Raw genomic sequence first — 57377 nt, forward strand, 5'->3', positions numbered from 1 at the left:
GCGGGACCGAGCACTGGACTCGCTGCTCGTCGACGGGTTGGTCGAACAGACCGAATCGGGCCTGTTCGCTCTCGCCGGCGAGGGGTAGCGCGCGTCAGCGCAGAAAGTCCACGAGCAGCGAGTTGACGACGTCCGGACGTTCCAGGTAGCCGAAATGCCCTGCGTCCGAGACCTCTTCGTATCGCGCGCCCGGAATGGACTGCGCCACTTCACGGCTCAGATGCACGGGGATGAGACGGTCGTCGGCGAACCCGACGACCATCGTCTTCGCGGAGATTCTGCGGTACGCCGTCAGCCGCTCCGACCCGGCGCGCATCTCCAACCCGATCTGCGCCCGCTTGCCCGCGCTCGGCGCACCTCCCGAGTACTCGAGCACGGCGAGCCAGTCACCGATCGCGGTGTCGTCCCGCAACGTCGCGGGCGAGAAGTTGTTCATCGCGGTGATCGCAGCACGATAGCTGTCGGGCAACGTGATTCCGGCGTCGTACAGATCTCGCTCACCGCGCGACAGCGCCTTCTGCATCGCCGACGCCCGGCCGTACGTTGCCATCATGACAGCGTGCGACACGAGGTCCGGGCGCGCGAGAGCGAGTTCCTGCGTGACGCGTGCGCCCATCGACGTCCCGACGACGCGTGCGCGCATTCCGCCGAGGTGCTCGATCAACGCGGCGGTGTCGGCCACGAGGTCGTCGAGTACGAACCCTTCACCGCATTCCGAGGACGGTGCGATTCCGCGGTTGTCGAACGTGACGACGGTGTACCCGGCTGCCGTCAGAGCGGGCACCTGATGCGTCTTCCACACCCGGCCAGGGCTTCCGGATCCCATGACCAGCACGACGAGGGGCCCACTGCCCGCGACGTCGTAGTTGATTTCGATACCGTTCAGTCTCGCCGTCGACATTCGCGTCACTGTAGTCGGCGCAGGAACTCCTCCACCGCCTGCCGGTAGACCGTCGGTTGCTCGTCGTGGACGAGGTGCGCCGCTCCCGCGACGCACACGTAGGTCGACATGGGGTTCCGGCGATGCATTTCCGTCATCTGACCCGCAGGTGTGATCCCGAACTCACCCTCGATCAGCAGACTGGGCGCACGGACGGCATCCCACTCGTCCCAGAAGTGCCGCGTGCCCCACTCCTGCGAGATCTTCTCGAACGTCGACACGTCACCGTGCAGATGGTAACCGTCGTCGCGACGCAGAAAGGAGTCCCGAAAGTATTGTCCCGCAACGTCTCCGAAGTACCGGTCGACGGCATCCGCGTCGGGAAACGGTTGCGGCCACCGACGGATCATCGCCGCCCACGCGTCGGCGGTTCGGCCGCGGAAGTCCGGCGCGATGTCCTCGACGACCACGCCCGACACGAGATCGGGGCGGGCGGCTGCGAGACACATTCCGTGCAGTGACCCCATCGAATGACCGATCAGCACCGTCGATCCGAGGTGCCGGACGTGCTCGATCAGATCCTCGACGAACGCCTCCGTGGTGAGGTCCGACGGCGGCGGCCTGCGATGACCCGGTGCGTCGTAGGTGTAGACGTGCCCGAACTCTCGCAACCACGGAACCTGACGACGCCACGTGCCCGCACTGCCCATCAGTCCGTGCAGCAGCAGAAGCGGTCGCCCCGTCCCACCCTCGTCGTACAGCACCATTGGAACTGTAATAGGGCGAGTAGCCTTCGAGCATGGCAGTCGTGAAGATCAACGCAATCGAGGTCCCCGAGGGCGCAGGCGCCGAGCTGGAGAAGCGCTTCGCCGCCCGAGCCGGAGCCGTCGAGAATTCTCCGGGTTTCCTCGGATTCCAGCTCCTGCGCCCGGTCAAGGGCGAGAACCGCTACTTCGTCGTGACGCAGTGGGAGACCGAAGAGGCCTTCCAGGAGTGGGCGTCGGGACCGTCACGGGCGGCACATGCAGGCGAGCGGGCCAAACCGGTGTCCAGCGGTGCGTCACTGCTCGAGTTCGAGGTCGTGCTCGACGTCGCCGCCAAGAGCTGACGGCCTCACAGCGCAAGATCGTGTTCGGCACGTGAGGACGGCGTGCCGAACACCGAAAACCCGGACGTATCGGCGTTCTTCGCGGCGTACATCGCCGCGTCGGCTTTCCTGAGCAGGTCGTCGGCGTCGGCCTGGAACCCGTCGTCGACAGCGATGCCGATACTCGCCGAGACGGTGACGACGTATCCCTCGATCTCGACCGGGTCAGCGAGTTCGGCGAGTATCCGCTTCGCTACTCCGACGGCATCCGACCCGCGATGCAACACGACGAACTCGTCGCCGCCGAATCTCGACACGGTGTCGTCGGGACCCACTGCGCCGGCCAGTGTTTCGGCCGCGATTCTCAAGATGTCGTCCCCGACAGCATGCCCCAACGTGTCGTTGATCGTCTTGAAGTTGTCCAGATCTATCACGAGAAGTGCTATCGGATAGGGGTTTCCGTTCTCGGCGATGTCACGGATCCGTTGCCCGACGAGCACACGGTTGGGCAACCCCGTCAGCGGATCGTGCAGCGTCCGGCGTCGCAGTTCACTCTCGAGGTCGTGCCGACGAACGGCCGCCGACACCACACCGGCGACGGTTTGCACGAATGCGAGTTCGCCGTCGTCGAAACCCCTGCGCTCGGCGCTGTACACCGCGAGGACACCCCACGGCTCCCCCATCCCGTCGATCACGACGGCAGCCCCGCTGCGCACGCCTCGGTCTCGCATGAATTCCGTCGGAAAGCGGAACTCCGCGTCGCGGTCGACGCACACGACGGGCTCGTCGGACACCAGCGCTGCCGCGGCATGAGACATGCGGGACAGAGGAATCGGACCGGGAGCACGGCCCGGGCCCGAATAGGCGACGGCCATCAGTTCCGTTCTGCTCGGAAACCCGGGTTCGAAGATGACGGCGCACTTCATACCCATCAACGACAGGGCCGCGTCGGTTGCGGTCTGCATGACGTGGGCTGGGCTGGCCGTCAACGCGATTCGACTCAGATTCGCGACCGCCCGCTGTTCCCTGGCGTGCGCGTCGGCCGCGACGGCGACCTCGACGAGGCGCCGTTCGTGATCGAAACGACCACGTAGGTCGCGGAATGCCAAGGCCACCATCGCGACGGAAGCGTGCCGTCCCGTCACCACGTACGCGGACACCCACGTCGGTATCGCCTCTCCGGTGCGGAGGTGCGTGAGTTCGACATCGCCCGTCCACACCCCACCCGCGAGCGCACGTGCCACCGGGCCCGTACGTGCGTACACCGAGCCGAACACCCATTCGGCGGTCCGCACCGCCTCGGCCGTGTCCCGCGCACCGATCAACTCGATCGCCGCCGAATTCAGGTACGCGACATCACCGTCCGACCCCCGCAGACACATCGCGTCGGGGGATCGGTCGGCCGTGGCGGCGAACTCCGCCACCCACTCCTCGACAACCGGATCCACTGTCCTGCACTCCCACTGACCAGCACTCGAATCCCCCGATGCTTCGTGGTGCGCCCTCATCGTCCTACGCCCGTACGGCGTCACTCACTACTGTCGTTGGGGCACCGGCCCTACGGCTTCCGACGAGGCGTCGTCGTCACGGTCCACGTCGAGTCCGGACGAGACCCTGCCTTCGACGCGCTCGACGAGCGCCTGCAATTCCTCGGCGGGAACAGGGCGTCCGATGTGGTAACCCTGCGCGCCGTCGCATCCGAGAACACGAAGACGATCCAGAGTTGCCTTGTCCTCCACGCCTTCTGCGACGACGTTCATTCCGAGGCTGCGTCCGAGTTCGATCGTCGAACGCACGATGGATGCATTGGTGGGTTGACTGTTCATCGCGGTGACGAACGACCTGTCGATCTTCAGTGTCTGCACCGGAAGGGATCTGAGGTAGGCCAGCGAGCTGTATCCGGTGCCGTAGTCGTCGATCGCGATCGACGATCCGATGTCCCTCAATGACACGAGCGCGTCGACCGAGCGACGCGGATCGGTCATCGCCGACGTCTCCGTCACCTCGAATTCGACTGCGGACGAGGGCACGTCGTGCCGCTCGAGCGCCGACGCAACTTGATCGACGAGCGTCGGGTCGATCAGGTTGCGCACGGACAGGTTGATCGAGATTCCGATGCGAAAACCTTTGCTGCGCAATGCGCCACAGCACGCGAGCGCGTCTTCCAGAACGTACGCGGTGATCGCGGGCAGCATACCGGTGCGCTCGGCGTCGGCAAGGAACGAACCGGGCCCGATCAATCCTTCTCGTGGATGCTGCCACCGCAACAGTGCCTCGACGCCGACGACACGGCCGGTCAGCAGATCCAGGCAGGGCTGGAAGAACACGCGCAATTGGCGTTGCAGAACGGCAGTTTCGAGTTCGCCGAGCAACCGCATCTGCTCGCGGCGATCGCAGTCCATCGCCGGGGCGTAGATCGACAGGCGCATGTGGCCCGCCTTCGCCGCGGTCAGCGCGACGTGCGCGTGTTGCAGGAGTGCGTCGGCGTCGGCGCCGGGCAGCGTCGAGGACTGTACGACGCCGACCGTCGCCTCCAACGCGACATTGATGTCGTGCACGAACATCGTCCTGCTCACGCATCGTTGGAAGTGCTCGGCACATTCGGCGGCCGGCATCGGCATTCGCTGCGTCGGTACCGCGACGACGAACTGGTCTCCGCCGAGCCGTCCGACGACGGCGTCCGTCACCGCGGCGGAGACGAGTCGTTGCCCGATTTCGCGCAGAACGGTGTCTCCCACCGGATACCCGAACGTCTCGTTGATCTGGGCGAAGCGATCGATGTCGACGATCAGCACCAGGATTCCCTGGTCTGTCGCCTCGTCGACTGCGCGGTCGAGCAGTTCACCGATACGCCGACGGTTCGGCAGACCGGTGGTGGAGTCCGACATCGCCGCGGTGGTCAGTTCCGACGCTTGGCGTCTCATCACCGACAGGAAACAGGCCATTCGAGCTCCGACGAGCGCGACCACGACCATCGAACACCCCGCGACGATCCAGCCCCACTCGGACACCGGAGCGCCTCGTGCGAGTTCTACGCCCATCACCACGGGCGCCATCAGGCTCGCCGCGCACAACCCGAGGAGTCGCGTTCGGTCGGCGAACAAGTGCTTCTCCACCCCGACGGACGACGACACCCGACGCGACGGGTGGAGCGAGTACGCGGCCAACAGCACGTAGCCGAGGAGCGAGGTCGCGGTGGCAGGGTCGACGGTCAGACCGTTCCAGAACGTATATGCCGATGCGTTGTACGCGAGCGGATTCGACAGGGCGATCGCGCAGAACGCGACCGTGAGCAGCACGAACGGAGTGGTTCGCGCGCGTTTCGACAGCAGAAGGATCAAGGCCGTGGCGACGAGCAGGCCGTCCGCGATCGGGTACAGCACAACGGGCCAGTTCGACGCCAACCGAGCCGGCAGTTCTCCGGCCGGCCCGTGCCCGACCAGGAAGACCCAGGAGATCAGGCCGAGTCCGGTAGCCACGATCGACGCCTCGAGAACGTCCTCGACCTTGACTACGCGGCCGTCGGCGTCGCGCAAACAGAGAACCGCGCCGACGAACGCCGCATGGCCGATCAGATACAGGAAGTCCGCCACCGACACCACCGGTGCCGCGCGCCCCTGGACATCCCCGAACTCGACGACGGCGTCGCCGACAACGCAGGCCAGCAGACCGATCAGCAGTAGGACCCACGTTGCCCGGTCGTCGCGGCGACGCGCATATCCACCGCGGACGAATGCAACGACGGTAACCACAGCTACCAGCGCGTGGAGGACCGCACGCCAGACATCGTCCGCGAGCAGGATGTACCCGGCCACGCAGGCGAGCCCCGCAGCCAGGAACCTCGACCAGACCATCGTCTCGGGCCGTTCCTTCCTGGTCCCCCAACCGTCGAATTCTTGTATTTCGCGTCGAAACCAGTCGTTCCATCGGTATTCGTACCCGAAACCGCACCGGATTGGTTCGGGTTTCAAGAATTACAGACTAGGGGAAGGATGTAACGCGCGGCTACTGGAGACCAGGCGGTATCGGCGGACGCTACTCGCGCATCGCGTCGAACCCCTGCTCCAACAGCTGCAGAAGCACCGGCACCGGCTGCGCACCCGAGACTGCGATTCGACGTCCGGCCACGAAGAACGGAACCCCTGTGACCTGCAGTTCTCTTGCGGTCGCAAGATCGGCACGTACCTCGTCCAACCCGGCGTCACCCGCCAAAGCGTCGGCAGCACCGGTTACGCCCGCACGTTCTGCCAGTTCGACCAGAACGTCCCGATCGTCGACGACGCGGCCATCGGAGAAATGAGCCTCGAACAGCGCGGACAGGATTTCGTCGGCGAGACCTTGTTTGCGTGCGATGTGGACGAGGCGATGGGCGTCGAACGTGTTCGCGGCGACGACGGTGTCGAAGTCGATCGTCAGTCCGTCCGCCTTCGCGATGCTCGCGACGTGCTCGAACATGCCTGCTACCTGTTCGGGAGCCATGCCTTTCATGCGCACGAGTGCGTCCAATTCGCGTTCTCGCGCGCCGACGGGCGCCTCGGGCGACAGTTGATAAGAACGCCAGATCACGTCGACGCGGTCGCGGCGGTCGAATTGCTCTAGTGCCGCCGCGAACCGCGTCTTCCCGATGAAGCACCAGGGACATGCGATGTCGGACCAGACCTCCACCTGCAGGACATCGATATCAGTTGAAGTCACGGCGAATGCAACCGCCGGGGTGCGTCGGCTGTTCCCGGGTCAGGATTCGAGCGCGGCGTCCAGAGTGATCTCGACGCCCGTGAGTGCTTTGCTGACCGGGCACGTCTCCTTGGCCGACTGCGCAGCCTTCGCGAAACCTTCTTCGTCGAGGCCATCGACTTCACCGCGGACCGTCAGCTTGATACCCGTGAGCTTGAATCCGGGATTGTCCGGGCCGAGCGAGACGTCGGCCTTGACCTCGAGACTCTGGGGTGTGCCGCCCGCTTCGGCGATCAGCGCCGACAGCTGCATTGCGTAGCAGGACGAGTGTGCGGCGGCGATCAACTCCTCCGGGCTCGTCGTGCCGTCGGCATTCTCGGCGGCACGCTTGGGGAAGGACACGTCGAACGTCGCTGCGCCCGAACTCGTCAACTCGACCTGACCCGATCCTGCTTCGAGGGTTCCGTTCCATGCGGTGCGCGAAGTACGTGTGGGCATTGCGTTCCGATTCCTCTCGTCGCGGACCGCCCGTCCAGCGGCCCTGGTGTGCAGGTTGCCCGGATCGGCTGTTCGCTAACCGGGCCTCTCCGCGGACTCCGCTCGCTGCGCGTCGTGCGAATGATAGTGCGCGAGAAGGACTCTTTCGGCGTCGCGTTTGGGGAATGCGAAGAACACCAGAACCGCACCCACCAGAACCACGAGAATGGCTGCGGCGTAAGCGTTCTGGTCACCGTCGAGGAACGCTTGCCTCGCGGCTGAGATGATCTGATCGGCATACTGCGGGTAACTCTCGGAGAGGTCGGCGGCCGAGGAGAACGATTTCGTCAGGACCGCCTGGGTCTGCTCGCTGACCGCGCTCGCGTTCGGAGAGCTCGCGATCTGCGAGGACACCGACGCCGCGTAACCTGCCGTCAGCAACGCTCCGAGGGTGGATTGCATGATGGCACCACCCAGGTCGCGTTGGAGATCTGCAGTGCCGGAGGCCATTCCGGCACGATACACCGGAACCGAGCCCGTCAGCGACCGCGACGCCGGTGTGCCGGCGAACCCGACGCCGACGCCGAGCATGATGTAGCTGATCGCGACGACCCAGTAGGCGATGTTCTCCTTCCAGGTCGCCCATGCGACGACGAGTCCGGCGACGATGAACACGTATCCGAGCAGCAGCGTGAACCTCGACCCGTGGGACTCGACGAGCTTGGCCGACTGCGGTGCGACGACGACCATCGCCAGCGCGGCGGGAAGCGTCGACGCGCCAGCAGCGAGAGTCGAGTATCCGAGCACGTTCTGCAGAAACTGCTGTCCGACGAAGATGACACCCATCAACGATCCGAACACGATGATGCCCGCCAACGCCGCCACCCAGAACGTGCGACGTCGGGCGACGCCCAGGTCGTACAACGGAGATTCGACCCGTCGCTGCCGGACGACGAACGCGACACCCGCCGCGAGCGCGATGACGCCGAGACCGATGGACAACGTCCCCATGCCTTGCACCGGCGCGAAGTTGATACCGAGAACCAAGGCCGCGATGAACACCACCGACACCATGCCGCCGAGATGGTCCACCGCGTCGGTCGTCTCGTTGACGTGCGCGGGCACGAGCACCACCGCGAGGATCAAGGCCAGCAACGCGAGTGGCAGCGTCACCAGGAACACCGAACCCCAGTGGAACTTCTCGAGCAGCGCGCCCGACATCAGCGGTCCCAGCGCGGACAGGGCGCCGCCGAGCGCCGACCACAACGCGATCGCCTTGGTCCGTGCCGGTCCCGACCACAACGCCGTGATCAGGGCCAACGTCGTCGGGTACGCGAGCCCCGCGGACAGACCACCGAGCAATCGGGCACCGAACAGCACCTCGACGTTCGGCGCGAATCCCGCGACCACACATGCCGGAATCGACAGCGTCATTCCCAGCACGAGCAGTAGCTTGCGTCCGTACCGATCTCCGATCGCACCGAGGTACAACACCGACGCGGCAAGACCGAGCGAGTACGCGACGGCGACGAGGTTCAGCTGGGTCTGACTCGCGTCGAAATCTCGACCGATCTCGGGCAGAGCGACGTTGGCGACGGCCAGATTCAGGTTCGCCACTGCGGCGACGAGGATCAGAACGAACAACACCAGCCCGGCTCGGCCCGGTACCGAGCCCTTCTCGACAGAGGTCACACGCGACAGTAAAGCTCAGTATGGGCGTTCGTGCCTCACCTTTGTCGTGCGAACTATGTGCTCGCTCGCGGTCGTTCCGCATCGATGGACCCTCGCAGCCGTCTATCGGCTGCCGCGTGACATCGATGCCGTAGGACAGCGAGACAACGAAGCGGGCCACGCCGAACAGATGGCGTGGCCCGCTTCGTTGGAACTACCTGACTACTCGCTGTCGCTGTCTCCCGCGGCCTTGGCCAGGTCGACGGGCAGCTCGTCCGGAACGCTGATCGGCTTCTTCTCACCGCGGAACGTGAACTTGGCGTCCTCGCCCTGGCCTTCGCCGTCCCAGTTCTCGACGTCGACCAGAACGATCTGGCCTGCCTCGATCTCGCCGAAGAGAATCTTCTCCGACAGCTGGTCCTCGATCTCGCGCTGGATCGTGCGACGCAGCGGCCGCGCACCCAGGACGGGGTCGAATCCGCGCTTCGCGAGCAGGGACTTCGCCTTCTCGGTGACCTCGATGGACATGTCCTTGTTCCGCAGCGCACCCTCCACGCGGTTCAGCATGAGGTCGACCATCTGGATGATCTCGTCCTGCGTGAGCTGGTGGAACACGACGATGTCGTCGATACGGTTGAGGAACTCGGGGCGGAAGTGCTTCTTCAGCTCGTCGTTGACCTTGAGCTTCATGCGCTCGTAGTTCGAGCCCTGGCCCTCACCCGAGGAGAAGCCGAGGCCGACGGCCTTCGAGATGTCCGACGTACCGAGGTTCGACGTGAAGATCAGCACGGTGTTCTTGAAGTCGACCGTACGACCCTGACCGTCGGTGAGGCGTCCGTCTTCCAGCACCTGCAGGAGCGTGTTGTAGATCTCCTGGTGTGCCTTCTCGATCTCGTCGAACAGGACGACGGAGAACGGCTTGCGACGGACCTTCTCGGTGAGCTGGCCGCCCTCTTCGTAACCGACGTATCCGGGAGGAGCACCGAAGAGCCGCGACGCGGTGAAGCGGTCGTGGAACTCGCCCATGTCGATCTGGATGAGTGCGTCGTCCTCGCCGAACAGGAAGTTCGCGAGAGCCTTCGACAGCTCGGTCTTACCGACACCGGACGGGCCGGCGAAGATGAACGAGCCCGACGGGCGCTTCGGATCCTTCAGGCCTGCACGCGTACGACGGATCGCCTTCGAGACGGCCTTGACGGCGTCTTCCTGGCCGATGATCCGCTTGTGCAGCTCCTCCTCCATGCGGAGCAGACGCGTGGTCTCCTCCTCGGTGAGCTTGAAGACGGGGATGCCGGTCCAGTTTCCGAGGACCTCGGCGATCTGCTCGTCGTCGACCTCGGCGATGACGTCCAGGTCACCGGAGCGCCACTGCTTCTCACGCTCGGTGCGCTGGTGAACCAGCTGCTTCTCCTTGTCGCGCAGGTTCGCAGCCTTCTCGAAATCCTGTGCGTCGATCGCGGATTCCTTCTCGCGACGAGCGTCGGCGATCTTGTCGTCGAACTCGCGCAGGTCCGGCGGCGCGGTCATCCGGCGGATGCGCATGCGCGCGCCCGCCTCGTCGATTAGGTCGATGGCCTTGTCCGGCAGGAACCGGTCGTTGATGTAGCGATCGGCCAGCGTCGCGGCCGCGACGAGAGCACCGTCGGTGATCGAGACGCGGTGGTGAGCCTCGTAGCGATCGCGCAGACCCTTGAGGATCTCGATGGTGTGCTCGACGGTTGGCTCACCGACCTGGACGGGCTGGAAACGACGCTCGAGAGCCGCGTCCTTCTCGATGTACTTGCGGTACTCGTCGAGGGTCGTGGCACCGATGGTCTGCAGCTCACCACGAGCGAGCTTCGGCTTGAGGATCGACGCCGCGTCGATGGCACCCTCGGCCGCACCTGCACCCACGAGAGTGTGCAGCTCGTCGATGAACAGGATGATGTCGCCGCGAGTGTTGATCTCCTTGAGGACCTTCTTCAGGCGCTCTTCGAAGTCACCGCGGTAGCGGCTGCCTGCAACCAGCGACCCGAGGTCGAGGGTGTAGAGCTGCTTGTCCTTCAGCGTCTCGGGAACCTCGCCGTTGACGATGGCCTGCGCGAGGCCTTCGACGACGGCGGTCTTACCGACGCCGGGCTCGCCGATGAGAACAGGGTTGTTCTTGGTACGGCGGCTCAGGACCTGCATGACGCGCTCGATTTCCTTCGCGCGACCGATGACGGGGTCGAGTTTGCCTTCCAGGGCAGCCTGGGTCAGGTTACGTCCGAACTGGTCGAGAACCAGCGACGTCGACGGGGTGCCCGCCTCGCCACGGCTGCCGCCGGACTCCGACGGCTCCTTGCCCTGGTATCCCGACAGCAGCTGGATGACCTGCTGGCGAACACGGTTCAGGTCGGCTCCGAGCTTGACCAGAACCTGAGCCGCGACGCCTTCGCCTTCGCGGATCAGACCCAGCAGGATGTGCTCGGTGCCGATGTAGTTGTGGCCGAGCTGCAGCGCTTCACGCAGGCTGAGCTCCAGAACTTTCTTGGCGCGCGGGGTGAAGGGAATATGACCGGACGGAGCCTGCTGGCCCTGACCGATGATCTCCTCGACCTGGCTGCGGACTCCTTCAAGGGAGATACCCAGCGACTCCAGAGACTTGGCCGCCACGCCCTCACCCTCGTGGATGAGACCGAGCAGGATGTGCTCCGTGCCGATGTAGTTGTGGTTGAGCATCCGGGCTTCTTCTTGAGCCAGGACGACAACACGCCGCGCGCGATCGGTGAACCTCTCGAACATCGCTCTCCCTCACTTCTCGGTGGGTGGTAGCACTCACCCACCAGGTCTTTCCAGCACCACGTTTTCGGTAACTCGGGGTCGCTCGGCATCGAAGGTGTCGCGCCTACGCTCCAATACGTCTGCGCGCCCAACTTCACTGTAGTTGGCCGGTGGTGCGCTTGCCGACCCTCGGTCCCGTAAAGCCCCGGTTCCGAAAGGTCCTACCGAGGCCCTCCATGCCTGCTTACCGTTCATAACGCGTGCACGGGCAGTTTCGTTTCCGGTTCGCTGTCCGCTGCTGGCGAACAACCGAACCGGCTACTTCGACGGCTTGACGATCGGGAACAGGATCGTCTCCCGAATACCCAATCCCGTCAGCGCCATGAGAAGGCGATCGATTCCCATGCCGGTGCCGGTCGTCGGCGGCATACCCTGTTCCATCGCGGCCAAAAAGTCCTCGTCCAGAACCATTGCCTCGTCGTCGCCGGCCGCAGCCTGACGCGCTTGATCCTCGAACCGCTCGCGCTGGATGACCGGGTCGACGAGTTCGGAGTAGCCGGTGGCCAACTCGAATCCGCGAACGTAGAGATCCCACTTCTCGGTGACGCCCGCGATGCTGCGGTGCTGACGCGTCAGCGGCGACGTCTCGACGGGGAAGTCCCGCACGAACGTCGGCGCGGACAGGTCGTCGCCCACCTGGTGCTCCCACAGTTCCTCGACGAGCTTGCCGTGTCCGTAGATCGGCTTGCCGTCCTTGCGCGGCACCTCGAGCCCGACCTTCTCGGCCAGTGCAAGAAGCTCGTCGACGGTGGTCTCCGGGGTGACGGTGACGCCGATGGCCTCCGACAGCGACGGGTACATCTCGAGCGTCGTCCACTCGCCGCTCAGGTCGTACGTGGAGCCGTCGGGAAGCACGACGACCTGAGTGCCCAACGCCGCCTGCGCGACTTCCTGGATCAGTTCGCGCGTCATGCGGGCCGAGTCGTCGTACGTGCCGTATGCCTCGTACGTCTCGAGCATCGCGAATTCCGGCGAGTGCGACGAGTCGGCGCCCTCGTTGCGGAAGTTGCGGTTGATCTCGAAGACCTTCTCGATGCCGCCGACGACACAGCGCTTCAGGAAGAGTTCGGGAGCGATACGCAGGTACAGATCCGTGTCGAGTGCGTTGGAGTGCGTGACGAACGGACGCGCCGCGGCACCGCCGTGCAGGGTCTGCAGCATCGGGGTCTCGACCTCGAGGAAGCCGCGACGTTCGAGCGCGTTACGCAGCTCGCGGACGACGGCGATGCGCTTGCGTGCGACCTCACGAGCCTCGGGACGGGTGATCAGGTCGAGGTAGCGCTGACGGATGCGCGTCTCCTCGTTCAGTTCCTTGTGTGCGACGGGCAACGGACGCAGCGCCTTCGACGCCATCTGCCATTCGTCGGCCATGACGCTGAGCTCGCCGCGTCGGCTCGAGATGACCTCGCCGTGCACGAACACGAAGTCACCGAGGTCGACGTCGGCCTTCCAAGCTGCAAGCGCATCCTCCCCGACGCCCGCGAGGCTGATCATCGCCTGCAGCTGGGTGCCGTCGCCTTCCTGCAGCGTCGCGAAGCACAGCTTGCCGGTGTTGCGCACGAAGATGATGCGTCCGACGACGCCGACGAGCTGACCCGTCGTGGTGTCCGCGTCGAGACTGGGGTACGCATCGCGAATCTCGCGCAGCGAGTGGGTGCGCGCCACCGAGACCGGGTAGGCCTCGCGGCCCTGCTCGAGCAGCCGGTCCCGCTTTTCACGACGAATCCGTAGCTGCTCCGGTGTGTCGTCGACTATGGGGGAAGCTGCTTCAGTCACGGACACACACTTTATCCGCGAGCCCTACGTACCTCGCAAATGCATGTGCTTTCGAGGGGAGGGCTCGGGGAACCGATCAGTGCGACGCGACGGCCTCGGCCTCGCGGACGCAGTGCCTGGCCTGTGTCAGGATGCCGAGCAGCCCGGCCGCCTTGAGCGCTTGATACCCGCCGACGAGGTCGGTGGCCTTCGTCAGACCCAGTTCCTGCAGCGAGGCGGCCGCGAGCGACGAGGTGTATCCCTCGGAGCAGATCACGACCCATTCGACGTCATGGTCGATGGCGGCGGCGAGTCGCGCGTCGCTGGTCGGATCGAGACGCCATTCCAGAACGTTGCGTTCGATCGCGAGCGCACCCGGAAGCGTCCCCTCGACGGCGCGCTGCGCCTGAGGGCGGATGTCGACGACTATCGCGCCCCGTGCGACGGCGTCGCGCAGCTCGAAGACGGTCATGCGGTCGATCTTGGTGCGGGCCTGCTCCAGCATTTCGACGATGGTCATTTCGAAGGTCCTTCGGGTTCGTCGGTGAGCTCGGTGCGGGTTCTTCGAAGTGTGGACTTGTCCGTCACTTCGTAGTACGACATGGCCGTCAGAGGCGGCGAATAGGCATGCACGCTCAGCGTCGGGTGAGGAGTCGTCGGGTCGCTCCGCAGGCTCCGCTCCTGCCCGGTGATCGACGCGGGTGCACGCATGACGTCGTGAACCCATCCGAGAGGGAACGACGCCTGATCTCCCGCGTCGAGACGTCGGCGCTTCAACGCGTCTCCCGCCCAACGGTATTCGACGAGCGAGCCGCTGAGAACGGTGAGCGCTCCGAGCGACCCGGCATGGTCGTGCAGCTCGGTGGACCGGTCGGCGACCCAGCTGATCAGCCAGACGTCGAGGTCGTCGTCGGCGTGCAGGCGCGTCGACCAACGCTCGTCGGTGGGCCAGACTCCGCCTGCGGGCAGCAGGTGGTCGAAGCGGCCCTCCAGAACATCGGCAGCACCCTGATCGGTGATGCGCAGCAGGTCATGGGGGCGCAAGCGCGTCGGCAGCGTCAGCTGGGGAGAGACGGGCGCAGATACAGAAAAGACAGGTGTGGAAAGCACGGAAACTACTCCAGGGTGTGAAAATGAACGAGGCAGCGGTCAGCCTCGACAACACTCCTGGGGTCCCATGCACATCATCACGCCGACGATTCTGACACACGCAGCGCGAACGCGCTAGCGCGCCCGCCTTTTCGCCAGATTGCGTTCGTACACCAGACGCAGGCCTTCGAGCGTCAGATCGGGCTCGTGATGCTCGATCGACGTGCTCTCGTCCATGATCAGCGGTGCACTGTCGCCGGTGCCGATGACCGCGACATCCTTGCCTGCGAACTCGGGCAGCTCGCGTCTGACGCGTCCGACGAGGCCGTCCACGAGACCCGCGAAGCCGAACACGGCCCCGGACTGCATGCACTCGACCGTGTTCTTCCCGACGACCGAGCGTGGACGAATCAACTCGACTTCACGAAGCGCCGCGGACCTCGACGACATTGCGGCCGTTGATATTTCGAGTCCGGGTGCGATCGCGCCACCGAGGAACTCTCCCTTGGCCGACACGACGTCGACACACGTCGTCGTGCCGAAATCGACGACGATGCACGCACTTCCGTACAGATCGTATGCCGCGAGGGTGTTCACGATCCGGTCCGCACCCACCTCTTTCGGATTGTCGACGAGCAGAGGCACTCCCGTGCGTACACCGGGCTCGACCACCACGTGCGGCACGTGCTTCCAGTACCGCGCCAGCATCGTGCGCATCTCGCGCAGCACCGACGGGACCGTCGACAGTGCCGATACACCGGTGATCCGATCGACGTCGTCGCCGAGAAGCCCACGCAGCATCAGAGCCAGCTCGTCCGCGGTGACGCGAGGATCGGTGCGCATCCGCCAGTCGCGCAACAACTTCGAGTGATCTCCGCTGCCGGTGAAGAGCCCGAGCGTCGTCGACGTGTTGCGCACGTCGATCGCGAGAAGCACGGCTACACCGCGACGGAATCGGCGCGCAACGAGCGCGGGTCGATCAGGCCCGAACCCTCCGGCGCGTGCGCCGGGTCCGCACCGAGCACGACGGGCGCGTTCTTGTCGTCGACGAACACCACGCGCGGGGCGTAGTCCGCTACCTCCTGCTCGTTCATCACGCCGTAGGCGATCAGGATGACGAGGTCACCGGGATTGACGAGATGCGCTGCGGCACCGTTGATTCCGATGACGCCACTGCCCCGCTCACCGGTGATGACGTACGTTTCGAGGCGTGCGCCGTTGTCGATGTCGACGATCGTCACCTGCTCACCCTCGAGCAGGTCCGCAGCCTCCATCAGGTCCTTGTCGACCGTCACCGAACCCACGTAGTGCAGGTCCGCGTGCGTCACGGTGGCGCGGTGGATCTTCGATTTCATCATCGTGCGAAACATGGTCGTTCCCTTCAGTTCTCGAGGAAGCCGGTGCCGACGGCGACCCCGACGTTGTCGATCAGCCGCGTCGTGCCGACCTTGGCTGCGACGAGCAGCCGGCCGTCGCCGCGTTCGGGCGCGGGACCGAGATCCACACCCCGAAGTTCCAGATAGTCCACTTTCACCTCGGGCGTGCTGTCGAGCACGCTCCGTGCGGTCGCCAGAATCGCCTCGGCGCCACCTGCTGCCGCGTGGGCACCGGCGACGAGAGCCGCGGACAGCACCATCGCCGCCTCACGTTGGGCGGGATCGAGGTATCGGTTACGCGACGACAACGCGAGCCCGTCCTGCTCGCGAACCGTCGGAACGCCGAAAATCTTGACGTCGAAGTTCAAGTCCCGCACCATCTGTCGGATCAAAGTCAGCTGCTGATAGTCCTTCTCCCCGAAGTACGCCGCATGCGGCGTCGCTATCTGCAGCAACTTCGCGACGACCGTCAGCATTCCGGCGAAGTGAGTGGGACGCGACACCCCTTCGAGTTCGCTCCCGAGCGGGCCGGGATGGATCGTCGTGCGCGGGCCTGCCGGGTACATGTCGGACGCCGACGGAGCGAACACGAGCTCGACGCCTTCCTCGCGCAGAAGTTCGACGTCGGCATCGAGCGTACGCGGATACGCGTCGAGATCCTCGCCTGCACCGAACTGCAGCGGATTGACGAAGATCGACACGATGACGACCGCACCGGTACGCCGCGCCTGACGCACGAGATGGATGTGCCCGGCGTGCAGAGCACCCATCGTCGGCACCAGCGCGACGGTCTTGCCCACGGCGCGAAGGGCTTTCGACACCGAGGTGACGACGGCCGGATCGTGGTGGACTGTCAGCTCCCCCGCCTTGTAGCTGCCTGCCAGGGTCATCGTTCACCTTCCAGAAATTCGACGAGCTCGGAGTTCGAGCCGATCTTCGTTGCCGCGCGCAGTGCGAGGGCTCGGTACTCGGCCGCGATGCCTGGATCGACCTTCGCCAGCGTCGCCAGGTGTGCTTCGACGGCGACGAGGTCGCCGCGGGCGACAGGCCCGGTCAACGCCGAGCGGCCGCGTCGCAACGCATTCTCGAGAGCGGCAGTGACGAGCGGTGCGAGGACTCGGACCGGGGTGTTCGGGTCCGTGTCGATACCGGGGAATCCAGGGCCGTCGAGTGCGACGCCGAGTGCGTCGATCGCGTCGGCGATGACCGTGACGAGGTGGTTCGACCCATGCGCGAGAGCTGCGTGATAGAGCACCCGATTCTCTTCGGCGACGTGAACCGGCTCGCCACCGAGCTCGAGGACGAGCGCTTGCGCCACCGCGTAACCGATCTCGTCGGCGGCGGTGATACCGAAACACGCGGACGACAGACGGTCCGTGTCCTCGGCCTCACCCGTGAACGTCATCGCGGGGTGGATCGCCAGGGGAATCGCCCCGAGCGCCGTCAGCGGCGCGAGCACCGAGATGCCGTTGGCACCCGACGTGTGTACGACGAGTTTGCCCGGGGCCACCGCGCCCGTCGACGCCAAGCCGGAGGCGATGGATGCGAGTTCGGTGTCGGGAACAGCGAGAACGAGAAGCTCTGCCCGACGCGCGACCTCGTCGACCGGCAGAATCTCGGTGTCGGGCAGTCGGGTCGTCGCCCGCTGCACCGAATCCGCGGATACCGCGGAACACGCCACGACGACGTGGCCGACGCGCTCGAGCGCCTCGCCGACCGCAGTGCCCACACGGCCCGCGGAAACGATTCCCACGGTGAGGCGTGCAGGTGCGATGTCGGCGGTGAACTCCGATGAGGTCACCAAAGATCCCTTCGTTCGTTCCAGTCCCGCTCGGCGGGTACCAGACGTCCTTCAGGAAGGATAGCGGCATCGCGCACCGCCCGACCACGGGCCGAGCGCGTGATCTATTTCACGGGCGGCGTGTCAGTCCGCGCGACGGCGGTGCCGACGCGTCTGAGGCTCGGACCCTCCCGATTGCAGGCCCGCCATGATCTCGGCTACGGACCGGCCGTTCGAGTGAGCTCCGTCGGCGTCGACCTCCGGCTCCGCACGACGACGGCGACGCGGTGAGACCGGGGGCAGCCCGTCGTCGTACGTCGGTGCAGGGTCGGGAGCGGGCGCAGGGTCCGGCGACGCCTCCGCTGCTGCCTCGCCGCCGACGTACGCGGGTTCGGGGTGCGGCTGCGGCTCCGGCTCGCGCTCGGGTTCCGGCTGACGATCGAGCTCGGGCTCGGGTTCCGGGAGAGAGGGTGGGCCTGCAGGCGAGCCGACCGGCTCGTTGACGAGGGGCGCGATGGGTGCGCGCGGTGGCATCGGAACACGACGTCCGCTGCCGGGGATCCGGACATCCGTCGCGCGCTCGGACCGTCGACGGATAGGAGCGGCGGTGGAATAGCCCGTGGCTCCCGGGTCTTCGCTGCCGATGGGGACGTCGGGGTACAGCACGGACGTCTCGGCCGTGACGGGCTCGTCGAGCGGGTTTCCCAGCCCGGCGACGGGCGCGCTCTCGGCGTCCGACGTGCTGGCCTGCGGCTGCGAACCGCCGCCCGGGACGTAGAGGCCCGACGCCGCAGCCTGGTAGTTCTCGTAGCTGCGACCGCCGAGTTCCTGCATCCGTGTCGCCTCGGCGCGCAGCGCCACACGTTCGGTGGGCAGGTTTCCGTCGAACAACAGCTGCAGGTTCTCGCGAAGATGCGCGAGTTCCGCGCGCAGGGCTGCGACCTCGGTGGTTTCCAGCTGCACCTCGCTGCGCACCCGGGCCTCGACGCCCAGCTCGTACTCACGCCGGGCGGAGATCTCGCGTGCGAGCTGCAGTTCGTACACCGTCTGCAGATCCTTGGCCTTGGCCTGATCGGCCACTGCGTCGCGTCGATACTTGGTCATCGCGAAGGCGCCGACGATCGCGGCCCACAGCGCCGAGACCAGGCCGACGCGCAGCCATTGAATGTTCTCGCTGAACAGCAGCAGCGCACTGGCTGCGATGCCGAACACCACCAGGGCGGCGATGAACAGCTGGCTCGCACTGCGCCGCGGACGGCGGGTCGCTTTCGCGCGAGTCGGTTCGGTCATGGCAACCAGGGTAGCCGGGAATTCGGACTACACGAGACAAGCTGAAACGTCGATCTGATTCGATTCACAAGACCGTCGTGTTCACACGGTACGAGCGAGGCTCACGGCGTGGGCTCGTCGGGCGAGTCGTCCGGCGTGCGGCAGCAGTGTTCGAGCCACAGCGCAGCGCCGACGAGCGCTGCACCCGCGACGAGTCCGACGATCGCGCCCGCTCGGTCGGAGGCGGCCGCACGCACGGTCGACACCATCGGCATCACGTGCAGCAGGAATCCGATCCATACGCCGGTCGCAGCAGCACCGACCAGTGCGGAAGCCTTTGCCAGAGCCAAGGCTCGCGCTGCGGTGATCGGGTGAATCTGACGCGGGCCCGCGCCGATCTGACGCCGGTCGACCCTGGATCGGATCACGAACGCGAGGATCGTCTCGACCAACGCGACGGGATAGAGCGACGCGCCTGCGTAGACCGGGATGGGCGGCAACGATCCGTAGAACGTGCGCACCAGCAACCACGTGGCGACGGCCGCGATGACGGCGAGACCGATCAGATCCCAGACACGAGTCGGTTTCACGCGGACTCCGGTGTGTCGAGCGTCATGTCGGTTCGACGCACGCCCGCTCGTTCGTCAGCGCTGAGGGCAGCGAGCCACTCGGTGACAGGGCGAGCCGTGCCGTCGACCTCGAGCGTCGCAGCCGGGTCGACGTCGAGCCACGGGATCAGAACGAACGCCCGCTCGTGCGCACGAGGGTGCGGCAGAAGAAGTTCGGGATCGTCGCTGCTCACGTCGTCGCACACGACGATGTCGACGTCCAGGCTGCGTGGCCCCCATCGCTGCACACGGACCCGATCGGCAGCCGTTTCGCATGCACGGGCGAAGTCGAGCCACTCCCACGGCCCGCGAGCGGCATCGTCGACGATCAGAATCGCGTTGAGAAAATTTTGCTGCTCGACGCCTCCCCACGGCTCCGACGAGTAGACGGCCGACGCGGCCACGAGCCGATCGCCGAGCGCGTCGACGACCGATCGAAGATGCGCGAGCGAATCTCCGATGTTGCTGCCGATCGACAGCACGGCACGCGTCACGACCTGCTCCGGTAAGCGACGACCGCGACGTCGCCGAACGTCAGCGGAATCGGCGCCGACGGTTTGTGCAGGGTGACCTCGACCGCGTCGACTCGCTCGTCGGCCATGACGCCGTCGGCGATCTCGGCGGCAACCGTCTCGATGAGATCGCGAGGTGGGCCTGCCACGATCTTCGCCGCGGCCTCGGCGAGTTCGCCGTAGTGCATCGTCCGCGTCAGATCATCCGTGGCCGCAGCTGGACGCAAGTCCATCCACACGATGATGTCGACGACGAAATCCTGGCCGTCACGCTTCTCGAAGTCGAAGACCCCGTGATGTCCGCGGACGACGAGTCCACGCAACTCGATCCGGTCGCTCATGCGCCTCCTGACTGCCATGCTGCTACGACCGCCACCGCGTCGAGCGAGGAGATGGCGTCGTGCACCCGGACGCCCCAGGCGCCGCCTGCGACGGCGAGTGCAGACACGACGGCCGTGGCGACTTCGCGGCCTGCCGGTGGGCGCGGTGCGCCGTCGTCGGCGGCGAGCAACGATCCGAGAAAGCGCTTGCGCGATGCACCGATGAGCACCGGCATCTCCAGCTCGACGAACGTCGGCAGCGCATGCAGCAACTGCCAGTTGTGACGCGCGTTCTTCGCGAACCCGAGGCCGGGATCGAGGATGATGTTCGACGCGTCGACGCCTGCTGCGAGCGCGAGATCGACCTGCTCGAGCAATTCGCGTCGGACGTCGGCGACGATGTCGTCGTAGTGCTCGACGCCCCCGGCGTGCACGTAGGCCGTCGCCGGTCGCCAGTGCATCAGAATCCACGGCACGCCTGCGTCGGCGACGACGTTGGCCATGTCCTGGTCCGCGCGTCCACCCGAGACGTCGTTGACGATCGACACTCCTGCCTCGATCGCAGCCGCGGCGACCGACGCCCGCATCGTGTCCACGCTGGTCGTGACTCCGTGCTGGGCCAGAGCAGCGATGACCGGAGCGACGCGGTCCGCCTCCACCTCGGGTGCGACGCGTGCAGCGCCGGGACGAGTCGATTCGCCGCCGACATCGACGATGCCGACGCCGCAGTCGCGCAGTTCGAGACCGTGCGCGACAGCCGCGTCGAGGTCGAGATACCGGCCACCGTCGGAGAACGAGTCGGCGGTGACGTTGAGAACACCCATCACGACGGGTGCGTCGGGCACGCTCATTTGCGAAGAATGAGATCCAACGCCTCGGCCCTGGACGCGGCACTGGATTGCAACAGACCGCGCACGGCCGACGTCGTCGTGCTGGCACCGGGTTTGCGGATGCCGCGCATCGCCATGCACAAGTGCTCGGCCTCGATGACGACGATGGCGCCGCGCGGATCGAGCTTGCGCATGACCGCGTCGGCGATCTGGCTGGTCAGGCGCTCCTGCACCTGCGGGCGCTTGGCATACAGGTCGACGACGCGTGCCAGCTTGGACAGGCCGGTGACCTTGCCTGCCTTGCCCGGGATGTAGCCGACGTGGGCGACGCCGTGGAAGGACACCAGGTGGTGCTCACACGTCGAGAACATCGGAATGTCGCGCACCAGCACCAATTCCTGGTGGCCCTCGTCGAACGTGGTGTTCAGCACGGAGTCGGGATCGGTGTAGAGCCCACCGAAGATCTCCTTGTACGCCCGTGCGACGCGTGCCGGGGTGTCGACGAGTCCGGGACGATCCGGATCCTCGCCGACAGCGATCAGCAGCTCGCGCACCGCCGCCTCCGCCCGGGGCTGGTCGAACGTCTGCCCCGTCTCGACCGCGACGAGCTCGCCGACGCCGTTGACCGCGGCCGCGCCGTCGTCGCCGGCATGCCTGACTGACACCAAGATCGCACCTCCGTTGGCGGGGTTCGGATGCCCCGAGGATTCTTCGTCAGCCTAGCGTCCGGGCAAAAGCGCAGAACGAGCTAGTGCTGCCCGTTCGGCCCTTCCCAGCGCTGAGTGCGTGGGCCACCGTCCTCGTCACGGCCGGGCTCGTTGCCGTCCGGGCGAGCTTCCGGGTTCGACGGGAGACCGCCGAGCGGATCCCAGTGCTGGGTCGGCGGGCTGTCGTGGCCCTCGCCCTGGCTCGTGTCACCGTTGTGACCGCGGTTGTCGGACCCCTGATGACCCGGCCCCTGATGACCGGGTGTCCGGTATTCGGGCGCCTGATACTCAGGCGCTTGGTAATCGGGAGCCTGGTACTCGGGTGCTCGATATTCCGGGGGCTGGTACTGCGGCGGACGGTAGTGCGGCGACTGGTACGCGGGCTCGGTCGGTCCCGAACTCGGCCCGGTCGACTCGCGCGGAGGCCAGCCCGGTGCCGACCACCCTGCGGGAGCACCGTAGTCGGGCCGCGAACCCTGCGGCCGCGGTTCGGGAGCCCGGTAACCGCCGCCGTTGTTGCCGCCGCCGTTGCCCTGGCTGTGGGCAGGCCCACCGTTGTACGGGCTCACGCCCTGGGGATGCGACCCGTTGACCGGCGCACCGTTGGTGTACCCACCGTTCGTGTAACCGCCGTTGCGTCCGCCCGCCTGAGCGTCCTGCCCCTTGCTCAGCTGCGGCGAACCGGCGTACTGCGGTTGCGGGAACGATTGCGGCGGAACGACTTTCGGTGCAATCGGCTGCGGCGGCCACGGCTCGCCACGTTCGAGGGCCAGCTCGCGCGGCGTCTTCACCGGCGGCTTGTCCGACGGGATGCGCTCACCGAAGTCGTTGAAGGTGGTGATCCGCGGACGCTTGGTGACACTGGTGAAGATCTTCTCCAGGTCCTTGCGCGTCAGGGTTTCGCGTTCGAGGAGTTCGGTGGCCAACGTGTCGAGCACGTCGCGGTACTCGTTGAGGATTGCCCACGCCTCGGTGTGTGCAGCCTCGATGAGCTTGCGCACTTCCTCGTCGATCTCGCGGGCGACCTCGTGCGAGAAGTCGGACTGCACGCCCATCGAGCGGCCGAGGAACGGATCGCCCTGCTCCTGGCCGTAGCGGACTGCGCCGAGCTTGCTGCTCATGCCGTACTCGGTGACCATCGCGCGCGCGATCTTGGTGGCCTGGTCGATATCCGACGACGCACCCGTCGTCGGCTCGTGGAACACCAGTTCCTCGGCGGCGCGGCCGCCCATCGCCATGACGAGGCGAGCGATCATCTCGGACCTGGTCATCAGGCCCTTGTCGTCCTCGGGGACCGTCATCGCATGTCCGCCGGTGCGGCCACGGGCAAGGATGGTCACCTTGTAGACGGGCTCGATGTCCGGCATCGCCCACGCGGCGAGCGTGTGACCGCCCTCGTGGTACGCGGTGATCTTCTTCTCGTGCTCGCTGATGATGCGGCTCTTGCGACGCGGGCCGCCGACGACGCGGTCGACCGACTCCTCGAGCGACGCCTCGGTGATGACCGTGCCGTTCTCGCGGGCGGTGAGCAGAGCTGCCTCGTTGATGACGTTGGCCAGGTCCGCGCCGGACATTCCGACGGTGCGCTTGGCGAGCCCCTCGAGGTCGGCATCCTGCGCAACAGGCTTGCCCGCGGCATGCACCGCGAGGATCGCGCGACGGCCGGCGAGGTCGGGGGCACCGACCGGAATCTGACGGTCGAAGCGACCGGGACGCAGCAGCGCGGGGTCGAGGATGTCGGGACGGTTGGTGGCGGCGATCAGGATGACGCCGGTGCGCTCACCGAAGCCGTCCATCTCGACGAGCAATTGGTTGAGCGTCTGCTCCCGCTCGTCGTGGCCACCGCCCATGCCTGCGCCACGCTGGCGTCCGACGGCGTCGATCTCGTCGACGAAGATGATGCACGGGCTGTTCTGCTTGGCCTGCTCGAACAGGTCGCGAACGCGAGACGCACCGACACCGACGAACATCTCGACGAAGTCCGAGCCGGAAATGGTGAAGAACGGAACGCCTGCCTCACCTGCGACTGCGCGGGCGAGCAGCGTCTTACCGGTTCCGGGAGGTCCGTACAGCAGGACTCCGCGGGGAATCTTGGCGCCGAGCGACTGGTAGCGGGCGGGATTCTGCAGGAAGTCCTTGATCTCGTACAGCTCTTCGACGGCCTCGTCGGCACCCGCGACGTCCTGGAACGTCGTCTTGGGCATGTCCTTGCTGAGCTGCTTGGCCTTCGATTTGCCGAAGCCCATGACGCCACCGCGTCCACCGCCCTGCATACGGCTCATCACGAAGACGAAGAGTCCGAGCAGGACGATCATCGGGAGGAGGAAGAGCAGCAGCGACGAGAACCAGCTGTCCTGCGAGACGACGGTGTTGAAGCTCTGCAGACCGTCCTGGTTGACCTTGTCGAAGATGGTCTGCGACGCCGAATCCGGGTACTTCGCGAGGATCTGTGTCTCGCCCTCGGTAGCGTCGTTTCCGTTCTTCAGATCGAGACGGATCTGCTGCTCACGGTCGTCGATCTGCGCGGTGTCGACGTTGCCCGAATCGAGCTGCGCTATCGCCACCGACGTGTCGACGGTCTTCCAGCCACGCGTGTCGTTTCCGAAGTAGCTGAAGGCGTAGATCACCAGCAGGATGCCGAAAACGATGGCCAAGTTGCGTATAACTGTCTTCCGATTCATACAGCTTCAGCCGAGACGGCCTCGTCCTTTCCAGTCTGCTCCGATGAGCGGCGTCCGGCCGCTACCGGATGCTCAAGGCTACCGCGTACTTCCGACACGGGCCCGAGGTGCATCAGGTGCCCAGTGCTGGGCCGATACGTCTCGAACCGCCCGACGACGCAGCGCGCTTCTGCGTTGTACAACGTTCCCCCTACCCCTGAGGTTCCCCGACCCCCGACGGCGTCTCGTTCAAACGGCACGATAGACCGTGAGCAGGTCTATGGTAGTGACCGTGCAGCCAGGCTCGGACCGAGTCACCGTGAATCAGGAGAGCGTCCCGGCCGCATCGGACGAATCCCGGACGTTGCAGACACCGCTGTTCGATTCCCCGGTCGACGTGGGTGGCCCGTTCCGCGCCGCCTGGACGGTGGCACTGGCCACCGACCGGGCGACTCCTCCCGACCTGGCGTCGTTCCTCCCCGATTCCGACGCGGCCCGACGCGGCTGGCTGATGCAACTGATCTCGATAGACCTGCAGGAACGCTGGCTGCGCGCTCGTCTGCCCAAGCGCCTGCCGGAGTACTGCACCGAGTTCGAACTCGATCGCGCGTCTCTGCCGCCCGGGCTGATCTACGAGGAGTTCTGCATCAGGCGCCAGGGCGGTGACGCGGTGTCACCGCGCGAGTACGTCGCCGCGTATCCCCATCAGGCGTCCGAGTTGACCGAGCTTCTGAACACGACGTCGGGTGAACCGACCGATACCCACGACGCCCGGGTGGTCCCGGACGCGACGCAGGCCGCTGCCGCCACCGCCACCGCTGCGGCCGGGTCGTTCACCGCCGATCTGTCGTGGACCCACCCACGGACCAGGGACGAGCTGGAAGATCTCGACGACGGGGACCGGCTGGACGACTTCGATCTCCTGATGGGCCTGGGACGCGGCGCGTTCGCGCGGGTGTTTCTCGCACGCCAGCGATCGATGCAACGCGTCGTCGCCGTCAAGATCTCCGAGGATCGCGGTAGCGAGCCGCAGACACTCGCGCAGCTCGATCACGACTACATCGTGCGCGTCTTCGATCAACGGATACTGCCCGAGAAGAAGCTGCGGCTCCTCTACATGCAGTACCTGCCGGGCGGGACGCTGCTCGACGTGCTGCACCGAACGAAAAAGATCCCGCCCTCCGAGCGTTCGGGACAGACGTTGCTCGACGCCATCGACGCCGCCATCGAGATGAAAGGCGGACTCCGACCCACCGATTCCACTGTGCGCCATTATCTTTCGACGCTCACCTGGCCGGAGACAGTGGCCTGGATCGGCAGGCGGCTCGCCGAGGCACTGAACTACGCGGGCGATCGCGGCGTCCTGCACCGCGACATCAAACCGGCCAACGTACTGCTGACCGCGGAAGGCGTCCCCAAGCTCGCGGACTTCAACATCAGTTTCAGCGACAACGTCAAGGGCGACAGTCCGGTTGCTTACTTCGGCGGCTCGCTGTCCTACATGTCGCCCGAACAGTTGGAAGCGTGCCATCCCGGCTTGCCCGGTCGCGCAGAGGATCTCGACACTCGTAGCGACCTCTACTCGCTCGGCGTCGTGCTGTGGGAATTGCTCACCGGCGTGAAGCCGTTCGACGACACGGACGTCGGGTCGACGGCGGGAGACCGGACCACGATCGACGGTCTGCTCGGGATGCGGTTGGCGGGCGTCGCCGACGACGCGTTGTCCTCGCTCCCGCCGCACTGTCCGACGACGCTGCGACGCGTCCTGCTGAGGTGCCTGGCCGCGAACCGGGACGACCGATGGCCGACAGGACGGGAACTGGCGCAGCAGTTCGACCTGTGTCTCGACGCGCACGCTCGCGGTCTCGTCGACCCTCCCCCGTCGAGTGCGCGGTTTCGCGTTCGCCCGTTCACCGTTCCGGTGATGACGGCCGCCATCGGCATCCCCAATGTGATCGCCGCGGTCTACAACTATCAGCACAACAAGGCGCTCATCATCAGCGATCTGTCCGAGGTGGCGCAGGACAGATTCGAAGCCGTCAGCACGGTCATCAACGGCATCGCCTGGCCGCTCGGCCTCGTGATGATCGTGTACTGCGGACGTCGCATCATCTCGGTGCCGCATGTGTTGCGCGCGGGACGGGCCGTGTCGGAGGAGCGGCTTGCACGGACCAGGGCCGACACCCTGCTCGTCGCGGACCGCGTCGTCGCGGTGTGCCTCGGTCTGTGGATCGTTGCCGCCGTGGCCTATCCGGTGTCGTTGCAGATCGCCGCGGGCGCGGTGCCGACGAAGGCCTACGTGCACTTCTTCGCGTCGCTCGGCGTGTGCGGCGCGATGGCGACCGCGTACCCGTTCTTTCTGGTGTCGCTGTTCACGATTCGATGTCTCTACCCGTCGCTGCTGCCGTACGGGCACGCCGACAGCGAGGACGTCCGACGACTCCACGCACTTGACCGTCGGAGCGTCGTCTATCTCGCGGTGGCCGCGTCGATACCTCTCGTCGCCGTCGCAGGACTCACTTTCGTTCCCGCAGAGGACATTCCGGACATCATCGGCGTCGTGCGTGTCATGTGCGTCGGCGGTATCGCCGCGTTCGTCGTGTCGTACTCGATCTTCCGACTCCTCGAGAGCGACCTGCGTGCGCTGCGACGCGCGGTGTCGATGGACAGCTGAACGCTCAGCCTCCGTAGACCTTCGGGTCGAGGGTGCCGATGTACGGCAGGTCGCGGTAGCGCTCGTTGTAGTCGAGGCCGTAACCGACGACGAACTCGTTCGGAATGTCGAAGCCGACGTTGGCGACCTCGACGTCGACCTTGATCGCGTCGGGCTTGCGCAGCAGCGTGACCACCGACAGCGACGCAGGGTTGCGCGTCGCCAGGTTTCGCTTGAGCCACGACAGCGTCAGACCGGAATCGATGATGTCCTCGACGATCAGGACGTTACGGCCGTTGATGTCGCGATCGAGGTCCTTGAGAATGCGCACGACGCCGGACGACGACGTCGACGAGCCGTACGAACTGACAGCCATGAATTCGAGCTGCGTGGGGATCGGCAGGGCACGCGCGAAATCGGTCATGAACATGATGGCGCCCTTGAGGACACCGACGAGCAGCAGATCCCCTTCGGGGCTGCCTTCTGGATATCGCTTCGCTATCTCCTCCGCCAGTTCGGCGGTGCGCGTCCTGATCTGCTCCTCGGAGATGAGAACTGACTCGATATCGCCCTCGTACACGGCGCATCCCTTCATAGGTTCGTTCACTGTTTCTCGGACCGGCCGGAATCACAGCAGACTCCATTCGAGCTCTGCTCCAAGCCTGCCATGTCGACGCTGCACCACCAACCTCGCACCTGCCGGTCCTCCGCCGACAGCCACTCCCCCTTGGCCTCGCCACCGCACGATCAGGTCGTCGATGGTTCGCAGTTGCCTGTCGGACAACGAGTGTGCGCCGACCTCGTGCAACCACACGCGAACTGCTCTGCGCCGCAGCGCAGCGGGGCGGTCCGCGACGACCGTCACGTCGAGTTCGTCGCCCGCACGCGCCGACGCGAGGAGTTCCGAGGCGAGGTCGTCGAGCACCGTGGCGTCCTCGCGCAACTGAGCAGCAGTGCGCGCCAACGCAGGTGCGACGCCTCCGCCGAGAACGTCTTCGAGCAGCGGAAGCACCTCGAGCCGCAGCCGGACACGGGTGAAGTCGCTGCTGACGTTGTGTGGGTCCTCGAACGGCGTCAGACCGAGCTCCTCGCACGCCGCACGCGTCACCGACCGGCGGACTCCGAGCAGCGGACGACCCCACGGCTCGTCCCAATCGGCCATACCCGCGATCGACCGGGGTCCGGACCCACGTGAGAGTCCGAGCAGCACCGTCTCGGCCTGGTCGTCGAGGGTGTGGGCGACGAGAACGTTCGCGCCGTCCCGTGCCTCGTCGAGCGCCGCGTACCGCGCGCGCCGAGCGGCCGCTTCCATCCCACCCACGCGATCGACGCGCACCGGCAACACCGTCGCGTCCGCACATCCGAGCGATACCGCGGTGGCTGCGGCCGCGTCGGCGACATCCTTCGACCCGGGTTGCAGCCCGTGGTCGACGACGAGAGCGCGCACCGACGATGCCTCGGCGACGGCCGCAGCGGTGAGCGCCAACGAATCCGCGCCTCCGGACAACGCAACGGCAATTGGACCCGGCCGCGACCTGATCCACGCGCGAACCGCATGCCGAACCTCGAGGATCGCAGGGCCCCCGGGCAGCGGCGCGACCGGTGTCATGCCAGGACGCGAGCGATCCACCGGTCGGGATCTTCGATCTCGTCGAGCTTCGGCAGCGTCGTCGCATCGGTCCAGATTCGGTTGAACTCGGTCATGCCGACCTTGCCGACGACGTGGTCGACGAATGCCTTGCCACGCACGTACTGCGCCATCTTGGCGTCGATGCCGAGCAACGCGCGGACGATGCGCTGCAACGGGTTGGTCTTGCGCCGACGTCGACCGTCGAAGGCGCTGCGAATCTGGGCGACCGCGGGCACCACGGCGGGTCCGACCGCGTCCATGACGTGGTCCGCGTGGCCCTCGAGCAACGTGCCGAGCACGAGCAGCCGATCGATGGCGTCACGCTGCTCGGGTGCTTGCGTGGCACGCAGCAGGCCGACGATGCCTGCATCCTCGGCCTTGTCGGACTGTCGCCGGTTCTTCAATGCCTCGGTCAATCGGTTCGCGAACTGGCTCATCGGCTCGTCGACACCGTCCGACAGCACCGCCACCGAGCCACGCATGTAGTCGCCGAGCCACGGCGCCGACGAGAACTGGACACGGTGGGTCACCTCGTGCAGGCAGACCCACAGCCGGAAGTCGCTGGGCGGCACGCGCAGTGCGCGTTCGACGGCGATGACGTTGGGCGCGACGAGCAGCAACGTGCCGTGCTCACCGGTGAACGGGTCGTACTGGCCGAGGATCGCACTGGACAGGAACGCCAGCATCGCACCCGCCTGCAGGCCCGCGGGCTTGCCAGCGAGCAGCCCCGACGGCTCGGAGTCCGGCTCACCGGTCAGATGCTTCATCGACGACGCGGCCGCGTCGATCCAGCCGGCCCGATCGACGATGCGTGCCTGCGGGACAGGAAGGCCGTCTGCGAGTCCGGTGGTCTCGCGCACCGGCCCCTCGGCTCGCACGGACGCGTCGGCGAGCTCGGTGACCACGGCGTCCGCGGTGTAGCGAGACGTCGACGGTTCCTTTGGGGCCAATGTGGCGCCGGTCCTGGCCGCGAGTGCCCAGTCGACCGACGAGCCGAAGCCCGACGAGCTCTCCGCGTCGCGATCGCTCATGCAGGTACCACTGTCTTGTCTTGTAGCTCTGTCATCGGCAACCACACATCCTCAGTGTCGACGCCACCGCGTCGAGCGCAGGTCTGCTGACCTCCGGCGGACGATCGTTGGACATCAGCGCGAACGTCAGTGTTCTGCCGTCGACGTCAACGACGAATCCGGCAAGCGCACTCGCTGTCGACAGTGTGCCAGTTTTGGCGCGGATCCAACCGGCTCCGACGCGATCGGCGCTGGCGTAGCGGTCGGACAGGGTGCCGGTGGCACCGGCGATCGGCAGGTAGTCGAGCATCGGACGCAGTTCGGCCTTGCCCGATCCGGCGGCGCTCGTCATGATCTCGTCGAGAAGCCGCGCCGGAATCAGGTTGTCGACCGACAGGCCGCTCGTGTCGTGCAGTTCCACGCCGTCGAGGTCGTAGCCGGCCGAGAACAGCGTCTGTCCGATCGAGTCGATCGCTCCTTGGAACGACGCCTGCGCGTTCGTCTCGATGGCGATCTCGCGCCCGATCGCTTCGGCGAGAACGTTGTCCGAACGGCCGAGCATCTGGCCGAGACGATCGCGCAGAGGCGCCGACTGCACACTCGCCACCTGATCGGCGCCCTGCGCGGCCGTGCCGATCGACACACGAGCCGGATCGATACCGAGCCCGCGCGCGAGGGCACGACCGGTGTCGAGTGCCGGTTCGGCGCTACGCGGTGACTCGTCCTCGGTCGGAACGGAACGTCCGCCGTCGAGCATGATCGGTTCGATCGGTGTGATGTACCCGGCGGCGACGTCGGGCGCGAACCAGCCCTGCGCCATCGCCCCACCGTTGTAGATCGACGTGTCGACGACGATCTTGTCGACCGGAGTGCCCGCCTTCGAGATCTGTTCGACGAGGTCGTCGATCCGCGCCGCACCCGGGTAGAAGCCCGGGGTGCCGACGGGCTGCGCGGTGAGCGTCGGATCGCCTCCCGCGATCAGCACGATCTCCCCCGGCACCGCGCCTTTGACGACCTTCGTCGTCACGCGGTGTTCCTGAGGCAGAGCCAGCATCGCGGCCGCCGCCGTCAGCACCTTCGTCGTCGACGCCGGGGTCATCGGCGTATCGGGCGACGAGGACCACAGCACGTCACCGCTGACGGCGTCGGCGACGACGCCGGTGAACGAACCGAGATCGGGCGATCCGACGACGGGAGCCAAGGCCGCGGTCAGAGCGGCCTGCGTCGGTATCGGCGCGGTGTCCGGGTAGGGAACGATCGACGGAACCGGCATGACGGCGTCGGGCTCGGGGGCCGTCTCCGTGTCCGACACCGCGTCGGACGTCGTCGGGACTATTGCCGCGACCGCGACCCCGCCTGCAGCCACGATCACGACGGCCACGAGTATCAGGAGGACGCGCGTCCGCCGTCGTCGCCGGCCGGCGGTGGGACCGAGAATTCGCTTGGTCAGGCCCGCCAACATTCCTCCATCTGCTTCGAGCTCTGCCGGTCGGCAGTTCATCCAACAGTATCCCTGGGTCCGGTACGCTTGCGCCGCGAAGCATCATGCGTCGCCCATGACGCACGACACGAAGAGAAGAGCGAGGGCTGCACGTGCCGTTCGACGTCACCATCGAGATCCCCAAGGGACAGCGCAACAAGTACGAGGTCGACCACGTCAGTGGCCGCGTTCGCCTCGACCGTTACCTGTACACGGCGATGGCATATCCGGCCGACTACGGCTTCATCGAAGGCACGCTCGGCGAGGACGGCGACCCGCTGGACGCGTTCGTTCTGCTGCCCGAGTCCGTGTTCCCCGGCGTCATCGTCGAGGCTCGCCCGGTCGCGATGTTCAAGATGGTCGACGAGGCAGGCGGCGACGACAAGATCCTGTGCGTTCCGGCAGGCGACAAGCGCTGGGATCACATCCAGGACCTCTCCGACGTCTCGACGTTCGAGCTCGACGCGATCAAGCACTTCTTCGTCCACTACAAGGACCTCGAGCCGGGCAAGCATGTCGAGGCGGCCGACTGGGTCGGTCGCGCAGAGGCAGAAGCCGAAATCGCTGCGTCCTTCAAGCGTTTGGCGGACAATCCGGAGCACTGAGTCGAATACCGGCTCGGCACGAAAGGGATCAGGTGGGGAGAGACATGACGGACAGCAATTCGGTCGGTAGCGCCGTCGGCGGAAGCGGCGAGCGACGCAATGCCGATTCGCGGCCCATTTCCGATCCGGCGCAATTCCCCGATCTGCCGGTCACGGTCGTCCTCGACCGCATTCCGGTCCCGATCCTCGCTGTCGATCCGAGCGGTGCCATCGTCTTCGCGAACGAGGCGTTCGACGAATTGTTCGGCACGGACCGTTCCGAACGGGCCGACTTCCACCTGCACGACATCTTCCCGGATCGGGCTCCCGAGGGAGTCAACGTCGCGGACATGTTCCTGACGACGGTCGCGACACGCGCCGATTCGTTGTGGCGCATGACGGACAAGTCCGGCGATGTCGTGCAGGTGCGGGCCAGCAAGTCGATTCTGCGACGGGCCGAGGACACCGTCGTGCTCGTCGCGCTGGAGGACTTCACCGATCAGCTGTGGAACGACCCCAAGAGCGCGCTGCGCTGAGACGGTCTCACCGGGTGGGTTCGAGACTCATCCGGTGAACACCCTCGCTTGATTGCCACCCGACCGCTTGGCCTCGTACATCGCCGTGTCCGCTTTGAGCAGCGCGGCGTGGACCATTTCCGCAGCCTCGCCGGCGTGCAATGTCCGCCACGCGTCCGCCGAGATGAGCGAGGCGCCGACGCTTCCCGTCACCGGTATCTCGTTCTGGATGCGCGCGAGTGCCGCCCGTATCCGTTCGGCCATGTTCAGTGCGTCCGGCGGTGTCATCACCGACGCGACCGTGAATTCCTCACCGCCCGTTCGGGCCACACATGCTCTCGGCGGCGCTGCTGCGGCGAGACGCTCGGCCGTCGCTTTCAACACTCGATCGCCTGCCGCGTGACCGTAGGTGTCGTTGACGTTCTTGAACCGATCGAGGTCGACGACCGCCAGCACGACGGTCTGCCCCGCCGAGCAATCGCACAGCAGACGTTCGAGGCGAAGATCGAAACCGCGTCGGTTGAGCAGGCCCGTCAGCGAGTCCGTGTTGGCTAGGTCGAGCTGCGTCTTGATGACCGCGCGGAACGCGATGACGGAGTTGACGACGAGCAGCGCGACGAGCGTCTGCGCGATCACGGCCGGCAGATCCTGCTCGCGTTCGAGGTACGTTGCCGCGGACAGCACGAGAATCACGATGCTGACGAAGACGGCATGCGCCCGCAGCACCCGCCGACTCGAGAAGTACGCGATATAGGTGCCGATGACGGCGAACAGCGACGTGACAGCCAGTGCGAATCCGCGAGAGGTGAAGGTGAACAGCACGATCGCGACGCCGACGTCGGCATAGAACACGAACCACCCCGGCATACGTGCGACGCGGATGCCGCGACGCAGCCACCACGCGCCGACCGGGATCGTCGACGCCAGCACGATGCCGCACAGTATCCGCCTGCCGGTCGAGCCCGGACCTTCCTGCGAGAACAGGACGATCGTGCCGATGACGGCGAAGAAGGGAACGAGGACCGCGATTCCGAGGCCCACTCTGCGCTCGAGCCTCGTCGCGGGGGTGTTCGTTTCCAGGATGCGCAGTGGTCCCGGTGTCCACCGACCCAGCATTCCTGGCATCTCGCCCCCTCACCGGCGTTTTCGACGACACCGACGCTGCCACTACATCGGTGTCCGACAACACAGAACGCGAGCTTCGGACTCTACCGTTCACGCACCGCCTGTAAATCGGGCTTGACGCGTTCCCAGTCTGTCAGGAATCTGTCCAACAGCTCGACCAGGCGAGCACGATCGTCGCCCGACCAGTCCTCGATGACGCGTGCGAGGTTGGCGGTACGCCGCTCCTGAATGCGACGCGCGATTTCCCGTCCGGAATCCGTGACGGCCAGAACGTACGCTCGGCCGTCGGTCTCGTCGCGAAGACGCTCGACGTGGCCACGGTCGACGAGTTGAGCCACCTGCCTGCTGACCGTCGACGGATCCGAGTCGACCATCGCAGCCAGCGTGCTCGATCGCATCGGGCCGTCCGTCAACAACCGGAACAGGCAGACGAACGCTGCGCCTTCGACGCCGCCCGACGCGTCCTTCAGCTGCGCGAGTTTGCGCTCGCGGATGCGCTGAAGTCGGACCAGCTGGCTCCCGATCTCTTCGGCGTATTCCACTTCTCTCAGCTCCCGGTGAACTTCGCGGGACGCTTCTCGAAGACCGCGGTGATGGCTTCGGTCAGGTCGTTCGACGCGAGGAATGCCGCGTTCCATGCCGCGACGTAGCGAAGACTGTCGTCGACGGCCGCGGAGCGGGAGTGGTCGAGCACCGTCTTCACACCCTGGACGACGAGCGGCGGATTCGCGGCGATCTCGGCCGCGGTGGCACGAGCTGCGGCGAGCACGGCGTCGGCGTCGTCGAACACGTCGTTCACGAGCCCGATCTTCTCTGCACGCGCGGCGTCGATGTCCTTGCCCGTCAACGCGAGTTCGCGCACGTGACCATCGCCGATGATCGCGGGAAGCCGCGCGAGCGACCCCATGTCGGCGACGATCGCGACCTTGACCTCGCGCACGCTGAACTTGGCGTCGGCGCTGGCATAGCGAATGTCTGCGGCGCTGATCAGGTCGAGTCCGCCGCCGATGCACCAGCCTTGTACCGCGACGACGACGGGTTTGCGGCAGTCGGCGACGGCGTTGGTAGCCAGCTGCATCCGCTTGATCGTGTCGTGGAACGTGGTGCGCGGGCCCGCAAGCGCCTTGTCGGCCATCAGCGGCGCGAACTCACCGCCCATCGCAGCGAGGTCGAGCCCGTACGTGAAGTGCTTTCCCGACGCGGCGAGGACGATCGCACGAACCTCCGGATCGGCGTCGAGCTGTGTGAACAGCTGTGGACACTCGCTCCAGAAATCCGGACCCATCGCGTTGCCCTTGCCGGGACCGATCAGCGTCACCTCCGCCACGTGGTCGGAGACTTCCACCGAGAATGCCTTCCAGCTCTGTTCCGTCATAGGGCGAGCCTAATGGAGGACACAGCGACGAGGTCAGGCTGTGTTACGCCGCGTAACGCCTGCGCTAACACCGTGCGGAACCGCTGGAGGTGGCCGCTGTCGCGGCTCATGATCGATCCATGATGATGCATCAGGGTCTTGGATTGGACGTGTTCAACGACCTGCCGCGTCACAAGGCGGTACATGCACTCTTCGAGTGCTGCTGCTCGGTGACGTGGGCGTCGCACGTGGCGGACGGACGCGCATACGGCTCGTACGCCGAGTTCTTCACCCGGGCCGATCTCGAACTGGGCGAGCTGTCCGATGCCGACGTCGATGCGCTCGCGTCGACCTGTCCGTCGATGACCGGGATCGACGCGGCGATGCTGCGGCGGGAATTGGCGAAGGTCAACCGCACTCGGTTGCAGAAACTCCTGGGCCCCGAGGGCGGTTGGCCTCCGTACTGACCTACGCGACTAGCTGCGCCTGCAAGCGTTCGACGACGTTGGTCGCGCTGTAGTAGTCGAGCCGGAAGCTGTCGAGGCCCGCGTCGTAGACGTGGCCTCCGGTGACGGCAGGCGACTGTGCTAGTTGCGGATCGGCGACATACGCAGCCACGTCGGACTCGTCCGCGCTGACGAGCACGACCGTGTTACCGGTGAACGCGCGGCTGAAATTCTCGGGCGAAACGGAGACGATGTCCTTGCGCGCACCCATGCTGGTGTCGCCGAGGACGGCGTCGGGCATCTCGGCGAGGGTGAACCCGAGGTCGACCAGCAGTTTGCCCTGCGCCGACTCGCCGGTCCACACGTTCGCGGACTCGGCGCCGTTGTAGACCAGCGCGGTCGTCGGCTGTGGCGGCAGAGCGATCGCTTCTCTCGCGGCCTCGACGGTGTCGCCGAACGTCGCGATGACGTCCGCGGCGTCGGACTCGTGTCCCGTCGCCTCGCCGAGGACGGTGGCGACGTCCTGCCACGTCTTGTTGCCGTAGTCGACGACGATCGTCGGGGCGACCTGGCTCAGCTGGTCGTACAGCTCGATCGCGGAATCCGCGCCGGTCTTCGAGACCACGATCAGGTCGGGATCCTGGACGACGATCTGCTCGATGTCGATGTCTGCCGACGGCAGCGGTTCGACGCCGCGCTCGGCCGCGATGTCGCCCCACTGGGTGAAGAATCCCTGTTCGTCGGCCACGTCCGTGTTGGGTGACGTCGCACCGCTCGCCACGACGGGTGCATCGATCGCGAGGAGACTGCCGGTCAACGTGACCGACGTCGACACGATCCGCTCCGGTGCGGCCGGGATCTCCACCGGGCCCTGTTCCGTGTCGACCGTCCGTGGCCAGTTCGCGTCACCGCTCGTGGACGATTGCGCGTCCGCCGCGTCCGGCCCCTCCGAGGAACTACAACCGGCGAGACCTACGGCCGCGACCGCCAGTACCGCCGCGGTACGCACCAGACCGCTTCTTCTTCCGAACACGTCAGAACACCCTTTCGACCGGAGGTTAGGCTTGCCTCATGCTAGAGGACGTGGAGTCGCAATTGCGCACCGAGTTGATCGCTGCCGGATCGGAAGACGTGTTCTGGGCGGGCGTATCGAGAGCGGGACTTCCGCGCATCGAGGCCTCGGGCGACAGCCGGGTCCGGGTGACTTTCTTGTGGAGAGATGCAGCGACGAAACCCTTCAGGGTCTACTTCGACGCGAGTTCGCTCACCGACCACCACGCCGAAGACCTGACCGACATGACACAGGTGGACGACAGCGGAATCTGGTTCTGGAGCACCGAGATCACCCGCACGTGGCGCGGGACCTACTGCTTCATGCCCGTCGCGGAGGAGGTCGTTCGTACGTTGGATCCGCCGGGTGTCGCCGCCACACGCGAGGGTGTCCGCACTCGCTTCCTCGGCCTACTCGAGCATGCCGTCCCCGACGAGAACAACGTCCGACGCTTCGGCCGTGGATCGATCGCGGAGATGCCCGACGCGCCCGTTCAACGATGGTGGAACGACGACACCACTCTCGGTTCGACACCTCGAAAACTAGGGTGGCACAGCGGTTCTCTCGGTAATTCACGCGACGTCTGGATTCACGAGACCGTCGGCCACGGGGTTTCCTCCGAGCGACCGCTGGTCATCGTGCTCGACGGAAGACGATGGATCGACGAGGCACCGCTGACTCCGGTGCTCGACGCCGCGGTGCGCGACGACGCACTGCCACCGTCGGTGATCCTGTTCGTCGATTCCGGCGACGGGGACATGCGCAGTCGTGAATTGCCTTGTCACCGCCCGTTCTGGGAGGCCGTCGTCGACGAACTGATCCCACTCGCGGCGCACGAGGCGTCGTTCACAGGCGATCCGCGTCGAACCGTCGTCTCCGGGCAGAGTTTCGGCGGCCTCGCATCGCTGTTCGCTGCCCTGGAGTTCCCACACCGATTCGGCCTTGTCGCAAGCCAATCCGGGTCGTTCTGGTGGCCGGTCATGTCGCACCGAGGCGTGCGCGGGCCCCTCGGCGGACGCGTCGCCGAGATGCTCACCGCATCGTCGGACGCACTGCCGATACGGGTCGTCATGGACGTCGGAGTTCACGAGGGCGACATGCAGGCACACAACCACCACGTCGCGACAATGCTGCGCGCACGTGGCGTCACCGTCGACTACCACGAATTCGACGGTGGGCACGAAACTCTGTGTTGGAGGGGAGGATTGACGTCGGCACTGATCACATTGCTAGAACAGACCGGCGATTCGGCCGACGAAGAATGCGACGACGAGGATCACGAGGAGCGCGACGATTCCGAGGAAAACGACCGGTAGGGCCAATCCACGTTGAGGAGGTTCGTGATTGGGTCCCCCGACGCCGGTCTCGACGGGAGGAGTGTCCCCTGGAGCGACGCCACCACCGGGTTCGAGGCCAGCGGTGTCGTCGGGTTCGGGGTTCTGAGCAGTCATGTCTCGCGAGTACCCGATGCGCTTCGACTCAACCCGCCGGGAGTCTTCGCTTATTCTCACGAGTATGACGGCCACGTTCCCCCTTCCCCTGCCCGACCTCGCCGTTCGCACGCTGGGCGGTGCCGTCGTCTGGGCGAACGACGAGACGTTCGCGGAGAAGGAGAATCTGATCACCCCGGGCAAGGCCGACTTCTCCAAGGCCACCTTCGGACACAAGGGACAGATATACGACGGCTGGGAGACGCGTCGGCGTCGGGAAGCGGGATACGACGAGGCCATCGTGCGTCTCGGCGCACCGGGCGTCGTCGATGCAGTCGTCGTCGACACCGCGTGGTTCACCGGTAACTACCCGCCCGAGATCTCCGTCGAGGCCGCGGCGGTAGAGGGCTTCCCGTCGGGCCAGGAACTGTACGACGACGCCGAGTGGATGACCATCGTTCCGCGGAGCCCCGTGAACGGCGACACCGAGAACCGGTTCGAAGTGGAGTCCTCCGACCGCTGGACGCACGTGAAGCTGTCGATCTACCCCGACGGTGGCGTCGCACGGCTGCGTGTTCTGGGCCGCGGACGTCCCGACCCGCGTTTTCTCGCTGCGGGCCCGTTCGACCTGGCGGCGCTCGAGAACGGCGGCTACGTGTCCGCGTGCTCCAACATGTTCTACAGCTCGCCGAACAACCTGCTGTTCCCCGGCCCGCCGCGATCGATGGGCGAGGGTTGGGAGACGTCCCGCCGGCGAAACGACGCGAACGACTGGGTTCAGGTCATGCTCGCAGGAACCGGTACCGTCCGGTTGGCCGAACTCGACACATCCTGTTTTCTCGGCAATGCCCCCGGCGCGGCGTCGTTGAAAGGCCGTCTCGGCGACGGGGAATGGATCGAGCTGCTCCCCCGGACTCGTCTGCAGCCGGACACCCGTCACCGGTTCGTCCTGGACGCCGCCGAGCCCGTCTCCGAGGTACGGATGGACATCTACCCCGACGGCGGCATGGCACGCCTGCGACTGTTCGGGGGTCTGCTCGATTGATGGCTCATTCCGCAGGCTCCACTCCCGCCTCGATTGATGGCTCATTGCGCAGGCTCCACTCCCGCCTCGATTGATGGGTCGCCCTTTGCGCCTGCGGAGTTGCTCGACTGGCAATACTCTTGGAGGATGCCCCGGCTTCTCCACCCGAACGCGGCGCATGTCGCCGACATCCTGATCTCGCGCGGGCACCACGGGGTGGTCGTCACCTCGCCCGAACCCACATCGACCGCAGAAGCCGCTGCGGAATCGCTCGGCGTGAGCGTCGGCGCGATCGTGAAATCGCTGGTGTTCCTCCTCGACGACGACCCGGTGCTGCTGCTGGTGTCCGGAGCCCACCAGGTGAACTCGAACGCCACCGGCGAACGGTTGGGCGGCACGCTGCAGCGCGCACCGCTCGATCTCGTCAAATTGGCGACGGATCAGCCGATCGGCGGCATCGCACCCGTCGGGCACCCCACCAACCTGGCTACCTACGTCGACGAGTCGCTGTCCCAGTACCCCGAATTGTGGGCTGCGGCAGGGCATCCGAACACGATCTTCAGGACGACGTTCAAGGAGCTGCTACGCATCACGGCAGGCCTCGCCGTGGATGTGACCTGACTGCGCAACTCATTGCACAGAATCGGCCCGAATCGGCGATCTCCCGTCGATTCGGGTCGATCGTGTGCAGTCAGTCGCGCTCAGGACGCGAGTTCACGTGCCGACGGCACGGCACCCGTCGCGGCGAGGAGTCCGTCGACCTGGAACGCGACGCCACGGTCCTCCAACCACGGGACGACGCCCGCTGCGACGTCGGCCAGGTTGCGCGCCTCTGGTCCGACGGCGACGAGGGTGACGCCGTCGGCCACCTCGGCGGCCTTCACGTCGGCGACGAGCCCCGCCAGACCTGCAGCGGTTCCGACGTACCGGATGGAACCGGGAACGGCGGGCACGTCCAACGCCGCGAACTCACGACGCGCGGTCCTGGCGTCGTCGGCGATGTGGAACTCGATGTCGAGGAAGACTGCGACGCTGTCGGCTTCCTTGCCTGCGGCCACTGCATCGGAGCGCAGTGCCGTGCGAGCCTGTTGGCCCTCACGAAGGTCTGCGGCGACGATGCGGGCGACCGCCTCGGTCGGAACGGCGTCGGTGATTTCGGTCCAGGTGCCCGCATGATCGACGGCGACGCGTACGGGTGAAGTGTTCGACATGAGATGTCCTGTCGTGGAAGCAGGGGAAGGTTGCCTAGGTCCTACCCGAGCGCCTACAAGACCCGGAGGCCGTGCGGCACAGATCCACGTACCTGTCGCGCCAGAATCGGCCCTGCGACACGACATTTGCTGTCATGACCCGATGCTAACCTCTCCGTTCGCGCACGGGGATCCCACGCCTGCGCTGCCGTCGGCGATCGCAGGGAACGGGCGCGGATCGGGCACGGGGTTCCACCATCCGTTGTCCTCCTCGTAGACCCACGAGGGGCCGGACGAGGCCAACTGCGCGACGGCGTCGACGAGGCGGTCCACGTCGGCGTCGGAACTACCGAGCCCCAGGCTGGCCCGCACGGCGCCGCCCGCGTAACCGAGCCGCTGCAGCAACGGGTGGGCGCAGAACTTGCCGTCGCGCACGCCGATTCCGTGCTCGGCGGACAGGTACGCGGCGATCTCGCCCGGGCCGTACCCGTCGAGTGCGAATGTGACGATGCCCACACTGTCCGGAGCGTCGTTCCACACCGACAGGAGCTGAATTCCGTCGATTCCGGCCAACCCGTCGCGTAGCCGAGTGCACAGACGACGCTCGTGGTCGACGGCACCTGCCGCCTCGTACGCCGTGATCGCCTCGCACGCAGCTGCGAGCGCGACGACGCCGAGCACGTTCGGGGTCCCGGCCTCGTGACGCGCGGGTGACAGAGCCCAGTCGGTCGACGTCGTGGTCACGTGTCGCACCGCGCCACCACCGGCAAGGTAGGGCTCACCGGCGTCGAGCCAGTCACGCCTGCCGACGAGGACACCCGCACCGTGCGGCGCGTACAGCTTGTGGCCCGAGAAGGCGAGGTAGTCGACGCCCAGGTCGGCAAGATTCACGCGGCGATGCGGCACCAACTGGGCACCGTCGACGAGAATTCGAGCACCGTGCCGATGCGCGAGCGACGCGAGTTCGCGGATGGGCAGCACCTCGCCCGTGACGTTCGATGCTCCCGTGACGGCAAGCAGCGCAGCGGGTTTCGTCTGCAGTTCCGCGTCGATGCGCGCGACCGTCTCGGAGACCGAGTCCGCTGCGGCGACGACGCGACGCCCGTTCCACGGCAACAGGTTCGCGTGGTGCTCGATGTCGAGCACGACGGTGTCTCCCGGGACACATCCGGCGAGAAGGTTCAGCGAGTCCGTGGTGTTCCGCGTGAAGATCACGACGGAATCCTGTTGCGCTCCAACGAATTCGGAGACGGTCACCCGAGCCTTCTCGTATGCGGCCGTCGAGACCCGCGATGCATATCCGGCACCCCGGTGCACGCTGGAGTAGAACGGCAGCAGCTCCTCGATTCGCGCGGACACCTCGGCGAGCGCAGGTGCACTGGCCGCGTAGTCGAAGTTCGCGTAGCTGCAGGTGGTTCCGTCGACGAGCGGGACCTGCACGTTCGCGCCGCTGACCGCAGCGAACGGTGCACAGGTCTTCTCGAGAACAGCAGTCATGACAATTATCCCCTTGTCGTTCGGGGACCCACGCCGATACGGCGTTCGAGTCCGCGCTTGCCGCACCGGTTCTCCGGCGTCGGCCAGGTCGTCACCCGGAGCACCCCACCGCGGAGGAGGGTTGCCGACCAGCGAGCCGGGGCTTTGCGCTGGTACTCATGACCTGAACTGAGAATGGCAAACGACTCTCGTCATTGTCAACCCGGCAGGTAGGAAACCTGTGGGGCGAAGTCGCACCACCCGAGTAAACTTCGCCCGGTGTCTCGACCATGCAGCCGTTCACCTTCTGGCAAACCCAACATGAGATAACGACCCACAAATCACGTTGACGATTCGAGAAGAGGAACACCCGGTTGTCTGTGGAATCACGATCGGAATCGACGAAGACGCAGGCGTCTGCGGCCATACCTGCCGAATTTCTGCGCGGAGATCGCGCTCCTCGTGAGCGCACTCTCATCGACGTCCTGCGGTCGACGGCGTCGCAGCATCCCGATGCCATGGCGATCGACGACGGAAGCACGTCGATCACCTACCGCGAGCTGCTCGAGGACATCGACGAGGGCGCGCAGTGGCTGGCCAGGGCGGGAGTCCGACGCGGCGACCGCGTCGGCGTCCGGATGCCGTCGGGCTCGTTCTCGCTGTACGTCGCGATTCTGTCGATCCTGAACGCCGGTGCCGCGTACGTGCCCGTCGACGCCGACGACCCCGACGAGCGCGCCGAGCTCGTCTTCGGTGAGGCCAAGGTGACCGCGGTCGTGACGGCGGGCGGCATCGCCGCAGGTACGGCCGACAAGCAGGACATTCCCCTGCCCGACACCCTGACCATCCCGAGCCCCGACGACGACGCCTGGGTCATCTTCACGTCGGGTTCGACGGGTACGCCGAAGGGCGTCGCCGTCAGCCATCGCAACGCCGCGGCATTCGTCGACGCCGAAGCGCGGATGTTCATGCAGGACGATCCCCTCGGCCCTGGCGACCGCGTGCTGGCAGGTCTGTCGGTGGCGTTCGACGCGTCCTGCGAGGAGATGTGGCTCGCGTGGCGTCACGGCGCGTGTCTCGTTCCCGCACCTCGCTCGCTCGTCCGCAGTGGATTCGATCTCGGACCGTGGCTCGTCTCCCGTGACATCTCGGTCGTCTCGACCGTCCCGACGCTCGCAGCTCTGTGGCCCGCTGTCGCGCTCGAAGCCGTCCGACTGTTGATTTTCGGCGGCGAGGCGTGCCCGCCCGAGCTGGCCGAACGCCTTGCCGTCGACGGTCGCGAGGTCTGGAACACGTACGGACCCACCGAGGCCACCGTCGTCGCGTGTGCGTCGATCATGGACGGCAAGGGTCCGGTTCGTATCGGCCTGCCACTCGACGGCTGGGATCTCGCCGTCGTCGACGCGTCCGGCCAGCCGGTTGCCGTCGGCGAGGTCGGTGAACTCGTCATCGGCGGTGTCGGCCTCGCGCGCTATCTCGACCCGGCGAAGGACGCCGAGAAGTACGCCCCGATGCCGACGCTCGGGTGGGAACGCGCCTATCGCAGTGGCGACCTCGTCAAGCTCGAAGTCGAGGGCCTGCTGTTCCAGGGCCGCGCCGACGACCAGATCAAGCTCGGCGGTAGACGCATCGAGCTCGGCGAGATCGACAACGCGCTGCAGGCTCTCCCCGGCGTCGCCGGTGCGGCGGCCGCGGTCCGCAAGACGGGTGCGGGCAACTCGGTGCTGGTCGGTTATCTCGCCAGCACCGACAAGAATTTCGACCTCGATGCGGCGCGGACGCTGCTGTCCGAGCAGCTCCCGGCTGCGCTCGTTCCGCGGCTCGCGCTCGTCGAGGAGATGCCGACGCGGACGTCGGGCAAGGTCGACCGGAACGCGCTGCCCTGGCCTCTGCCGGGGCTCGGTGACGCGTCGGCGCTGGAAGGCACTGCCGGCTGGGTCGCCGAGCTGTGGACCAACATCCTCGGCGCTCAGGTGACCGACGAGAACGCCGACTTCTTCCAGAACGGCGGCGGCTCGTTGTCCGCTGCCCAGTTGGTGACGGCACTGCGTGAGCGGTTCCCCGAGATCACCGTCGCCCAGCTGTACGACCACCCACGGCTCGGTTCACTCGCCCGATATCTGGACGAGCTGAAACCGCCGGTCGAGGTCGTGCCGCGTGAGGTCGAACCGACGTCACGCACGGCGCAGTGGGCGCAGATCGCCGCGACCGTTCCGCTGACGACGCTGACCGGCCTGCAGTGGGTCACATGGCTGGGGATTCTGTTCAACGTCATGTCGTGGTTCGCCGAGGTCCCGTGGGCGCCGACGGTGTCGTGGTGGTGGATCCTCGTTGCGTTCGTCCTGTTCATCACGCCGGTCGGCCGCATGGCGATCTCGGTCGTCGGCTCGCGAATCCTGCTGGCAGGCCTGAAACCCGGCGCCTACAGTCGCGGCGGCAGCGCTCACATCAGGCTGTGGGCAGCGACGCGTCTGACCGACGCCAGCGGGGCGTCGAACCTGTCCGGAGCACCGTGGATGGTCTACTACGCCCGTGCGCTCGGCGCGAAGGTCGGCAAGGGCGTCGACCTGCACACGCTTCCGCCGGTCACCGGCATGCTCGAACTCGGCGACGGCTGCTCGGTGGAACCGGAGGTCGATCTCACCGGTCACTGGATCGACGGCGACCTCGTCTACATCGGCGGTATCAAGATCGGCGCGGGAGCTGCCGTCGGCGCTCGCTCGACGCTTCTCCCCGGAACGTCCGTCGGCAAGAACGCGGTGGTCAGCGCCGGCTCGGCCGTCGTCGGCAAGGTCAAGGCCGGTCAGCTGTGGGCCGGTTCGCCCGCCCAGAAGGTCGGCAAGGCCGAGCACCCCTGGCCCGACGAGACTCCCCCGCGCGCAATCCAGTGGATGCTGGCCTACGGCGTCGCGTCGCTGTTCCTGTCGGGCATGGCCATCTTCTCGATCGGTGTCTCGCTCGTGCTGATGGGCTGGTGGCTGCACACTGCCACCTCGATCGGTGAAGCCATCGGCCGAGCGGCCATCATGCTGCCCGTCGCGACCCTCGTGTCGCTCGGCACGTTCGCGGTCATCACGCTTGCCGCGGTCCGGCTCCTCAGCATCGGCCTCACCGAGGGCTACCACCCGGTGCGCAGCCGTATCGGCTGGCAGGTCTGGGCCACCGAACGCCTGATGGACTCCGCCAGGACGTTCCTGTTCCCGCTGTACGCGTCGCTGCTGACACCGCACTGGCTGCGACTGCTGGGCGCGAAGATCGGCAAGGACGTCGAGGCGTCGACCGTGCTGATGATCCCCAAGTTCACGACCGTCGCCGACGGCGCATTCCTCGCCGACGACACGATGGTCGCGAGCTACGAGCTCGGTGGCGGCTGGATGCACCTCGGCGACGCGAAGGTCGGCAAGCGCGCGTTCCTCGGCAACTCGGGTATGACCGGCCCCGGCCGTACCGTTCCGAAGAACGGCCTCGTCGCCGTGCTGTCCGCGACACCGGACAAGGCGAAGTCGGGCTCGTCGTGGCTCGGAAGCCCGCCGGTGCGTCTGCGTCGTGCAGCCGGCCGAGGCGACAGCTCCCGGACGTTCGATCCGCCGCGCAAGCTGAAGATGGCCCGTGCGCTCGTCGAGACGTGCCGCCTCATTCCGGTCGTCGTCACGTTCGGGATCGGCCTGGGCGTGCTGTTCGGACTGACCGCCATCGCCGACGCCGTGGGCTACTGGCTCGCCGCGCTGCTCAGCGGCGTCGTGCTGCTGGTCGCAGGTGCGGTCGCCGCGGCGATTTCCGCAGCCGCGAAGTGGGTCTGGGTCGGCCGCATCGACAAGGTCGAGCACCCACTGTGGAGCTCGTTCGTGTGGCGCAACGAGGTCGCGGACACGTTCGTCGAAACCGTCGCCGCGCCGTGGTTCGCGCGCGCAGCCGAGGGAACGGCCGTCCTGAACATGTGGCTGCGCTGGCTCGGTGCGAAGATCGGTCGGGGTGTCTGGTGTGAGACTTACTGGCTTCCCGAGGCGGATCTGGTGACTCTCGACGACGGTGCCACCGTGAACAGGGGCTGCGTTGTGCAAACCCACCTGTTCCATGATCGGATCATGAGCATGGACAGCGTGACACTCGGACGAGGAGCGACACTGGGCCAGCATTGCGTCGCCCTGCCCGCCGCAGGCATCGGCGACGGCGCGACGGTCGGGCCCGCGTCGCTCGTGATGCGCGGCGACACCGTGCCCGCGCACACCCGCTGGCAGGGCAACCCGATCGCACCGTGGGCGAAGGGCGACCCGTTCTCGCGGATCATCCCCGCCGCTGAGGTGAGCGAGTGAAGTTCGTTCCATCGAAGCTCGTGACGCCGACGTTCGACATCGATTCCTCCGATGCGCCGATCGACGACTACCTGCCGCAGAACGGCAATCGTGGCTATCGGGTGTCGCGCTACGAACTCGATCTGGAGTACAAGGTCGAGAGCAACCGTCTCGCGGGCAAGGCGAAGATCACCGCGGTCACGACGGCGACGCTGTCGAAGTTCGCGTTCGATCTCGGACCTGCACTGCGCGTGTCCAAGGTGTCGGTCAACGGTTCGCGGTCGGTCAAGTTCAGCCAACACCGCGACAAACTGAAGATCACCCCTGCCAAGCCGATCGCGTCGGGTGCAGCGTTGGTCGTCACGATCCAATACGGCGGAACTCCGAAGCCCATCAACGGGTTCTGGGGTGAGGTCGGCTGGGACGAGCTGACCGAAGGGTCGATCGTCGCGAGTCAGCCGAACGGGGCCGCGTCGTGGTTTCCGTGCGACGACCACCCGGTCTCGAAGGCCAGCTACGGCATCACCATCACCACCGACTCGCCGTACTACGCGGTCGCCAACGGCACACTCGTCAGCAAGCAGACGCGCGCCAGCCGCACCACATGGGTGTACGAGCAGCCCGAACCGATGGCCACCTATCTCGCGACGGTGCAGATCGGTCCGTACTCGGCACACGCCATCAGCGGTAGCTCGGTTCCGATGAAAGCTGTTCTCCCGTCGCGGTTGAAGCAGAATTTCGAGCACGACTTCGGTCGTCAGACCGAGATGATGGACACGTTCACTCGCCTCTACGGGCCCTATCCGTTCGCGGCGTACACCGTCGTCGTCACCGACGACGACCTCGAAATACCCATCGAGGCACAGGGTTTGTCGATCTTCGGCGCCAATCACTGTTCGGGCACACGGTATTTCGAGCGACTGGTCGCACACGAACTCGCGCATCAGTGGTTCGGCAACAGCCTGACGCTCGGCAAGTGGAAGGACATCTGGCTCCACGAGGGCTTTGCCTGCTACTCGGAGTGGATCTGGGCCGAGAACTCCGGCGGCACGAGTGCACGGGACAAGGCGCGACGCGTCCACACCATGCAGCGGGGCCTACCGCGGGACCTCGTGCTCGGCGATCCCGGTCCGGCCAAGATGTTCGACGACCGTGTCTACAAGCGCGGAGCTCTTGCGCTGCATGCACTTCGGAGCACCGTCGGCGACGACAAGTTCTTCCCGCTGATCCAGGAGTGGACGTCGAAGTACCGGTACTCGACCGTGAGCACCGCCGACTTCACCGACCTTGCCTCGCGGTACGGCTGCCCGCGCACGCTGTGGGACGAGTGGCTGAATCGGACCGAACTGCCTGCACTTCCGTAGCCCAGGCCCCGGCCCCGGCCCCGGCCGAAATTTACCCTCCTGTTGTGCGGTTTTGGACTTCAGAAGCGCACAACAGGAGGGTAGATTTTCGTGAGGCCTACTCCCCGGCCGGAAGGTGCGAGGTCGACTGAGTGCGCACGAACACCCAGCACACCCCGGCCATGATGGCACCGACGACGAAGATCGCGGGGTAGGTGACGACGCCCGGCCATTCCTCCGTGAGCGCGGACAGAATCGCCGGAACCGCGAAGCCCAGGTAGGTCAACGAGTAGAAGACAGCCGTCAGACCGGCAAGATCGTCCGGGCCCGCAATGCGTTGCACCTCTTGCAGTCCCGAGACGAGCGCCATGCCGTATCCACATCCGAGCACGGTTGCCGCGATCAACGCAGCCGCGACGGTGAGGATCGACGCGGCCCACGCGGCGAGCAGCATGCCGACGACCAGGATCGTCAGCGCGACAAGGGCACCGCGCGCCGCATTCGGGGTGTCGATTCTGCGGCCGACGGCTTGGATCGCGAATCCAGCGCCGAGCGCGATCACCGACATCAACGCCGACAACGCGATCGGGTGGCCACCGCTTCGGTCGGCCATCAGCGACGGCAACACCGCATATGCGACGCTCGCCGCGCCGAAGACCCAGGGCGCCAACGGAACCACGACCAGAAGGAACCGGCGATGACCCGCAGCCGGGATTTTCAGGTCCTGAACGAGACTCTTTCGCTCCGCGCGGGGAACAGCCGGACGACTTTCGGGCACCGACATCATCCCGACTCCCGCGGCGACGCAGATGCTGACGTGCACGAGGTACGCGAGATGCGTCGGCCACGGCGCCCACTGCGCCAGAACGCCTGCGACGCCGGCGCCGAGCGCGAACCCGGCCGTCAAGCTCATCGCCGCACGACGAGCACCGACTCCCGGAGCTTCATGCGCCGACAGTTCCTTGATCCAGCTTCCACCGACGGCCATGCCGATACCGAGCGCCACACCGCTGAGCACGCGCCCGCCGAAGAGCAGGCCCGCATGATCGGCACCCATTGCGATCAGGATGGAACCGGCCGCCGCGATCGCCGGGGCGGGCAGCATCACCGGCCGTCGACCGAGTCGATCGGACAATGGTCCGCAGATGAGCAGCGACGGCACGATCCCGATGACGTACGCGAACAGGAACGTGTCGACGGTGACCGCCGAGAAGCCGTGTTCGAGTCGATACATCACCAGCAGCGGTGTGAATTCGTTGCCTCCCCACGCGACGGCGAACATGCCTGCCGCGACGAGGAGCCACTTGGCCGTCCTGGTCTCCGTGGTGGCCTTCGTGAGTGTCATGAAGTACTTCCTTCGTTCAGCCGGTGCACGCGGCGCATGTGGCTGTCGACGGCCGACGCGAATCCGTCGGCGTCGCCTGCCTCGATGTGACCGGCAAGCTGCGCATGGTCGTCGACGATCTGCTCGATCTGCCCCGGATCACGGGAGATCGAATGCGTCGTCATCCGTCGCTGTCGTTCGCGAAGGCTGTCGTAGAACGCGTCCAGCAGCGGGTTTCCGCCTGCCCGGACGATGAGTCGGTGGAAATCTGCGTCTGCAGCGCTGAACTCGGCTGCGGTCCCGGTCGCCGCGATCTCGCGTTGGCGAATCAGACTCGCCCGAAGCTGTCGTACGAGCTCCGTGCGAGCGCGTTCGTCGGCGACGACCTCTCGCGCGCTCCCGGACTCGACGAGCCTGCGTGCAGACACGATGTGCTCGGCCTCGCCGGGCGCGATGGGGACGACGAGAGCGCCACGCTTGGGATAGAGCCGCATCCACCCTTCGACCTGGAGACGGAGAAACGCCTCTCGGACGGGGGTGCGGCTGACATCCATCCGACCCGCGATGTCGCCCTCGCTGACCAGCTCGCCACCGGGCAACTCGCCGCTGACGATCATTTCCTTGACGGTCAGGTAGGCGAGTTCCGAGGCCGACGGCTGCATAGACACAACATAGATACTAGATGAAGGGCGCTTCGCACCCGTGCGCGGATAGTTGGATCGGGGTCCAACTATCCGCGCACAGGCACGAAGTGCACTACGGAACCCAGTACCGCGTGGCCAATCGATCGACGAGCGGGTCGTCGTCGTCCACGTCGTCGAGCGCGGCGAGATCGTCTCGAATCGCGACGAGCCGAGGGTCGTCGCCCTCGGCCACCTCGGCTTCGGTGCCGCCGTCCTCGGCGAGCATCTCGCGCATCTTGGCCTGCAGCCGCGCCTTCATCGACTCGGTCATTCGTCGTCACCCTTCTTGAACACCCGGCGAGCGGTCGGGATCAGCACTACGAGGGCCCCGACCAGGACCACGATCGACACCACTTCGAGCCACATGGGTGTCAGCCTACGGCGCGAGCCAGCTGCCTGCCGGAATGTTCCTGACCACGGTGAACGCGACGACGGTGGCCACCCCGGCGACAAGGAGCCACACCGGCGGCCGGGCGGAGAACAGTGGCCGAGACCTCAGGCGGGCGCGAACCCAGGCGGCCCACAGACCCAGCCCGACGACCGCAAGCAGAACGAAGAGCATGTTCGACGCCGTCGCCGACGCCACGTCACCTCGCACGAGGTCGCCGAACGCGCGGGTCGCGCCACATCCCGGACACCACACGCCGGTGACGGCGTGGATCGGGCAGGGAAGGTACGTCGTCGAGCGTGGGTCTCGGACGGCGACGAGCACCGCCGCCGCACCGACCGCGCCTGCTACGAGAAGCGGGCCTCGCAGCGCGACGACGGACATGCCTCGACGATATCGCGCCCTACTCGTCCGACCGGCCTGCTGCATGGTCGTAGTAGCCGACGACGCCGCAAGCGCCGTGCAGCGCGAAGTCGGCCTGGCCGCCTCGTGCTCGGCCGTTGTCGCAGATTCCCCGCAACAGCACGTCCACCAACCGATCCAGATCGTGCCATCGCCTCGCCGGGTCGCTGCCGTCGTACTCGGCCGACGGTTCGAACTCCCGGCCGACGGACGCGTCGACGGCGGCCAGCTCGTCGAACACCGCTCGATCGGGCACGTCGATCTCGGGTGCATTCTCGGCGACGACGCGCACGGCCCAGCGGATGTCGTCGACGTGATTGCCCAGCCAGGTGCGTCGGCGATGGATTGCGCCCAGCGTCGGCCAGCGCTTGCGGGCAGCCTGACGCGTCTTGCCGGTGACGACCGCCAGATCGGCGAGGCTGGCGCCGAGCCACAACGCGGTCGACGCGGCGTCCGCGGTGACCGCCGCCGCTTCGCGTTCGACGCGTTCCTCGGTCTCGATCGCCTCACGCAACGCGAGTAGGGCATCGTGCCTGCGCCGACGCTCGTCCGACACGTCGGTCGGCTTGTCTCCCGGGTCGAGGTCTGACAACTTCTGGTTCACATGGCCACGATAGCGTGTGAACCTAAGGTTCACAATGCTCCTTTCATCCGTCGAGGGTGAGCTTTGCCCGGTCTCCCGACCGGCCAGTCCGGCGCCGCTAGGTTCGAGTTCTCCTCGCGCAACAAAAGGTGTGATCCCTATGAAAGCCCCCCGAACCGCGCTCGCCGCGCTGTCGACCCTCGCATTGACCACCGCGTTCGGCACCGCCGCAGTCGGGACCGCGCACGCCGAACCCGCGAGCGTCGGCTACAGCACCACCGTCACCGAATCCGGCTCCGTGCGAACGATTCTCGACGCCGGCGCATTCTCCCTCGCTGCCGACGGCCGTAGCGTCGACCTCAGGAACGACGAGGGGACGACTCTGACGTCCATCCCACTTGCCTACTCGGTGGACGGGCTCGTTCTGCCGATCGCGGGAACCATCGGCGACGACGGCAGATCGCTGACTGTGACACCGCAGGCGACGTCGCTCATCCGTCCGGTGTACAGCCCTGCGGCCTACGACAACCTGGTGACCCAGATCCAAATCGGTTGGCAGAACGGCGGTTCGGTGTCGGGTGGCATCGGGGCGGGAATCGGCGCGGTCATCGGATGCGTGCTGTTCATCTTCGTCGGCTGCATTCCCGGAGCGGCAGCCGGGGCGACGATCGGCGTCGTCAACGGCGTCACGAGCGCGAATCCTGCCGTGACACCCGCGTTCTTCGATTTCGTCCGAACCCTGCCCTGACGCCTGTGACCCTCAGGACTCGACGACGACGGTTCCCGTCATGTCGGGGTGCGGCGTGCAGTGGTACGTGAACGTTCCGGGCTCGGTGAACGTGTGCGTGAAGGTGTCCGACACCATCAGCGGACTACGGAAGGATCGGTCGTCGGCGACCACGTCGTGCGACATTCCCTTGTCGTCGAACACCCAGGTGACGGTGTCGCCGACCCGGACGGTGATGGTCTGCGGCGAGTACGCACGATTCACGACGGTGACCTGATTCGGGTACTCCGGCGTCGGCGCCTCCTCGGCAGGCGACGAACATCCGACGGCCGCGAGAAGAACAAGACCTACCAACGCACCTCGTGATCGCACGGCCCCACACTACCTACGACGCTCACCCCGCTGTCCGGTCGCGACCTCCGGTACCATCACCGCGTACTCACGACGGAGGTTCCATTCATGACGAAGCGACGTGCTCGTATCGCCGCTGTCCTTGTTTCTGCACTGATCGTGGTCGGGACCGCGTTGTTCGGAGCGGGGACGGCTCAGGCCAAGTTCTCGCAGGCCGGAGTGATCAGTCCGACGGTCGGCTTCGACCCCGCCGCGATCACCGAATGGCGACCGGAACAGTTCTTCGTCAACCAACAGATCTTCGTGCGCACCGATCCGTCGCTCCCCGGCCTCTCGGACTTCACGTTGAACGTCGGATGCAACTGCGCCATCAACTGGTTCAACCACACCACGCAGGTCGGCGGCGTCGCGTTCCCCGGGCCGCTGAACACCGGACCGATCCGCACGGGCTCGGGAGACGTGTCCGCCTGGGTAGAAGTCCCGGGCGGATGGACGCTCCTCCGCGGCGCCGGAAACTGGTGGGTTCCCTGAGTGCGCTTCTCGGGTCGTTCCGCGGGCTCCACTCCTAGTGCGCTTCACACCCGTGCGTGACTAGTCCGCCCCTGGGCCAACCAACCACGCACGGGCGCACCCGCACTACAGCATCCCCTCCCCCAGATACCCACCGTCGTCGACGCCCGCCGGGACAGCGAACACCGCTGATCCGACGGGCGTCGTCCATTCGTTCAACGCGTCGTGCTCGTCGAGTCGCCTCTGCACGGGCAGGAACTGCCCGACGACGTCGCGTTGATACGCCGCGAAGATGAGCCCCGAATTACTGGACGACCCGCTCGTCGGCGGATCGTCGTAGTTGTAGGCGCGCCGGAAGAACCTCTCGCCGTCGTGGCGGTGCCGCGCCCGAGCGATGTGCGACGCAGGCGAGATCACCGGGACGCCGAACTTGTCGGTTGCCGCGAAATCGGCTGTGTCGTGCTCGAACTCACCGGTCAGCGGCGCGCCGGTATCCAGACGCCGTCCGACGGCGAATTCCCGGCCGCCACGGTCCAGTTCGTCCCACGTATCGAGTTCGACGGCGATCCTGCGCACCACCAGCGACGTTCCACCGGTTTCGTTCCAGACCAGAGCGTCGAAATCCGTTGTCGAACTTGGATTCTCCGTCCCGTCGACCTGGCCCATCAGGTTGCGCATCGTCGTTCCCGACGCCTGCGAGCCCCGCGCGGACCGAAACCCGCGCTGCACCCACCTGGTCGACGCCATCGACCGCACGTTCTTCGTCAACACTCTCACCGCATGCGCGACGGGAACCGGATCGTCGGCGCACACCTGCAGAAGCAGATCGCCGTCGCTCCACCGAGGTTCGAGCCGATCGATCCCGAATGCCGGCAACGGTGTCACCGGCGACGCGACACCGGCTGCCGTGAACGCGCCCGGCCCGAGCCCGACCGTGACGGTCAACCGCGACGGAGACTCCGCGAGTTCGGGTTCCGTGTCGGCAAGCGCGGGCAGTCCCTGCGTCAGACGCGACGCGTCCGCGGTCCACATCCGCAGAATTGCGATGACGTCGTCACGGCCGGCACTGTCGTGCAGATCGAACGCGACGAACGTCCCGTGCGCCTGAGGCGGAGTCGCAATTTCCGCCTGATGTTTCCCGTGAAACTGTACGACCTCTCCACCGAAAGCGACTTCGCCAGTCTCTCTTGATATTCCGTAGGCCGCAGCGCCCGCCGCACCGAGTGCGACGGCACCTCCCCCGAGGAGGCGCCGTCGACTGAATGCGTTGGAACGCTGTGGCGCTCGGTCAGCCACCGTAGTTTTCCTGCGCGCCCGCGAAATCGCGAACCTGCGCGGTGAAGGTCGTCGTCGAACCATCTTCGAACGTGAGGGTGATGTCGGTGTCGGCTCCCGGCGTGAGGGGTGACGTCACGTCCATCAGCATCAGGTGATCGCCACCTGCCTGCAGCACCTTCGTGTCGTCGCCTGCCACGGCGAAACCGCCCTCCTTCGGCTTCATGACCATCGAACCGTCCGCGCTCGCAACGATTTCGTGCAATTCCATCATCGACGAGCTGCCCGTCGATGCTGCGACGACGCGTACCTGATCGTCACCGGTGTTCTGGATCTCCGCGAACGCCGACGTCATTCCGGTGTCGGCCGCCTTGATCCAGGCTTCCCGCACGGTCACCGAATCCGCTTCGGTACGTGGCTCGTCGGCCCCGCATCCTGCGACGAGAAGGGCACCGGCGAGAGCAACGAAAGTTGTTCTGTACATGTTCATTTCGACTCCAGAGTCGTGGATGGTCGAAGCCCGACCAGGGCATCGACGAGAAGGAAGGCGAGGAGGCTGATTCCGAGAAGCGGCACATACCAGCCGAGCACGAGAGCGGCTACGACCACCGCGACGACGTGTGCGCGCGGCAGGCCGCGAAGACCACCCCGCCTCGGCGGCCGCGCCGTCGGCCTGCGCTTCCACCACATGAGGTAACCCCGCACCACGACGGTCACCAACGCCAGCGCGAGCAACGCCAACACGATCTGATTCGCGACGCCGAACAGAATGCCCATGTGCAACGCGATGCCCCACGCCGCCAGTTTCGCTGCGACGGGCCACTCGGCGAAGTCGTTGTCGTCGACGATCGCGTTCGTAGCGCCGTCGATTGCTACCGAACTCGTCGACAACGCGAACGGCTGCCGGGTCTGCGCGACGACGAAGGCAGTATCGGCCTCGGCCGGAATCGACACTTCGACCTTGCCGTCGATGCCATGCGACCGGGCGGTTCCGAGGACCGAATCGATGCGACCGACGTTCACATCGAGAACATCCCTCGAGACCTCGGAGACCGACATGTCATGTCCCGCATGGTCTCCCGCGGCCGCAGCGCCGCTTCCACCGATGGACGCGGCGGTGGCGGGCGTCGTCCAGTTCAGCGCCGACCGCAGGTCCGAGATGTTGTCGCCCGCGTACTTCGACCACGTGAGGCCGGTCGCGGACAGGAACACCAGTCCGACGGCGATCCAGAGGCCGACCGCCCCATGCCAGTTGCGCGTCCTGGCCCGGCCCGAGACCGAACGGTCGACGGTCAGCAGACGACCGCCGCGGCGGTGGCGTCGTACCCACAGGACGACGCCACCGAGCGCAACGATCCACATCCACGACGCGGCCAGTTCGCTGTAGATCCGGCCGGGTTCGCCCAGATGCAGGTGGCGGTGGAATTCGCTGATCCAGGTTCGCAGCGGTAGGGAGCTGCTGCTTCCGTACACGACCGACTGACCGACGGACTCCCCCGCCACCGGGTCCACGAAGACCGCGAGGCGCTTCGATTCGCCGAGGGACGGGTCGGTGAACAGGACACGGCTGGTCTCACCGGGTTCCGAGGCCGGCCGCACTGCGGCGACGGTCAGGTCGGGTCGTTCCGACTCCGCGGCGCGGACCTGCGCGGCGACGGACTGGGTCGGGCCCGTCGACTCGGTGGTCAGCAGATCTCGGTACACGACGGATTCGATGGTGGGTGCGAGTGCGTAGAGGCCGCCGCTGAGTGCGGCGACGAGGATGAACGGTGCGATGAGGATGCCTGCGTAGAAGTGCAGCCTCATCACCAGAGAGGGCGCAGGTGGGGATGGGTCTTTCGTACGTTCTTCGGCCACGACTGTGGACATGGGTGTGCTCGATTCGCTCGTCGACGAGAGCCGTCGAAAAGTGGATGTGGCAAAGCACGGCGGATCCCCGTCAGGGTGAAATGCCGCCGCTGAAGTGAAAGCTCGAATCAAGCAGCGACGGGTGGCCCACGCGTCCCGACGCCGGAACACGCCAGCAATCGCAGGACGACGTCGGGACGGTATTCGGTACGGTCCCGAGGACGCTCGTCCTCGACGGGAAGCACCACGCACAGCACCGGAAGGATGCGGCGAAGAACGGACAGCGCGTGACCGTGACCGAGGACGGCAGCACGAATCAACAACGCACACACCATGGTTGCGACGGCGTGTGCGGCCAGCATCGACGGCGTCAGCGACGTTCCGTGATGGTGCTCGCTCGCGATCGTCAGGACGGTGTGCCCGCACACCTGTCCGAGCGCGAGGACGGCCACCATCGGCACTCGGCCGCCCAGTACCGCCACGACACCACCGACAGCCGCACTGACGATCACGAGAAGGACGAGCGCGGATTCCGAGGGCATCATCGTGCCGCCGCCGACGCCGTGTGCGGCGATGCTCAGCGTCCCGGACGTAGCGCCGACGAACACGCCGCGGATGCGCGCGCGACCGTCGGGCCGGGATGTCATGCGGACACCCTACCGACAGCCGAGTGTCAGGCTCGCGTGAACACCTCACCCATCGTCCGGTTGAGCGTCCCGAGCGAGCGAACCACACTACGCACCGACCCCGATGTCGTCGTCGACGCGAGCATCACGTCCAGAGCCGAGGTCTCGGTCAGCTTCTCCGGCGGCTCGACCTGCTCACCGGACAGCGCGCGTTTGACGTCGTCGATCAGTGTCTTGGTGACGTCGGCGGCCTCGCGGAGCGCCTTCGCCGTCGCCTCGGACGGGGCGCTGTCGCTCTGCGCGCGTGAGGCGCCGACGCCTGCGCGTGCGAGTGCATGCCCGGACCGGTTGCTGACCGTCATGATGCGCAGCAGACGCTTCGTGCCGCGCCTCGTCCGTGCCGTCGGACCCATCTCCAGCGGCTTCCCCGCAGTCACGAGTTCCTTGAGTGCGTTGTCGAGAGTGCGCATGTCGGCGACGAGATCGGTGTCCCGCCCGGGTTCGACGACCGATTCGATACTCGAATCGACGATCGAGGACATCTGGTCGAGGTAGGTGTCGATCTTCTCGGTCATCGTCGATCGAGTGCCGGTGGACAGGATGAAGTAGGCCGACGCGATTCCGACGAGTCCGCCCGCGGCGGTCTCGTAGATACGCAGTTCGAGCACGTCGACGCTGAACGTTCCGAGCAGGCCGTACAGCATCGCGAGCATCACCGTGACGAAGAACGACAGCAACGCGTAGGCGACGGTGACGAGGTAGAACGCGAAGAACACGCACACGACGAGCAGCGTCACCTGCAGCGGCTGGTTGTTGCCGACTAGCGCCGACAGGACGACGCCGGCGAGGACACCTGCAATGGTTCCGACGACGCGGTGGCCCGCGCGCGACAGGATCTCGCCACGCGTCGACGCGCCGGTGAACACGAGGAAGGCCGTCAGGACGGCCCAGTACCAGCGGTCGGGCGAGATCAGCTCGCCGAGAATCGTCGCGGCGCTCGTCGCCACGGCCACCTGGATCGCGGCCTTGGTGCTCGGATTCATGCCGGTCTCGTCGTCGCGGCGCTCGTCGTCCTTCTTCGACGGTTCTGCCTCGGTCTTCAACGCGTTGCTGGTGATGTGGTGGATCGCGATGTGGGCTTGGACGGCGCGCATCGCGACGGTCGTTGCGACGCCGGCCTGGGTCGACGCGTCGGCCTTGTCCGCGGCTGCCGCGGCAAGGCGTCGCGCAGCACGCAAAGCTTCTTCCGACGGATGGTTCTGCAGACACGAACCCAGCGCGGTGAGCGCTTGCCCCAGCTGTTTGGGCCACTGTTTCTCGGGATCGAGCGCCCAGAGTGCGCTGACGAGTTGTTCGGTGGCGATCTGGGCGTCGAAGATACGCAGCGACAGATCGGCGTTGGTGACGCTGAGCAGTCGAGCGGCGTCGTTGCGATCCAACCAGTCGTCGATCATCAGGGCAGTGCTGCCGAGCCGGTCCAGCCTCTTGCGCAGCAGTTCGATGTTCCGGTCCTTCTTGTTCGACGCGACCTCGAGCACGTCGATGCACGACGCGCGCAGC

At 66.3% G+C, this 57377-nt stretch carries 57 protein-coding genes and 1 riboswitch (2 of these 58 only partly in view); of the genes, 13 read left to right on the forward strand and 44 right to left on the reverse strand.

Features of this window, described 5'->3' with window-relative positions; genetic code table 11:
• Positions 1-88, forward strand: the 3' end of a protein-coding gene (locus HQ354_RS16780; protein ID WP_068423154.1) for an A/G-specific adenine glycosylase. 788 nt of this gene lie to the left of the window's left edge; only the last 88 of its 876 coding nucleotides appear in the window; its start codon lies off the left edge, out of view; it ends in the stop codon at positions 86-88.
• Positions 89-94: 6 nt separating this feature from the next.
• Here the strand turns inward: HQ354_RS16780 and HQ354_RS16785 are convergent, their stop codons facing one another.
• Positions 95-901: an alpha/beta fold hydrolase gene (locus HQ354_RS16785; protein WP_068423157.1), complete on the reverse strand. Its 807-nt coding sequence runs from the start codon at positions 899-901 to the stop codon at positions 95-97.
• A 5-nt stretch (positions 902-906) separates the two neighbouring features.
• A complete protein-coding gene (locus HQ354_RS16790; RefSeq protein WP_068423309.1) occupies positions 907-1644 on the reverse strand; it encodes an alpha/beta fold hydrolase in 738 nt (245 codons plus the stop codon).
• 35 nt (positions 1645-1679) lie between these two features.
• On the opposite strand from HQ354_RS16790, the gene mhuD reads away from it, so the two are divergent.
• Complete coding sequence (mhuD, locus tag HQ354_RS16795) at positions 1680-1988, forward strand: mycobilin-forming heme oxygenase MhuD (RefSeq protein ID WP_068423160.1); 309 nt, start codon at positions 1680-1682, stop codon at positions 1986-1988.
• Positions 1989-1993: 5 nt separating this feature from the next.
• Here the strand turns inward: mhuD and HQ354_RS16800 are convergent, their stop codons facing one another.
• The 20 genes from HQ354_RS16800 to ftsH all read right to left on the reverse strand — a co-directional run bounded on the left by HQ354_RS16800 (position 1994) and on the right by ftsH (position 24518).
• Positions 1994-3415, reverse strand: a complete 1422-nt coding sequence (locus HQ354_RS16800) for a diguanylate cyclase domain-containing protein (RefSeq protein ID WP_243636928.1) — start codon at positions 3413-3415, stop codon at positions 1994-1996.
• Between the two features lie 87 nt (positions 3416-3502).
• A complete protein-coding gene (locus HQ354_RS16805; protein ID WP_068423163.1) occupies positions 3503-5821 on the reverse strand; it encodes a bifunctional diguanylate cyclase/phosphodiesterase in 2319 nt (772 codons plus the stop codon).
• Positions 5822-6002: 181 nt separating this feature from the next.
• Positions 6003-6662: a DsbA family protein gene (locus HQ354_RS16810; protein ID WP_068423166.1), complete on the reverse strand. Its 660-nt coding sequence runs from the start codon at positions 6660-6662 to the stop codon at positions 6003-6005.
• 39 nt (positions 6663-6701) lie between these two features.
• Entirely contained in the window at positions 6702-7139 is a 438-nt protein-coding gene (locus HQ354_RS16815; protein ID WP_068423170.1) for an OsmC family protein, read from the reverse strand.
• 75 nt (positions 7140-7214) lie between these two features.
• Positions 7215-8810 carry an MFS transporter gene (locus HQ354_RS16820; protein ID WP_222635211.1) on the reverse strand — a complete coding sequence of 532 codons (1596 nt, stop codon included), beginning with the start codon at positions 8808-8810 and terminating at the stop codon, positions 7215-7217.
• Positions 8811-9011: 201 nt separating this feature from the next.
• Positions 9012-11552: an ATP-dependent Clp protease ATP-binding subunit gene (locus HQ354_RS16825; protein WP_068423176.1), complete on the reverse strand. Its 2541-nt coding sequence runs from the start codon at positions 11550-11552 to the stop codon at positions 9012-9014.
• 297 nt (positions 11553-11849) lie between these two features.
• Positions 11850-13367: a lysine--tRNA ligase gene (lysS, locus tag HQ354_RS16830; RefSeq protein ID WP_222635212.1), complete on the reverse strand. Its 1518-nt coding sequence runs from the start codon at positions 13365-13367 to the stop codon at positions 11850-11852.
• Between the two features lie 76 nt (positions 13368-13443).
• Positions 13444-13866 carry a rhodanese-like domain-containing protein gene (locus HQ354_RS16835; RefSeq protein ID WP_167677711.1) on the reverse strand — a complete coding sequence of 141 codons (423 nt, stop codon included), beginning with the start codon at positions 13864-13866 and terminating at the stop codon, positions 13444-13446.
• Positions 13863-14456: a cysteine dioxygenase gene (locus HQ354_RS16840; protein WP_308115215.1), complete on the reverse strand. Its 594-nt coding sequence runs from the start codon at positions 14454-14456 to the stop codon at positions 13863-13865. The genes HQ354_RS16835 and HQ354_RS16840 overlap by 4 nt, the downstream gene beginning before the upstream one ends.
• Positions 14457-14570: 114 nt before the next feature.
• Entirely contained in the window at positions 14571-15371 is an 801-nt protein-coding gene (locus HQ354_RS16845; RefSeq protein WP_114331962.1) for a type III pantothenate kinase, read from the reverse strand.
• A gap of 2 nt (positions 15372-15373) precedes the next feature.
• On the reverse strand, positions 15374-15805 hold the full coding sequence (panD, locus tag HQ354_RS16850; protein ID WP_222635213.1) for an aspartate 1-decarboxylase: 432 nt from the start codon (positions 15803-15805) through the stop codon (positions 15374-15376).
• 11 nt (positions 15806-15816) lie between these two features.
• Complete coding sequence (panC, locus tag HQ354_RS16855; protein WP_222635214.1) at positions 15817-16701, reverse strand: pantoate--beta-alanine ligase; 885 nt, start codon at positions 16699-16701, stop codon at positions 15817-15819.
• The gene (locus HQ354_RS16860) at positions 16698-17612 is read right to left on the reverse strand and encodes a Rossmann-like and DUF2520 domain-containing protein (protein ID WP_222635215.1); all 915 of its coding nucleotides are present in this window, start codon (positions 17610-17612) and stop codon (positions 16698-16700) included. Before HQ354_RS16860 ends, panC begins: the two co-directional genes overlap by 4 nt.
• 123 nt (positions 17613-17735) lie before the next feature.
• Positions 17736-18881 (reverse strand): DUF6779 domain-containing protein, encoded by a 1146-nt coding sequence (locus HQ354_RS16865; RefSeq protein ID WP_222635216.1) that lies wholly within the window; start codon positions 18879-18881, stop codon positions 17736-17738.
• Positions 18882-18982: 101 nt separating this feature from the next.
• Positions 18983-19450, reverse strand: a complete 468-nt coding sequence (locus HQ354_RS16870; protein ID WP_068423200.1) for a DUF3180 domain-containing protein — start codon at positions 19448-19450, stop codon at positions 18983-18985.
• Positions 19447-19962 carry a 2-amino-4-hydroxy-6-hydroxymethyldihydropteridine diphosphokinase gene (gene folK, locus HQ354_RS16875; protein WP_222635217.1) on the reverse strand — a complete coding sequence of 172 codons (516 nt, stop codon included), beginning with the start codon at positions 19960-19962 and terminating at the stop codon, positions 19447-19449. The genes HQ354_RS16870 and folK overlap by 4 nt, the downstream gene beginning before the upstream one ends.
• Entirely contained in the window at positions 19959-20321 is a 363-nt protein-coding gene (gene folB, locus HQ354_RS16880) for a dihydroneopterin aldolase (protein ID WP_114331956.1), read from the reverse strand. Before folB ends, folK begins: the two co-directional genes overlap by 4 nt.
• Positions 20318-21151, reverse strand: coding sequence for a dihydropteroate synthase (gene folP / locus HQ354_RS16885; protein WP_222635218.1), 834 nt, complete (start codon positions 21149-21151; stop codon positions 20318-20320). Before folP ends, folB begins: the two co-directional genes overlap by 4 nt.
• A complete protein-coding gene (folE, locus tag HQ354_RS16890; protein WP_114331955.1) occupies positions 21148-21795 on the reverse strand; it encodes a GTP cyclohydrolase I FolE in 648 nt (215 codons plus the stop codon). Before folE ends, folP begins: the two co-directional genes overlap by 4 nt.
• Before the next feature lie 83 nt (positions 21796-21878).
• Positions 21879-24518 (reverse strand): ATP-dependent zinc metalloprotease FtsH, encoded by a 2640-nt coding sequence (gene ftsH, locus HQ354_RS16895; RefSeq protein WP_222635219.1) that lies wholly within the window; start codon positions 24516-24518, stop codon positions 21879-21881.
• Positions 24519-25008: 490 nt separating this feature from the next.
• On the opposite strand from ftsH, the gene HQ354_RS16900 reads away from it, so the two are divergent.
• Complete coding sequence (locus HQ354_RS16900) at positions 25009-27171, forward strand: serine/threonine-protein kinase (RefSeq protein WP_374107345.1); 2163 nt, start codon at positions 25009-25011, stop codon at positions 27169-27171.
• A gap of 4 nt (positions 27172-27175) precedes the next feature.
• Here the strand turns inward: HQ354_RS16900 and hpt are convergent, their stop codons facing one another.
• From hpt to dacB, 4 genes are read right to left on the reverse strand one after another with little or no spacing between them, the layout of a single operon-like run.
• Positions 27176-27730, reverse strand: coding sequence for a hypoxanthine phosphoribosyltransferase (gene hpt, locus HQ354_RS16905; protein ID WP_068423317.1), 555 nt, complete (start codon positions 27728-27730; stop codon positions 27176-27178).
• 48 nt (positions 27731-27778) lie between these two features.
• On the reverse strand, positions 27779-28759 hold the full coding sequence (gene tilS, locus HQ354_RS16910; protein WP_068423217.1) for a tRNA lysidine(34) synthetase TilS: 981 nt from the start codon (positions 28757-28759) through the stop codon (positions 27779-27781).
• Positions 28756-29811: a zinc-dependent metalloprotease gene (locus HQ354_RS16915; protein ID WP_068423220.1), complete on the reverse strand. Its 1056-nt coding sequence runs from the start codon at positions 29809-29811 to the stop codon at positions 28756-28758. Before HQ354_RS16915 ends, tilS begins: the two co-directional genes overlap by 4 nt.
• A gap of 31 nt (positions 29812-29842) precedes the next feature.
• Positions 29843-31252, reverse strand: coding sequence for a D-alanyl-D-alanine carboxypeptidase/D-alanyl-D-alanine-endopeptidase (dacB, locus tag HQ354_RS16920; RefSeq protein ID WP_068423223.1), 1410 nt, complete (start codon positions 31250-31252; stop codon positions 29843-29845).
• A gap of 131 nt (positions 31253-31383) precedes the next feature.
• On the opposite strand from dacB, the gene HQ354_RS16925 reads away from it, so the two are divergent.
• Complete coding sequence (locus HQ354_RS16925) at positions 31384-31875, forward strand: inorganic diphosphatase (RefSeq protein ID WP_068423225.1); 492 nt, start codon at positions 31384-31386, stop codon at positions 31873-31875.
• Positions 31876-31919: 44 nt separating this feature from the next.
• Positions 31920-32390: a PAS domain-containing protein gene (locus HQ354_RS16930; protein ID WP_068423227.1), complete on the forward strand. Its 471-nt coding sequence runs from the start codon at positions 31920-31922 to the stop codon at positions 32388-32390.
• Positions 32391-32417: 27 nt separating this feature from the next.
• On the opposite strand, the gene HQ354_RS16935 is transcribed toward HQ354_RS16930, so the two are convergent.
• The 3 genes from HQ354_RS16935 to HQ354_RS16945 all read right to left on the reverse strand — a co-directional run bounded on the left by HQ354_RS16935 (position 32418) and on the right by HQ354_RS16945 (position 34869).
• Entirely contained in the window at positions 32418-33494 is a 1077-nt protein-coding gene (locus HQ354_RS16935) for a GGDEF domain-containing protein (protein ID WP_222635221.1), read from the reverse strand.
• A gap of 83 nt (positions 33495-33577) precedes the next feature.
• Positions 33578-34036, reverse strand: a complete 459-nt coding sequence (locus HQ354_RS16940; RefSeq protein WP_243636926.1) for a MarR family winged helix-turn-helix transcriptional regulator — start codon at positions 34034-34036, stop codon at positions 33578-33580.
• A gap of 5 nt (positions 34037-34041) precedes the next feature.
• Positions 34042-34869, reverse strand: coding sequence for a crotonase/enoyl-CoA hydratase family protein (locus HQ354_RS16945; protein ID WP_167677734.1), 828 nt, complete (start codon positions 34867-34869; stop codon positions 34042-34044).
• 119 nt (positions 34870-34988) lie between these two features.
• Between HQ354_RS16945 and HQ354_RS16950 the strand changes: the two genes are divergently transcribed.
• Positions 34989-35315 carry a 2-oxo-4-hydroxy-4-carboxy-5-ureidoimidazoline decarboxylase gene (locus tag HQ354_RS16950; protein WP_068423233.1) on the forward strand — a complete coding sequence of 109 codons (327 nt, stop codon included), beginning with the start codon at positions 34989-34991 and terminating at the stop codon, positions 35313-35315.
• 1 nt (position 35316) lies between these two features.
• On the opposite strand, the gene fepB is transcribed toward HQ354_RS16950, so the two are convergent.
• Positions 35317-36327, reverse strand: coding sequence for a Fe2+-enterobactin ABC transporter substrate-binding protein (gene fepB / locus HQ354_RS16955; RefSeq protein WP_167677737.1), 1011 nt, complete (start codon positions 36325-36327; stop codon positions 35317-35319).
• A gap of 38 nt (positions 36328-36365) precedes the next feature.
• On the opposite strand from fepB, the gene fes reads away from it, so the two are divergent.
• The gene (gene fes, locus HQ354_RS16960) at positions 36366-37661 is read left to right on the forward strand and encodes an enterochelin esterase (RefSeq protein ID WP_222635222.1); all 1296 of its coding nucleotides are present in this window, start codon (positions 36366-36368) and stop codon (positions 37659-37661) included.
• On the opposite strand, the gene HQ354_RS16965 is transcribed toward fes, so the two are convergent.
• The gene (locus HQ354_RS16965; protein WP_084423609.1) at positions 37575-37796 is read right to left on the reverse strand and encodes a DUF6480 family protein; all 222 of its coding nucleotides are present in this window, start codon (positions 37794-37796) and stop codon (positions 37575-37577) included. The two genes, fes and HQ354_RS16965, sit on opposite strands and share 87 nt — an antisense overlap.
• A 64-nt stretch (positions 37797-37860) precedes the next feature.
• On the opposite strand from HQ354_RS16965, the gene alc reads away from it, so the two are divergent.
• Both alc and HQ354_RS16975 read left to right on the forward strand, forming a co-directional pair.
• Complete coding sequence (gene alc, locus HQ354_RS16970) at positions 37861-38820, forward strand: allantoicase (RefSeq protein WP_068423240.1); 960 nt, start codon at positions 37861-37863, stop codon at positions 38818-38820.
• Positions 38821-38946: 126 nt separating this feature from the next.
• Positions 38947-39420 (forward strand): YbaK/EbsC family protein, encoded by a 474-nt coding sequence (locus HQ354_RS16975; protein ID WP_114331943.1) that lies wholly within the window; start codon positions 38947-38949, stop codon positions 39418-39420.
• Between the two features lie 80 nt (positions 39421-39500).
• Here HQ354_RS16975 and HQ354_RS16980 read toward each other — a convergent pair whose 3' ends face one another.
• Both HQ354_RS16980 and HQ354_RS16985 read right to left on the reverse strand, forming a co-directional pair.
• Entirely contained in the window at positions 39501-40010 is a 510-nt protein-coding gene (locus tag HQ354_RS16980; RefSeq protein WP_068423243.1) for a hypothetical protein, read from the reverse strand.
• 132 nt (positions 40011-40142) lie between these two features.
• The gene (locus tag HQ354_RS16985; protein ID WP_068423245.1) at positions 40143-41486 is read right to left on the reverse strand and encodes an aminotransferase class V-fold PLP-dependent enzyme; all 1344 of its coding nucleotides are present in this window, start codon (positions 41484-41486) and stop codon (positions 40143-40145) included.
• Positions 41487-41534: 48 nt separating this feature from the next.
• Positions 41535-41650: riboswitch (SAM riboswitch) on the reverse strand.
• A gap of 195 nt (positions 41651-41845) precedes the next feature.
• On the opposite strand from HQ354_RS16985, the gene HQ354_RS16990 reads away from it, so the two are divergent.
• Both HQ354_RS16990 and HQ354_RS16995 read left to right on the forward strand, forming a co-directional pair.
• Complete coding sequence (locus HQ354_RS16990; RefSeq protein ID WP_371828788.1) at positions 41846-45778, forward strand: Pls/PosA family non-ribosomal peptide synthetase; 3933 nt, start codon at positions 41846-41848, stop codon at positions 45776-45778.
• The gene (locus tag HQ354_RS16995) at positions 45775-47121 is read left to right on the forward strand and encodes a M1 family metallopeptidase (RefSeq protein WP_068423250.1); all 1347 of its coding nucleotides are present in this window, start codon (positions 45775-45777) and stop codon (positions 47119-47121) included. Before HQ354_RS16990 ends, HQ354_RS16995 begins: the two co-directional genes overlap by 4 nt.
• A 97-nt stretch (positions 47122-47218) precedes the next feature.
• Here the strand turns inward: HQ354_RS16995 and HQ354_RS17000 are convergent, their stop codons facing one another.
• The 5 genes from HQ354_RS17000 to HQ354_RS17020 all read right to left on the reverse strand — a co-directional run bounded on the left by HQ354_RS17000 (position 47219) and on the right by HQ354_RS17020 (position 50501).
• Positions 47219-48445, reverse strand: coding sequence for an MFS transporter (locus HQ354_RS17000; RefSeq protein WP_068423252.1), 1227 nt, complete (start codon positions 48443-48445; stop codon positions 47219-47221).
• The gene (locus HQ354_RS17005) at positions 48442-49086 is read right to left on the reverse strand and encodes a GntR family transcriptional regulator (RefSeq protein ID WP_068423254.1); all 645 of its coding nucleotides are present in this window, start codon (positions 49084-49086) and stop codon (positions 48442-48444) included. Before HQ354_RS17005 ends, HQ354_RS17000 begins: the two co-directional genes overlap by 4 nt.
• A 94-nt stretch (positions 49087-49180) precedes the next feature.
• Positions 49181-49378 carry a hypothetical protein gene (locus HQ354_RS17010; protein ID WP_068423256.1) on the reverse strand — a complete coding sequence of 66 codons (198 nt, stop codon included), beginning with the start codon at positions 49376-49378 and terminating at the stop codon, positions 49181-49183.
• A 105-nt stretch (positions 49379-49483) separates the two neighbouring features.
• On the reverse strand, positions 49484-49879 hold the full coding sequence (locus tag HQ354_RS17015) for a DUF2752 domain-containing protein (RefSeq protein ID WP_222635223.1): 396 nt from the start codon (positions 49877-49879) through the stop codon (positions 49484-49486).
• A 19-nt stretch (positions 49880-49898) separates the two neighbouring features.
• Positions 49899-50501, reverse strand: a complete 603-nt coding sequence (locus tag HQ354_RS17020; RefSeq protein WP_068423260.1) for a hypothetical protein — start codon at positions 50499-50501, stop codon at positions 49899-49901.
• Between the two features lie 139 nt (positions 50502-50640).
• Between HQ354_RS17020 and HQ354_RS17025 the strand changes: the two genes are divergently transcribed.
• Positions 50641-51228 carry a hypothetical protein gene (locus HQ354_RS17025; RefSeq protein ID WP_222635224.1) on the forward strand — a complete coding sequence of 196 codons (588 nt, stop codon included), beginning with the start codon at positions 50641-50643 and terminating at the stop codon, positions 51226-51228.
• A gap of 12 nt (positions 51229-51240) precedes the next feature.
• Here the strand turns inward: HQ354_RS17025 and HQ354_RS17030 are convergent, their stop codons facing one another.
• On the reverse strand, positions 51241-51579 hold the full coding sequence (locus HQ354_RS17030) for a plastocyanin/azurin family copper-binding protein (RefSeq protein ID WP_068423264.1): 339 nt from the start codon (positions 51577-51579) through the stop codon (positions 51241-51243).
• 87 nt (positions 51580-51666) lie between these two features.
• Here HQ354_RS17030 and HQ354_RS17035 point away from each other — a divergent pair, with 87 nt between their 5' ends.
• Positions 51667-52089, forward strand: coding sequence for a hypothetical protein (locus tag HQ354_RS17035; protein WP_222635225.1), 423 nt, complete (start codon positions 51667-51669; stop codon positions 52087-52089).
• Between the two features lie 105 nt (positions 52090-52194).
• On the opposite strand, the gene HQ354_RS17040 is transcribed toward HQ354_RS17035, so the two are convergent.
• The 5 genes from HQ354_RS17040 to HQ354_RS17060 all read right to left on the reverse strand — a co-directional run.
• Positions 52195-53364: a Dyp-type peroxidase gene (locus tag HQ354_RS17040; protein WP_308115216.1), complete on the reverse strand. Its 1170-nt coding sequence runs from the start codon at positions 53362-53364 to the stop codon at positions 52195-52197.
• Positions 53357-53827 carry a copper chaperone PCu(A)C gene (locus HQ354_RS17045; protein WP_222635227.1) on the reverse strand — a complete coding sequence of 157 codons (471 nt, stop codon included), beginning with the start codon at positions 53825-53827 and terminating at the stop codon, positions 53357-53359. Before HQ354_RS17045 ends, HQ354_RS17040 begins: the two co-directional genes overlap by 8 nt.
• Positions 53828-53829: 2 nt before the next feature.
• Positions 53830-55212: a PepSY domain-containing protein gene (locus HQ354_RS17050; protein WP_261768856.1), complete on the reverse strand. Its 1383-nt coding sequence runs from the start codon at positions 55210-55212 to the stop codon at positions 53830-53832.
• A 107-nt stretch (positions 55213-55319) separates the two neighbouring features.
• Entirely contained in the window at positions 55320-55838 is a 519-nt protein-coding gene (locus HQ354_RS17055) for a hypothetical protein (protein WP_261768855.1), read from the reverse strand.
• Between the two features lie 26 nt (positions 55839-55864).
• Positions 55865-57377: the 3' portion of an FUSC family protein gene (locus HQ354_RS17060; RefSeq protein WP_222635228.1), read on the reverse strand. The gene runs 554 nt beyond the window's last position; only the last 1513 of its 2067 coding nucleotides appear in the window; the start codon falls outside the window, past its right edge; it ends in the stop codon at positions 55865-55867.

The organism is Rhodococcus sp. BP-261, assembly GCF_019835205.1.
In the GTDB taxonomy this organism is placed as follows: domain Bacteria; phylum Actinomycetota; class Actinomycetes; order Mycobacteriales; family Mycobacteriaceae; genus Rhodococcoides; species Rhodococcoides kyotonensis_B.

Bases quoted from the DNA above. Each gene is read 5' to 3' on its own strand.
- dacB (WP_068423223.1), bottom strand. From the start codon at position 31,252: ATGTTGGCGGGCCTGACCAAGCGAATTCTCGGTCCCACCGCCGGCCGG.
- HQ354_RS16900 (WP_374107345.1), top strand. From the start codon at position 25,009: ATGCAACTGATCTCGATAGACCTGCAGGAACGCTGGCTGCGCGCTCGT.
- HQ354_RS16865 (WP_222635216.1), bottom strand. From the start codon at position 18,881: ATGACCGAACCGACTCGCGCGAAAGCGACCCGCCGTCCGCGGCGCAGT.
- HQ354_RS16935 (WP_222635221.1), bottom strand. From the start codon at position 33,494: ATGCCAGGAATGCTGGGTCGGTGGACACCGGGACCACTGCGCATCCTG.
- folB (WP_114331956.1), bottom strand. From the start codon at position 20,321: ATGAGCGACCGGATCGAGTTGCGTGGACTCGTCGTCCGCGGACATCAC.
- alc (WP_068423240.1), top strand. From the start codon at position 37,861: ATGACGGCCACGTTCCCCCTTCCCCTGCCCGACCTCGCCGTTCGCACG.
- HQ354_RS16825 (WP_068423176.1), bottom strand. From the start codon at position 11,552: ATGTTCGAGAGGTTCACCGATCGCGCGCGGCGTGTTGTCGTCCTGGCT.
- HQ354_RS17010 (WP_068423256.1), bottom strand. From the start codon at position 49,378: ATGACCGAGTCGATGAAGGCGCGGCTGCAGGCCAAGATGCGCGAGATG.
- HQ354_RS16950 (WP_068423233.1), top strand. From the start codon at position 34,989: ATGATGATGCATCAGGGTCTTGGATTGGACGTGTTCAACGACCTGCCG.
- panC (WP_222635214.1), bottom strand. From the start codon at position 16,701: ATGACCCTGGCAGGCAGCTACAAGGCGGGGGAGCTGACAGTCCACCAC.
- HQ354_RS16980 (WP_068423243.1), bottom strand. From the start codon at position 40,010: ATGTCGAACACTTCACCCGTACGCGTCGCCGTCGATCATGCGGGCACC.
- HQ354_RS16965 (WP_084423609.1), bottom strand. From the start codon at position 37,796: ATGACTGCTCAGAACCCCGAACCCGACGACACCGCTGGCCTCGAACCC.
- HQ354_RS16930 (WP_068423227.1), top strand. From the start codon at position 31,920: ATGACGGACAGCAATTCGGTCGGTAGCGCCGTCGGCGGAAGCGGCGAG.
- HQ354_RS17000 (WP_068423252.1), bottom strand. From the start codon at position 48,445: ATGACACTCACGAAGGCCACCACGGAGACCAGGACGGCCAAGTGGCTC.
- HQ354_RS17025 (WP_222635224.1), top strand. From the start codon at position 50,641: ATGAAAGCCCCCCGAACCGCGCTCGCCGCGCTGTCGACCCTCGCATTG.
- HQ354_RS16985 (WP_068423245.1), bottom strand. From the start codon at position 41,486: ATGACTGCTGTTCTCGAGAAGACCTGTGCACCGTTCGCTGCGGTCAGC.
- HQ354_RS16975 (WP_114331943.1), top strand. From the start codon at position 38,947: ATGCCCCGGCTTCTCCACCCGAACGCGGCGCATGTCGCCGACATCCTG.
- HQ354_RS16815 (WP_068423170.1), bottom strand. From the start codon at position 7,139: ATGCCCACACGTACTTCGCGCACCGCATGGAACGGAACCCTCGAAGCA.
- HQ354_RS17005 (WP_068423254.1), bottom strand. From the start codon at position 49,086: ATGCAGCCGTCGGCCTCGGAACTCGCCTACCTGACCGTCAAGGAAATG.
- HQ354_RS16785 (WP_068423157.1), bottom strand. From the start codon at position 901: ATGTCGACGGCGAGACTGAACGGTATCGAAATCAACTACGACGTCGCG.
- HQ354_RS17050 (WP_261768856.1), bottom strand. From the start codon at position 55,212: ATGTCCACAGTCGTGGCCGAAGAACGTACGAAAGACCCATCCCCACCT.
- tilS (WP_068423217.1), bottom strand. From the start codon at position 28,759: ATGACACCGGTCGCGCCGCTGCCCGGGGGCCCTGCGATCCTCGAGGTT.
- panD (WP_222635213.1), bottom strand. From the start codon at position 15,805: ATGTTTCGCACGATGATGAAATCGAAGATCCACCGCGCCACCGTGACG.
- HQ354_RS17055 (WP_261768855.1), bottom strand. From the start codon at position 55,838: ATGACATCCCGGCCCGACGGTCGCGCGCGCATCCGCGGCGTGTTCGTC.
- HQ354_RS16945 (WP_167677734.1), bottom strand. From the start codon at position 34,869: ATGACGGAACAGAGCTGGAAGGCATTCTCGGTGGAAGTCTCCGACCAC.
- mhuD (WP_068423160.1), top strand. From the start codon at position 1,680: ATGGCAGTCGTGAAGATCAACGCAATCGAGGTCCCCGAGGGCGCAGGC.
- fes (WP_222635222.1), top strand. From the start codon at position 36,366: ATGCTAGAGGACGTGGAGTCGCAATTGCGCACCGAGTTGATCGCTGCC.
- HQ354_RS17015 (WP_222635223.1), bottom strand. From the start codon at position 49,879: ATGTCCGTCGTCGCGCTGCGAGGCCCGCTTCTCGTAGCAGGCGCGGTC.
- folP (WP_222635218.1), bottom strand. From the start codon at position 21,151: ATGAGCGTGCCCGACGCACCCGTCGTGATGGGTGTTCTCAACGTCACC.
- HQ354_RS16805 (WP_068423163.1), bottom strand. From the start codon at position 5,821: ATGGTCTGGTCGAGGTTCCTGGCTGCGGGGCTCGCCTGCGTGGCCGGG.
- HQ354_RS16915 (WP_068423220.1), bottom strand. From the start codon at position 29,811: ATGAGCGATCGCGACGCGGAGAGCTCGTCGGGCTTCGGCTCGTCGGTC.
- HQ354_RS17045 (WP_222635227.1), bottom strand. From the start codon at position 53,827: ATGTACAGAACAACTTTCGTTGCTCTCGCCGGTGCCCTTCTCGTCGCA.
- HQ354_RS17035 (WP_222635225.1), top strand. From the start codon at position 51,667: ATGACGAAGCGACGTGCTCGTATCGCCGCTGTCCTTGTTTCTGCACTG.
- HQ354_RS16835 (WP_167677711.1), bottom strand. From the start codon at position 13,866: ATGACCATCGTCGAAATGCTGGAGCAGGCCCGCACCAAGATCGACCGC.
- ftsH (WP_222635219.1), bottom strand. From the start codon at position 24,518: ATGAATCGGAAGACAGTTATACGCAACTTGGCCATCGTTTTCGGCATC.